This is a genomic window from Paenibacillus sp. DCT19 (genome assembly GCF_003268635.1).
Classification (GTDB): Bacteria; Bacillota; Bacilli; order Paenibacillales; family Paenibacillaceae; genus Paenibacillus.
In genome coordinates, this window is the sequence record NZ_CP029639.1 from 2,489,968 (window position 1) to 2,547,638 (window position 57,671).

The window sequence follows — 57,671 nt, forward strand, 5'->3', positions numbered from 1 at the left end:
AGATGTCGATTATTGGTTATCTCGTGTACAGCACAATTATCAGTTACCAATCAGACATTGCTTCACTCTCACATTTTTCGGTGGATGCTATTTTACATTTTGCAGCTTCCATTACATTAAGTTTAGGCGTCAAAATTGCAGTAGCTCTTATGATTCTTGCGATTTTCGACTACATGTATCAGAAATATGATTATGAGAAAAACATTCGGATGTCTAAACAAGACATCAAGGATGAGTACAAAAAATGGAAGGTGACCCACTGATCAAGGGTAAAATTCGAGAGCGCCAGCGTCGTATGGCTATGCAGCGCATGATGCAGGAAGTTCCGAATGCTGACGTAATCATCACAAACCCAACCCACTTTGCGGTAGCGCTGAAGTATGAAGGGTCAGAGATGGAGGCACCTCAGATCATTGCCAAAGGTCAAGACTATGTCGCCTTGCGTATAAGAGAAATAGCTAAAGAAAACGGCGTCATTACGATGGAAAACAAGCCGCTGGCACGGGCGTTGTTCCAGAGAGCTGAGATTGGAGACGCCATACCTGCTGATTTGTTTCAAGCGGTAGCCGAAGTGCTGGCTTATGTATATAAATTAAAGGGCAGAACGAAATAAAAGGGGATCGGAGGCCGTACATTCATTGAAGACTAAAGATATTGCTGTCCTTGCGGGTATTATCGGCATCGTATTGATGATGATTCTCCCGATCCCAACCTGGTTGTTGGACATGCTACTCGTTATCAACATTTCAATTGCGCTCATGATTTTGCTCGTTGCTATGAACAGCAAAGAAGCACTCCAATTTTCAATCTTCCCGGCGATGTTGTTGATTACAACTTTGTTCCGACTAGCGTTGAACATTTCAACAACCAAATTGATCCTTGGTGAAGGGGATGCCGGATCGGTCGTAGCGACTTTCGGTAGTTGGATTGCGGGTGGACAGATTGCGATAGGGTTTATCGTGTTCCTGATTCTCGTTGTTGTTCAGTTTATCGTTATCACGAAGGGGTCTGAGCGTGTAGCTGAGGTTGCAGCTCGTTTTACTCTCGATGCGATGCCTGGTAAACAAATGAGTATTGATGCGGATTTGAATGCAGGTCTGATCAACGAGCAGCAAGCCCGTGAACGTCGTACTAAGATTGAGCGAGAAGCAGACTTTTACGGAGCGATGGATGGAGCAAGTAAATTCGTTAAAGGGGATGCGATTGCGAGTATCATTATCCTCATTATCAATCTCATTGGCGGATTTATTATCGGAATGACAGTACACGGAATGGCTTTTGCAGATGCGCTTTCTACTTACTCGGTGTTGACCATCGGGGATGGTCTGGTAAGTCAGATTCCTGCGCTTCTGATCTCAACGGCTGCCGGTCTGATTGTTACACGAGCGTCATCAGAAGGAAATCTTGCAGATGATATTACGGGGCAATTATTTACATACCCGACGCTCATTTATATTGTAGCTTTTGTCATTGCTATGCTGGGGTTCTTCACACCAATTCATGTTATTACTACGCTACCTTTAGCCGCTTTACTTGCTTTTACCGCCTGGAGGATGCAGAATACGCTGAAATCCAAACAAGTGGCTGAAGAGCAGTTGGAGGAGGAGCAACAGATCGAAGAAGTTCGAAGCCCTGAAAGTGTGATTAACCTTCTTCAAGTGGATCCGATCGAGTTCGAATTTGGATATGGATTGATCCCTCTTGCTGATAACCAGCAAGGTGGTGACTTGTTGGATCGAATTATTATGATTCGTAGACAGTGTGCGCTTGAACTGGGTCTAGTAGTTCCTGTCATTCGTATTCGAGACAACATTCAATTAAGACCTAATGAATATGTAATCAAAATCAAAGGTAATGTTGTTGGTGGTGGAGAACTGCTTCTGAATCATTACTTGGCGATGAGTCCAGGGTATGAAGAAGAATCGGTAACCGGTATTGAGACGACAGAGCCTGCCTTTGGACTTCCAGCTTTGTGGATTGACGAGCTGACCAAAGATAGAGCAGAACTTGCTGGTTATACCGTTGTAGATCCGCCTTCGGTTGTAGCAACGCATCTAACTGAATTGATTAAGAAACACGCACATGAATTACTTGGAAGACAAGAAACAAAAGCGCTTGTGGATAACCTCAGAGAAAATTATGCCGCTCTTGTGGATGAATTGATTCCTTCTGTTCTAGCGATTGGTGATGTTCAAAAGGTACTAGCCAAACTATTGCGTGAGAAAATATCCATACGAGACATGGTTACCATCTTTGAGACACTAGCTGACTATGGTACGTATACCAAAGATCCAGACGTGCTAACCGAGTATGTAAGACAATCGCTCTCACGTCAGATTACGCAGCAGTTCTCACAGAAAGGTGAGACACTTAGAGTAATCACGGTTGGTCCTGGCTTAGAGAAAAAAATTGCTGAGTCTGTACAACAGTCAGAGCAAGGTAGCTATCTTGCATTAGATCCAGTGTCTACACAGAGTGTCTATCAAAAGTTGACAGAACAGGTGAATCGATTGATTCAATCTGGTCAGCAACCAGTTGTATTAACATCTCCAACCATTCGGATGTACTTGCGCCAAGTCATTGAGCGTACTATGCAGGACATACCAGTGCTTTCCTATAGCGAGTTGGAACCGAATGTTGAAATCCAAAGTGTCGGGGTGGTGAACTTATGAGAGTAAAACAATACGTTGTTGAGACCATGCCCGAAGCGATGCTTCAAATTCGTAAAGACTTGGGAAGTGATGCCGTTATCTTGTCTACCAAAGAGATCAAGGTAGGCGGGGTCCTCGGTATGTTCCGTAAAAAGAAGATTGAAGTTGTAGCTGCAGTTGATAAGGCAGAGAAAAAAGAAACGAAGAAGCAAGCTCAACCTCAGTTTGCACCTGTACCGCGTGCTTTTGTTCCTGAAGCCTACCGTCAAACAGCCCGTACATTTGATAAGGCTTCAGATTCGCCAGTTGCTAAATCAACCGATCATTCGTTAACTGAAGAACGTGCGGATGCTAATCCTGTGTTTGAATCGAGTCAGCTGGATTCAAACACAGATAAGAGCAAATCTGATTTGAACCTCGATTATAAACCGCGACCGGAAGGGGCGGATTTTTCGGGTTCAAGCTCTCCCTCTATACAGAAGAGCAATACCTTAGATCAGCAACAACTAATGTCTGAACTGCAAGATCTGAAACAGATGATGTCCAAGATATCCAGATTAGGAGTCGCGGAAGAGAATCTACCAGAACAACTGCGCCTCGTAAGAGATCGTCTGAACGAGCAAGAAGTTTGGCCAAATGTATCGGAATCTTGGTTTGAAGCTGTTCAGCGGAAAATCACTGAGGACGAGTTAAAGGAAGAAAACAGTTATGAGGCCATGGAACAAGTGATAACGCAGTTCTTGAAAGATCGTATCGCTGAAGGTATTCTTTCTACCACTCGAATCGTGTATGTAGCTGGACCAACGGGGGTTGGTAAAACAACCACCATTGCCAAGCTGGCTGCTGAGCAGATGTTCAAGAACCATCGTAAAGTTGGATTCATCACTTCCGACACTTACCGGATCTCGGCAGTAGAGCAGCTTAGAACGTATGCTTCTATCTTAAATGTTCCACTTGAAGTGGTGCAGTCTCCGGGTGATACTCAGCGAGCTATATCTCGGCTACAGGAATGTGATCTGATCTTTATGGACACTGCCGGAAGAAACTATAGAAATGAGTTACTAGTTTCCGAGTTACAAAGCCTATTGGCTCCCGTTGAGAACAGTGAAACCTTTTTGGTTATGAGTATGACATCCAAAAGTACAGATATGGTTCAGATCACAGAACACTTTAGTAAGTATGGTCTGGACAAAGTGATTTTCACGAAGATGGACGAAACAGGCAGTTGTGGATCCATGTTCAACCTGTTATATCAGTTTCCACTCAAACTCGCATATGTCACGAATGGACAAAATGTTCCTGATGATCTGCTGAAGCCTGAGGCGAGCACTCTCACAAAACAATTGTTGGGAGAGCGTGCACAATGAAAGACCAGGCAGCCTCACTCAGAAGCATGGTTCCTTCCCGAGATGGTATAAACGGAGTCGATTGGGCGAAACGTTCCTCCAAAATCATTACCATTGCCAGTGGAAAAGGTGGAGTTGGAAAATCAAATTTTACTTTGAATTTTGCTCTGGCCTTGCAATCCTTAGGAAGGAAAGTACTCGTTTTTGATGCAGATATAGGGATGGCTAATATTGATGTATTGATGGGAACTTCTTCTCCTTATAATTTGTATCATTTGCTGTATCGGCAGAAGTCCATTCAGGAAATTATCCAGCTTGGTGCAGGTGGCCTGCCTTATATCGCAGGTGGTTCGGGAATGAAAGAGTTGTTTTCATTGTCAGACCGAGATCTTGAATTTTTTGCACAACAAGTAGAAGAGATTGCCCAGGAAATGGATTACGTAATCTTTGATACCGGAGCAGGTCTCTCAAGAGAGAATATGAAATTTATTGGTGCTGCTGATGAATGCTTAATCGTAACCACACCTGAACCGACCTCAATAACCGATGCTTATGCTTTAGTCAAAGTTATGCATGGCCAGGAAAATGCTACACCATTTCGAATGATCGTTAACCGGGTGGAAGACGAACAAGAGGCGCAGCGAGTGGCAGAGAAAATAGCTGGAGTAGCAAAGCGTTTTTTGCAGACGGATATCCCACTTCTAGGGTACATCTCAGAAGATATCCAGGTGGTAAAGGCTGTAAAGAGGCAGGTGCCTTTTAGCCTAGCATTCCCAAATACCAAGGCAACAAGAGACATAACGCGACTTGCTCTTCGTTATTTGGCTGTACCTGCTACAACCGGATCCGAAACCTTGACAGGAATCAGGGGATTTATGAGAAAGTGGCTTAAGAAGACAACATGATTCTTGAAAAAAGGAAACAGGGGTGAACAACATGGCGGTGTATCAAGTATTGGTTGTCGATGATTCCGCTTTTATGCGTAAGATTGTTTCAGATTTAATTGAAGCGGATTCGGAATTCAAGGTGGCGGCAACAGCAGCAAATGGAAAAGAAGCTATTCAAAAAGCATTGGATGTAAAGCCCGATATTATAACTATGGATGTCGAGATGCCCGAGATGAATGGCCTTGACGCATTGCAAGGTATCATGAAGCAGTCGTATGTTCCAGTTATTATGTTATCGGGTATTAATGAACAAGGCATGAAAGAGACCATTATGGCTCTGGAGGCTGGGGCATTTGATTTCATTCGTAAGCCATCCATATCACATGATCAAGACATTGCCCAGGTAGGGAAAGCATTGGTTGAGCGTATGAGAGCGGCTATGAATGAAGTTGAACGAAAAGCGAACCGAGAGGCGTCCCTGCAGAAAAAAGAGGAGGCTCAGGGTAACCTGATGAATCAATCTCAGCGAATACAGCGGGATGTAGCTGCTGTGCCATCGCGTAGGGAGCTTGACCAGAAAAAGATAGAGCCTGCAAAACTTGAAAAACGAGCGAGCAGTGAACAAACTCCCTCTGTTCAGTCCAAAGTTGTACCTAAGAACACACCGCCGCTGTTGAATCAAAAGCCAGCACGTGTGGATCAAAAGACAGAGGTTTCAAAAAGTTCTGATCGCAAGCTTGAACCTAAAGAAATTAAAGAGTTGAGACCAAGCAAGCCCGCAGCTCCGCCCAAGGAAATCCGATCCGCACGTATTCAACGTGTGGCTGCCGACCAGGTAGCCGCTACGTCTGCCTCCGGGAATACTCCTGAGAGCAGAGTAGCCCCTACGCAACGAGGTGTGTCGTCCCTGGAGGTTGGATTCAATAAGCTTGTAGCGATTGGGTGCTCAACAGGTGGACCAAGGGCTCTTAAAACGTTGCTAGAGCAGTTGCCTGCTGATCTGCCGGCTCCTGTGGTCATTGTGCAGCACATGCCGCCCAATTTCACCAGATCACTTGCCCAGCGATTAAATACGTTCAGCCCACTTCATGTGGTAGAAGCCGAAGAAGGAATGATTCTGAAAAAAGGAACAGCCTATATTGCTCCTGGCGGATATCATATCAAAGTAAACAGAACGTCGGATGGCAAGTTCATTCTGAAGCTTACAGAGGAACATCCGGTTAATGGCCATAGACCATCAGTCGATACGATGTTTGAATCTCTTTTGCCACACACATCGCTGCAGCGTCATTTGGTCTTATTGACTGGGATGGGAAGTGACGGAGCTCGCATGATGAAGAAATTATACGAATCAGGTGTCACTTCAACGTTTGCCGAGAATGAAGAAACATGTGTTGTATATGGAATGCCGCGTTCTGCTGTAGAGCTGCAATGCGTGCGGCATCTCCTGCCATTGCAGGAGATTGCGCCAAAACTTGTTCAAGCTGTGAAATAAATGGAGTGAAACTCATGGAGGAGGTGCCTCACAATGGACATGAACCAATATTTATCCATGTTTATTGATGAGTCTAATGATCATCTGCAGTCGCTTAATGAAAACATGCTACAACTCGAAGGTAACCCGGAGGATTTAGGAATCGTTCAGGTTATATTCCGCTCAGCTCATACCCTTAAGGGTATGGCTGCAACAATGGGATTTGAAGATTTGGCATCACTGACACACAAGATGGAGAATGTGTTAGATATGGTGCGTAATGAGAAGCTGAAAATGCAAGATTTCATCTTTGACACCCTATTTAAAAGTTTGGATGCGCTCGAAACAATGGTTCAGGATATTACAAATGGCGGAGAAGGTAAAGCGGATGTTTCCTCAATCGTTACTTCACTTCAAGCGATTGAAAGTGGCGAATGGACTGGAGGCGACGCTCCGGCGGCAGCTGCGGATAAAACGACGGCTCCAGAAACCTTAACTGCAGTGCAACTGGACGAGTTCCAATATTCGGTACTAGATCAATCCATTGCAGAAGGACACCGCGTATTCTACATTGAAGTACTGGTAAGTGAGCACAGCCAGTTAAAAGGCGTACGTGCTTACATGGTATTTGATCTGCTAGAACGCTCCGGTGAGGTTGTAAAAGCATTCCCATCCGTTCAGGATATTGAACAAGAGAAGTTTGAGCGCAATTTCTCGTTATATTACATAACAACCAAAGAAGCGCAGGAACTTGAACAAGGAATTTTAAGTATTTCCGAAATTGAAAGTGCAAAAGTGATTCAGCTGGATCAAGAAACGCTGCAGCAGATGACGAACCAGGCAGCCGTTGCTGCCGAAGCTGAAGTCGTTGCTGTAAACGATGCAATTGCGGCATCTCAAGCCAAAGAAGCTCCTCCTAAAGCAGAAGTGAAGCCTGCCGAAACTAAAGCAGCGGCACCTAAGCAAGCGGCAGCTCCTTCACGTACGATTCGTGTAGATATTGAACGACTTGATGTACTCATGAATCTGTTCAGTGAGTTGTTGATCGATCGGTCACGACTAGAACAACTAGCTAGCGAGACGGGGAATAATGATCTGTCGGATACGGTAGCTCACTTGAGCAGAGTCAGCACAGATTTGCAAAATATTGTCCTGAAGCTGCGGATGGTTCCTGTAGACACCGTGTTCAACCGTTTCCCTCGTATGATTCGCGATTTAGCAAAAACACTAGACAAGAAAATTGATCTAGTGATTACTGGAGCCGAAACAGAATTGGATCGTACCGTTATTGATGAGATTGGCGATCCGTTGGTTCACTTGCTGCGTAATGCGGTTGACCATGGTGTTGAGTCGATTTCAGAGCGTGTAGCGGCAGGCAAACCAGAGATGGGAACCGTTAACCTGCGTGCATTCCATAGTGGTAACCATGTCTTCATTGAGATTGAAGATGATGGTAAGGGGATCTATCGTGAGAAGTTGTTGAAAACAGCAATTTCCAGAGGTGTTGTTACAGAGGAGCAAGGTGCGAAAATGAGTGACGATGAAGTTAATCAATTGTTATTTGCACCGGGTTTCAGTACAGCTGATGTGATCTCCGATATTTCCGGACGTGGAGTTGGTTTGGATGTTGTTAAATCAAAAATCACTTCACTTGGCGGTAATGTAACCATTCACTCTACACCGGGAAAAGGAACGAACTTCTCAGTTCAACTTCCATTGACCCTGTCCATTATTGCAGCCATGCTTGTACGAGTGGGTTCAGAGAAATATGCCATTCCACTGTCTTCAATTGTAGAGACAGCGATTGTGCAGCGTGAGCAAGTTCGCAATATCCATGGTAATAAAATGATTACGTTCCGCGAGTCATTGATTCCATATCTCTCATTAAATGAAGTGTTCTCTGTACCAGACTTCAATGATGCAGATGAGAAAGAAACGGAAATTGTTGTTATCCGCAAAGGAGATCGACTTGCAGCCGTATCTGTAGAGGAATTCATTGGACAAAGCGAGATTGTCCTCAAATCGATGGGAACTTATCTCCCTGCGATTGAAGGCATTTCAGGAGCAACGATTCTTGGAGATGGACAAGTAGCTCTGATTGTTGATCCTAACGCATTCATCAAATAAACCAATTACGTTTAAGCTCTACATTTAATAGGGAGGTTTTTTACATGGAAGAAGAGTTGAAAGTTATCGTCTTTAAATTAGGCTCTGAGGAGTACGGCATCGAAGTTGAGAGAGTTCAAACGATTGAACGCATGATGCCAATCACGCGTGTCCCTAAAACATTCTCTTTTGTAAAAGGGGTTATCAATCTACGCGGGGTTGTTATTCCTGTCATTGATTTGCGTGGTCGCTTCTCATTGCCGGAAACTGAATATACCGATCAAACACGTATTGTCATTGTAGGTGTAGGCGATATGCAAGTAGGCTTTATCGTTGACGCTGCCAACGATGTCATTGATATCAAAAGCAGTTCAATTGATAGCCCACCTGAAGTGGTTGGTGGCGTTAAAGCTAGATATCTCCGTGGTGTGGCGAAGCTTGAGAATGAACGTTTGCTAATCATGCTTAACCTGCACGAAGTCTTAAATAAAAGCGAAGTCGTTCAGCTGGAAAGTGTTGAGGGATAACTCCGTGGAAATGTTCAACCGATTTGAGGGATTCCAGATGGATGTGCTCAAAGAGGTCGGTAACATAGGAGCAGGCAACGCCGCAACGGCGTTGTCCCAGCTCCTTAATAGACCGATTGACATGGGCGTTCCAACGGTACAAATGCTTCCCTTTGAAGAAGTTTCCGAAAAAGTGGGCGGGATGAACGAATCGTCGTTACTGTTTTCTTACGTGTCGAAGGGGAAGCACCAGGTAATCTGTTTTTTATGATGACACCTGAAGCGGCTAAGATGTTGCTTAATCGTCTTGCTGGTTTTGACTTGAGGGAAGGGTTTGACTTCACGGATATGGAACAATCTGCTCTGTCTGAGATTGGAAACATACTGGCTGGGTCTTATCTATCTTCACTTGCAGATTTTACGAAACTGTCCATGTATCCAACGGTTCCAGGACTTGCCATTGATATGGCAGGTGCTATTCTGAGTTATGGTTTACTGCAATTTGGTGAAATGGGCGATGCTGCATTGCTAATTGACACTTCGTTCTTTGAAGGACAAGATGAAGTGGAAGGTCAGTTCTTCCTCATTCCCGATCCGACATCATTTGCTAAGATATTCGAATCATTAGGGGTGCCGCTAGATCATGATTGAAGATAAAAGCGTCGTTAAAGTCGGTATGGCGGATTTGAATATTGCTCATCTTCCTGGCATAATCCGTACGACTGGCCTTGGTTCATGTGTGGGCTTAACAATGTATGACCCACAATTGAAGCTGGCTGGAATGGCGCATGTCATGCTCCCTACTTCAGATATTGCCCGCGAGGGGAATTTGAATAGAGCCAAATATGCGGATACGGCATTGCCCGAGTTATTGGAGAAGATGGTTAAGCTCGGCGCTTCTCAGTCACGAATTGTGTCCAAAATGGCAGGAGGGTCACAGATGTTTGCTTTTTCGGGAGCTGGTGACACGATGCGGATTGGACCGCGAAATGCTGATTCTTGTCGGGAATGGTTACAGAAGCTCGGTATTCCTCTACTGGCTGAAGATACGGGCGGCAACTATGGACGAACTATTGAAATGGACTGTGAGACTGGACTTTTGACTATTAGAAGTGTACAAATGGGTGTAAAGGAACTATAACCAATATGATAGGAAACTACCGCATTAATCTTGGAGCAGGCATAGTCGGATTTATTCTGACTTTTTTTGTAGCTTACAGCAGCAATGTGTTGATGACCAGTTTAATTCGCGGGTTAATCGGATTTGTAGCCTGGTTTGCCCTTGCTTACGCTCTACGCTGGGGATTGGGATTGCTGCTGACTCCATCCTTAGATAGCAAGGGATTCGATTACGATCCCCTAAACGGTCAAGAATTAAGAGGTTCACAGGTGGACATTAAACTCGAAGATGATGGTCAAGAGCTCAACGATTTGCTCAAAAATGGACAGAACGCCTCCTCCGAGGAAGATCTTCCGCCATCTGAGACGAAAGCTCCAACGGGATTTGCCCCATTGGATCCGCCTAAACTCGTTCGGACCAAAGAGCCGGAAGAATTGGCGCAGGCCGTTCGTCACCTGACAGACAAATAAGGAGGGTGAAATCAATTGAACGAGCGTAAAGCTTCACATTTGAACCATGCAGATCTGTGGGAAAAGTGGAAGGAACATGGAGATCTTGAAGCTAAGAAAAACTTAATCGAGAAATATCTTCATATTGTCAATTATGTATCTGGACGACTGGCAGTCGGTTTGCCCAAAAACGTTCCGAAAGATGATTTGGAGAGCAATGGTGTTATGGGTTTAATTGATGCGTTGGAAAAGTTCGATTATGAACGAGGGCTCCAGTTTGAAACATATGCTTCGTGGCGTGTTCGGGGTGCGATACTCGACGGATTAAGACAAGGGGACTGGGTTCCACGTTCCGTGAGAGAGAAAGCTAAGCGCATTGAAGACGCATATCAGCAACTGGAACAATCGTATCTAAGATCTGTAAGTGATGAAGAAATGAGTGCTTACCTAGATGTGTCAACAAAGGATTTCCAGCACATGCTTCAGGAGGTGGCCGTGATGTCACTTTGCTCACTTGAAGACCCTATTCGAGAAGAAGAATCCGAGACACGTCTCTCTTTAATGATTGACGAAAAGGCGAAAAATCCTGATTATAAAGTCAATGAGTTTTATTTAAAAGAAGCCTTGGTACAGGGTCTTGAGAAGCTGACTGTAAAAGAGCGGACGGTCGTTTCTCTTTTGTATTATGAAGACCTGTCTCTTAGCGAGATTGCAGAGGTTATGTCCTTGTCTCCATCACGAATTTCTCAGCTTCACTCCAAGGCGATATTAAGACTTAGAGGAACGCTGGATAAACAGAAGGATCTATTACTACGTAAGATTAATAGAGAGAATTATGGCTGGATTATAGGGAGTGGAAAGTCTAAAAGGAGGAAGAACTGCATTGACACAGCGGATTGCTTTGGAACAATGCTTGAGCATTATTTTATCGGAAGATAAAAGCATGGCCTACCTTGAAATTTCCAAAATGGAAGAGGGCTTTACCTGCACTTTAGATGAACTCGAGCAATATATTGATAGTAAAGGGATCAAGTATGGTATTTTACGAGATGCCTTGCTTTCATTCGCAAGTCATCCGGAAACCTATCTCAATAGTCAGTGTAAGATTGCCGAGGGCATTGCTGCTGTAGCAGGAGAAGATGGATACATCAAGGTACTCGTAGGCATGGATGATTCCAATGAGCGTCGACCACAGGAATCGGAAGATGGTACGGTGGATTACAAAGAAGTGACACGCCTTAATAATGTTCGAGCAGGTCAGATTATTGCAGAACGAATTCCTCCTATGGATGGCATAGTAGGTAGGCAGTAACGGATGTTGAAATCCCTTTTCGCCCAGGTAAGGAAGCACGTTTTAAAGTCGGGAAAAATGTAGTTGTTAACCCAGATGGAACTGCAATGTATGCCGCACTGGATGGGTTGGTTACCAAAACAGAAGGCAATAAACTAAATGTATTTCCTGTATATGAGATCAATGGTGATGTGGATTATAACGTCGGAAACATTGATTTTGTCGGTACAGTAGTTATACGCGGGAATGTTCTGACAGGCTTTAAAGTAAAAGCCGCAGGTGATATCCGAGTTGTTGGTGGTGTCGAAGGCGCTGAGTTAGAAGCAGGCGGTTCGGTTGAAATCACGGGTGGAATTATCGGATATAACAAAGGGCTTGTACATGCTGAACATAACGTTAAATGTAGCTTTATTCAAGAAGGCAATGTTGATGCTGGTGAAGACGTCCTCGTTTCACAAAGTATTATGCATTCTAATATTCGTGCAGGCAGAGAAGTAATCTGTGCTGGGACAAAAGGACTTATTGTTGGTGGTTCTATTCAAGCTGGTGAAAAAGTATCAGCACGTATTGTGGGTAATGGTATGTCTACCGTAACTTCCATTGAAGTTGGTGTTCTGCCTAGACTGCGTAATGAATTGAACGATCTTCGTAAAGTCATTCGAGAACAGATGGATTCATTGGATAAAACCAAGAAAGCTCTGACTCTATTGGATCAGCTGGCAGCAGCAGGGCAATTAAGTCCTGATAAAATGTCCATGCGAATTAAACTGACAGCCACACAGAAATCAGCCATGCGTCTTAATGATGAAACAAAGACACGAATCTTTGAAATCGAAAAGGCACTTGAGGATACGAGTAGGGCTCGTGTAGATATTCTCAAGATGATTTATGGTGGCTCTAAAATAGTTATCGGCAGATACACCAAATTTATTAAAGATCCGGTGAGTAGAATTTCATTTTATTATCATGATGGTGATATTTCGATGGTTCCTTACGTGTAAGTACAGCATTCAAGCAGATCAAGAATCCATTCGAAACCGTGAGGTGAGCGTATGAGTTTCAAAGCGGTTGAGTTGCAGATTGCCGTACCAAGAACGAGTGAGGCCGGTCGTTATCAAAATGAAACTCAGCAGCGGCCGGTCATTGACCAGAGCTTACTCGCAGAGCAAACAGCCAAGGAAGCTGAGGCGGCCAGACATCGAAGTGAAGCGATGGATGAAACAGCTAATGCTGCATTACGTGATGATCATAGTAATGTTGCTGAGCAGAAAAATGGCTCACAGGCAGCAGAATCCTCTGAGGCTCAAGAGAACATTAAACCGGCTGAACACCCATACAAAGGAAAACATATTGATTTTTCTTTATAAACGTAGCTCAGATGAAAAAGCACCATAAGTTGCTTTTGATTATGAAGTGAAGAACTAATAGAAATTTGCATAGAGAAGAAGTCTTGCGCATCGACTGCTGCATCAAAAGGAGAGAACCGAATTTGTCACCATGGATTATTATTGTCATATTAGGTGCCTGTGCAATTGCATATGCATTGATTATGCCTAAGAAAGACAAGTCACAGGAGCACGGGAATCAACTGGTGCAGGAGATGGAATCCACGCTTGAACACTATATGACTGAGATGGAAAGCGATAATGACGCCCTCATTCAGCGTGTTGCTGAAATGAAGGGGGAGGCTACAGCTGCCGATCAGCGTATGCAGTTGCAACTGGAAGAGATGCAAAAACGTCTTGAGCAATTAGAGCAGAGCAAGGCGGTTGAACCCAATTCAGTTGCCCATCTGTCTACCATAAACAGTACTAATGGACTTCAGGCTCAAGGGCTGTTAGAGAGCGTAAAAGTGGAGGCAGCTGAGTCAGTTGCTGAAGTGGAAAACCAGCCGTCTGACGAAGCAACGCCAACTGTTGGCGAGTCGATCAAAGATCGATATGCAGAACTCTTTAGTTTATATGCAGAGGGTAAGTCAATTGACGCAATTACGAAGCAAACAGGTATACAGCGTGGGGAAGTTCAATTAATACTTCAACTCGCAGAACGGGAGGAGAGCTAAAGGATGGACAAGCGCTCCTTATGGATCGGACTTGGAAGTGGCATGATCGTTGGAGCTATTCTGCTGCAGCTGGCTACAGTAGGACAGAATGCCTTATCAGATAGCGCTTTGGTTACTGATCAAGTCGTTGCAGATTTAACGAAAGAACAATTGGAAGAGGCTGCGAAGAATTTGGACATGAGACTCGTGGATCCGGATGAAGAGTTACTTACCGAAACAGAATGGGTGCAGAAGAAAAAGCAGGAGAGCAGTGAGCTACAAGGAACTACAGCAGAACCTCCTAAGGATACGGAGACAGCAGTGACACCAAGCACACCTACGAACCCTGAAAAGCCTACATCTTCTGACAAAGAGACACAAGTTAATCAGCCCAAATCAACGGACCTCTCAACTCCAGTTACGCCTAAAGGTGCTACCGTATCGTTCAAAGTCCGTTCAGGAAATAGTCTGGCTATGGTAGCAGAGAATTTGGAGAAATTGGGCATTGTGGACGATGCGGAAGCGTTCATCCGAGCAGGCCGTGCCGAACGAATCAACACCAAAATACAAGTAGGCACATATGCGCTGGAAAAAGGCGAAAGCTTTAAATCCATTATCGCCAAAATTACCAAAGAACCGTCACGCTGAGAGCTTCAGGCAGGACGGTTCTTTATAATTTGACTGAGATTCATTGTTCCTATGTCTGTTTGCATCCAGGCTTGGTATAGTTCAGAATAATATGCTGAAAATATCGTATTTTGTTTGAAAAATAGTTGCAACGATTAGGCGTTTGTGCTATATTAGATAACGGTGTTAAAACACACGCATGTGCTAATTTCGTTAAGGGTGCTTTCCTTGCTGGAGAGTCTTGGCGAAAAATGATGCCGGCGGAGGACACAATAAAAACCATACTAGGAGGTGTGTGAAGATGGCAGTAATCTCCATGAAGCAGCTTCTCGAAGCTGGGGTACACTTCGGTCACCAAACACGTCGTTGGAACCCAAAAATGGATCGTTATATCTTCACTGAAAGAAACGGAATTTATATCATTGACTTGCAAAAGACAGTGAAAAAAGTCGAAGAGGCTTACAACTTCGTTAAAGGAATCGCAGGCGAGAATGGTACTATTCTTTTCGTTGGTACTAAGAAACAAGCTCAAGATTCCGTTAAAGAAGAAGCTGAACGCGCTGGTCAGTTCTACATTAACCAACGTTGGTTGGGTGGTACCCTGACTAACTTCTCAACTATTCAAAAACGTATTGATCGTTTGAAACAGTTGGAAGCTTGGGAAGAAGACGGTACTTTCGGTGTATTGCCTAAAAAAGAAGTTATCTTGCTTCGCAAAGAAAAAGATCGTCTTGAGAAATTCTTGGGCGGTATTAAAAATATGAAAGGCCTGCCAAGCGCCCTGTTCATCATCGATCCACGCAAAGAGCGTATCGCTGTTGCTGAAGCTCGCAAATTGGGTATCCCAATCGTTGGTATCGTTGATACTAACTGCGATCCAGACGAGATCGATTATGTTATCCCGGGTAATGACGACGCGATCCGCGCTGTTAAATTGCTGACAGGTAAAATGGCTGACGCTGTTATCGAAGCTAACCAAGGCGAAGAAACTTCCGCTTAATAGTTTCGAACATAATTCATGAATTAAATGAAAAGGGTGGTTGGTAGGTGGATAACCTCTCACTGCCCTTTTTTTAGAGTGTACGTACAATACTTAATTTGGAGGGAATTTATAATGGCAGTTAATGCGAGTGCAGTAAAAGAACTTCGCGAAAGAACGGGCGCTGGTATGCTCGATTGTAAAAAAGCACTGGAAGAAGCAAACGGTGATGTAACGAAAGCGGCTGAATTGTTGCGTGAAAAAGGTCTTTCTGCAGCAGCAAGCAAAGCAGGTCGTGCAGCTACTGAAGGCGCTGTAGAATCTTACATCCACGCTGGCGGACGTATCGGTGTCTTGGTTGAAGTTAACTGCGAAACTGACTTCGTTGGTAAAACAGATCAATTTAAGGATTTTGTTAGAGACGTAGCTATGCAAATCGCTGCAGCTAATCCTAAATATGTTACTCGCGAAGAAGTTCCTACAGATGAGCTGGAAAAAGAAAAAGAAATCTTGAAAGCTCAAGCTCTTAATGAAGGTAAACCAGAAAAAATCATTGAAAAAATGGTTGAAGGCCGTATCGGTAAATACTACGAAGAATACTGCCTGATGGAACAAACATTTGTTAAAGATCCAGACAAAACAATTTCCCAATTGCTGAATGAAAAAATCAGCCAAATTGGTGAAAATATCTCCATCCGTCGTTTCGTTCGTTACGAACTGGGTGAAGGTCTTGAGAAAAAAGTTGATAACTTCGTAGAAGAAGTAATGTCCCAAGTAAACAAATAAGACGGTTTTTCAAACCGGCAATTAGGATGGATTTTCGAAGATATAAGAATGATGAAACTTCGAAGCGCAAACTCCCTTATATCTCAGGAAAACAGTGCCTTACCGGTTGAACGTTTTTCCTAAAAGAGCGGAACACTACTGTGTTCCTTTCTTTTTAAGCAGGAGGCCGTGCGCGAGAAGTTTTGTTGGTTGGATGCCGCAGGGTGTTCAATTTAAAGTGGAGGGTGAACAATTGGAACAGCCAGTATTTAAACGTGTTGTCTTAAAAGTCAGCGGAGAGTCTCTTTCCGGTCAAAATGGCTATGGTATTGATGCAGAGACGATCTCGTCCATTGCGCAACAAGTAAAAGAAGTTGTTGAACTAGGTGTGCAGGTTGCTATTGTGTGTGGCGGCGGAAACATCTGGCGCGGCATTGCGGGTAGCGAAAATGGCATCGATCGAGCAACTGCAGATTACATGGGCATGCTGGCGACAGTAATGAACTCGCTGGCACTGCAAGACGCATTGGAACAGATTGAAGTCCCTACACGGGTACAAACATCTATTGCTATGCAACAAATTGCAGAGCCTTACATTCGTCGTAGAGCTATTCGTCATCTTGAGAAAGGTCGGGTCGTTATTTTTGCATCAGGTACAGGCAACCCGTTCTTCTCCACAGATACAACAGCAGCACTGCGCGCAGCGGAGATCGAAGCAGAAGTCATCTTGATGGCTAAGAATAAAGTGGATGGTGTTTATTCAGCCGATCCATTTAAGGACAGCACAGCTGTGAAATTTGATCAGTTGACTTATATGGATATCCTCAACAAAGACCTTGGTGTAATGGATTCGACGGCATCCTCACTGTGTAAGGATAACAACATTCCGTTGATCGTCTTTGCTATTACTGAACAAGGTAACATCAAGCGTGTTGTTCTAGGTGAACGCATCGGAACAATCGTTAAAGGGAGTGTAGATTAATGCCACAAGCGGTTAAAAAACATGCCGAAGAACGTATGGAAAAAGCAATTCAAGCGTTACGACGTGATCTTGCCACTTTGCGTGCAGGGCGTGCTACTCCAGCTCTTCTGGATCGGGTTCAGGTAGAGTATTATGGTGCAATGACACCACTTAATCAGCTTGCTAATATCAGTACGCCGGATACACGCACACTGATGATCCAACCATGGGATAAGTCATCCATGAGTGATATCGAGCGTGCGATCATGAAATCGGATCTTGGTCTTACACCAGCAAACGACGGCACCATGATTCGTCTGTCTATTCCACCACTTACGGAAGAGCGCAGAGCGGAGCTTGTAAAGCTGACTAAAAAGTTTGGTGAAGAGGGCAAAGTGGCGATTCGTAACATTCGCCGTGATGCTAACGATGATATCAAAAAAATGGAGAAGTCAGATATTTCTGAGGACGAGTCCCGGAGACATCAAGACGATATCCAAAAATCGACAGATAAATTCATCGCTGAAGTCGATAAGGTACTCGCTGCCAAAGAAAAAGAAATCATGGAAGTGTAAGACAAGCGCAGCCCCTCCGATCCGGTGGGGTTTTGTCTCTTTTTTAAGCTTCAGGTGAAGAAACTTCAGGGATTTTGGAGGAACAGGAATGATCAAACGGGTTCGGTCGTGGTGGAATGGGGCTGAAAAGCAGGAAACGCTGACTATATCCGAGGATAATATCCCGCAGCATGTAGCTATTATTATGGACGGAAATGGACGATGGGCCAAACGTCTCGGCCTTCCGCGCATAGCTGGACATCAGAATGGGATGAAGGCAGTCAAACGTGCGACCATCGCGGCGGATGAACTGGGCATCAAATATCTGACGATGTATGCTTTTTCGACAGAAAACTGGACGCGTCCAAAAGAAGAAGTGGATTTTCTGATGCGACTTCCGCAAGAGTTTTTGGCGATTGAGCTGGATGAGCTTATCGAAAAGAACGTGCAGATTCGGATGATGGGTCAGGAGGAACATTTACCTTCTCATACCATTAACGCTTTGCGTGAAGCCATACGTCTTACAGAACACAACACGGGTCTGGTACTAAACTTTGCAATGAATTATGGAAGCCGCAGAGAAATGACAGACTGTGTTAAAAAAATAGCTCTACAGGTTCAGTCGGGGGAACTGTCTGCAGAGGATATTACACCAGAGCTCATCGACAGACACATGTTAACGAGTGATATGCCTGACCCGGATCTGTTGATTCGAACAAGCGGTGAGCTGAGACTCAGCAATTTCATGCTCTGGCAACTTGCTTATAGTGAACTATGGTTTACGGATATATACTGGCCCGAATTTGGCAAGCAGCATTTGATTGAAGCAGTAGCCGAATATCAGCGCAGAACAAGGCGTTACGGCGGTTTGAAATAGATGGAGGATGAAGCCGTTGAAACAGCGATTAACGACAGGAATAATAGCAGGTGTTTTGTTTTTGGGTTTTTGCTTGCTAGGCGGACCTTGGTATCATGGCTTGGTATTAGTGATGGCTCTCATCGGTTATTATGAGTTTGTGAAAATGACAGGAGTACAGCCTTTTTCGGGTGTAGCTCTAATTGGATACGTAGGCGTTTTTTCGCTTGTATTTCCTTGGGAAATGGTATGGGAAGCCAGACCGCTGACTCTGTTTCAGATCGGCTGGCTTGTGATGTTGCTATTAATGACAGCATCGGTGATAACCAAAAATAAAATTCCGGTTAATACCGTTGCTATGCTCTTTCTTGGGGTGTTGTACATCGGTATTGGCTTTTATTACATTGCTGAATCAAGACATCTTCAACATGGATTATTCTGGACTTTCCTATTGCTAGGCTCAATTTGGGCAAGTGATGCAGGCGCCTATTTCGTCGGCAAAATGATGGGCAAAAACAAATTATGGCCTTCAATTAGTCCTAACAAAACAGTGGAAGGTGCATTAGGTGGTATCATCATTGCAGTTATAACCGCGGTCGTTTTTGCAGGGGTATCCGACGGTTTGCTCTCTTGGCCGAGAGCTATATTGATTGGGGTCGCCTGTGCTGTTGTAGGTCAAATGGGAGATCTCATTCAATCTGCATACAAGCGGGTTTATAATATCAAGGATTCCGGTACTTTACTTCCGGGACATGGTGGCATTTTGGATCGGTGCGACAGCTGGATCGTCGTTTTTCCGTTCATACATATACTGATGCTACTTCCCTATTAATTGTGCAAACAAGACAGTTGTAATGAGTGATCATTCATTACAACTGCATTGGATAAATGAAGATGAGGTGCAGCATGAAAAAAATTGCGATCCTTGGGTCAACGGGCTCAATTGGAACACAGACCCTTGATGTAGTAGATATGCATCCTGAGTTATTTCAAGTGGAAGGACTTGCTGCAGGTGGGAATGTGGAGTTGCTTATTGAGCAAACGAAGCGTTACAAGCCGAAGAAAGTTTCTGTTGGCTCCAAAGAACTGGCAGACTATATTGCACCCTTAATTCCTACAGGAACGCAGGTTTTTCACGGTAAAGAAGGATTAGTCGAAATTGCTGCAGGAACAGAGGCGGATACGGTTGTGACAGCTGTAGTGGGAAGTCTGGGGCTAGAATCGACACTAGCTGCCATTGAAGCTGGGAAACAGATCGGATTAGCGAACAAAGAGACCTTAGTTACAGCAGGGCATATCGTTACCTCCAAAGCAGCAGCAAAGGGAGTTTCGCTCCTGCCTGTAGATAGTGAACACTCTGCAATTTTCCAATGTTTAAATGGAGAAAAACGTGAGCAATTGCTGGGAATTACACTTACAGCTTCCGGAGGATCTTTCCGCGATTTAACGCGCGAACAACTGAAAGAGGTCTCTGTAGAGGATGCGCTAAAACATCCAAACTGGTCTATGGGTTCCAAAATTACGATCGATTCAGCAACAATGGTGAATAAAGGACTTGAAGTTATTGAGGCACATTGGTTATTTGGACTTCCATACGATCAGATTAATGTAGTGCTCCACCCCGAGAGCATTATTCACTCATTTGTTGAGTTTGAGGATACGAGTATTATTGCTCAGTTAGGTAATCCAGATATGCGTGTACCTATTCAGTACGCTTTAACTTATCCAGATCGCCTACCGTCACAGGCTACACGCCTATCCTTAGCTCAAGTGGGCAAGCTGAATTTCCGTGAGATGGATATGGAGCGCTTCCCTTGTTTAAGAATGGCATATGAGTCTGGCAAAATGGGAGGAACTGCACCAACTGCGTTCAATGCGGCAAATGAAATTGCTGTAGCGAGATTTTTAAAAGGCGACATCTCTTTTTTACAAATAGAGTATACGATTGAGAAGATCCTGGAAAAACATATCAACATTCAAAATCCGAGTTTAGAAGAGATAATGAATGCTGATGAAATCTCTCGTAAGGTAGCCAACGAGCTGCGATTCTAAACGCTGATTTGGATGCACACTTCTTTTTTGCGAGTCTGTCCTTTCATGTAAAACGGTAGGATGTATTGCATAATAGACTGCGATAGTTTAGCTAAAATGAAATAGTAAGCGAAAAGGTCACTTTTAAGATCGATGGCTGATCTAAGGGGTGACCTTTTTATGTCAACCATCCTACTAACTCTAAAGGCCATACCTCTGAAAATCGCTATCATGATCATTATGTTGTATTATTAAAAACAGAGCATTTGTGGAGTACAATTTATTCATGTCTCCTGTGCTAGCGGTAATTATCAAATGCTGCTGGCGAATCTCATTCTAAAGGTCGTACTCTAAACGTATGTTTACTACAAGAACTTGGCGTTGAAATATGCTTGAAGTATAATAGTATTTCGACGAAAGACTTCCAATTAGGACTGATGACGGGGCTAGCAGGCATACGATATGGGGTACTGCGACTACATAATCCTGATATTCCTTCTGTTCTTTCATTGGAGATTCCAGTACTTGGTGCGTTTACTGGGACTTAAAAAACTTCTTGGTATTTAATTAAGAATAATGTTATTCTAGAGCATGCATAATAAGTTAAGGAGGTGTAGTGTTTGTTGGAGACTCTTAAAATCGCGTTCTATATATTCATGATGTTCTTTGTTATTGTAGCTATTCATGAATGGGGCCACTATTATTTTGCGAAGCGTGCTGGCATTTTGGTTCGTGAATTTGCAATTGGATTTGGTCCTAAAATGTTTTCATATAAGAAGGGTGAGACTCAATTCACGTTCCGTCTGCTTCCTTTTGGTGGATATGCAAGAATGGCTGGTGAAGATCCGGATACTACGGGGATTGATGTAGGACAAACGATATGTGTTAGAATTAAGGACGATAAGGTTGAGAAAATCTTCACGAGCAATCTTGAAAAATACAAGAATGTAATCAAAGGTGAAGTTTTGCAAATAGACCTGGAAACAGCCCTTAAAATTGAACTTGATGTTGACGGAGAGCGCATGACCTATGATGTGCATCCTCAGGCTATTATTGTGAACAAAAATGCTAGCATGCAAATCGCGCCTAAAGATCGTTGGTTTAGCAGTAAAACCGTTGGACAGCGAGCCTTGGCTATTTTTGCCGGCCCGATGATGAACTTTATTCTAGCATTTGTGTTGTTTGCAATATTTGTTCAAGTAAGTGGTGTTCCTGTCGAGAATCCCTCCTACATAAAAATAGCTGATGTTTCAGCAAATACGCCTGCGGAGAAGGCTGGATTTAAAGAGGGAGATATCATTAAGAGTATTAATGGTACGCCAGTTGGAGTTGACCAACAACAGGTCATTGCTTCCATCTCTGAGTCGAAGGATCAGGCTATGAACTGGACAGTGATTCGTGATGGGAAGGAACTTGACGTTTCGGTTACTCCGACATCATTGCCTGGCCAGGAAGGTGGTAAAGTAGGGATCTCCTTAGGATTTCCTACAAGACAAGCTGGTTTTGTGGAAACCTTCACGCTATCTGGCAAATATACCATTGAAACATCCAAATTAATTTTCAAAGGCCTTCAACAGCTCGTACAAAACTTCGCGCTTGATGATATTGGTGGCCCAGTCAGAACTATTGAGTTAACGGGTGAAATCGCTAAATCGGGGATTGATCGTTTATTATACTGGAGTGCAATGATCAGTATTAACCTAGGGATCTTTAACCTGTTACCGATTCCGGCGTTGGATGGCAGCCGTCTTGTGTTTTTAGGAATTGAGGCACTGCGGGGCAGACCGGTTGACCCGAATCGTGAAGGCATGGTTCACTTTATTGGGTTTGCGATGTTGTTTGTACTGATGCTTGCTGTAACATATAATGATATACTACGTTTAATTAACGGATAATATGGTTTGACTATCTTCTGGTAAATCGGAGGTAGTCGTAATGGGAGGACGCTGGAGTCTTATGTCAAAGGAAAATGAAAAACAGTTTGTAACTGAAATTACACCACAAAGTGAAGATTTCTCTCGTTGGTACATTGATGTAATCAAAAAAGCAGATTTGATGGATTATTCTCCAGTTCGTGGGTGTATTGTTTTTAAACCTGACGGATTCGAGATTTGGGAACATATCAAAGACGAAATGGATCGCCGTTTCCGTGAAACGGGTCACCGGAATGCATACTTCCCAATGTTTATCCCAGAGAGCTTTTTCCAAAAAGAAAAAGAGCACGTAGAAGGCTTTAACCCTGAACTGCCTTGGGTTACCGAAGCTGGAGGAGAGAAGCTGGAAGAGCGTCTTGCAATCCGCCCTACATCTGAAACGATTATCGGTCACATGTACTCCAAGTGGATTCAGTCTTATCGTGACTTACCAGTCCTGATCAATCAGTGGGCTAACGTTGTGCGTTGGGAGAAAAGAACGTTGCCATTCCTTCGGACAAGTGAGTTCTTGTGGCAAGAAGGACATACTGCACATGAGACGGAAGAAGAAGCACGCGAGGAAACGATGAAAATGCTTGAAATTTATCGTGAAGTAGTTGAAGAATACCTTGCGATTCCGGTCATTACAGGACAGAAAACAAAATCGGAGAAGTTTGCCGGTGCGGTAGATACCTTCTCGATTGAAGCGATGATGAAAGATGGCCGTGCGGTGCAAGCTGGTACATCTCACTATATGGGAACAAACTTTGCAAAAGCTTTTGAAATTCAATATCTTAGCCGTAACAATGAGTTGGAGCTTGCTCATACGACTTCATGGGGAACAAGTACTCGTCTCATTGGTGCGTTGATTATGGTACATGGTGATGATCGTGGTTTAGTGCTGCCGCCTAAAGTAGCGCCTACGCAAGTGGTTATGATTCCGATTGGACCGCCAAAAACACGTGATGCTGTTGTAGGCCGTGCGGATGAGTTATTTGCTGAATTAAAACAAGCTGGGGTTCGTGTCAAAATGGATGACCGTAGCGATGTACGCCCTGGATGGAAGTTCAACGAGTATGAGATGCGTGGTGTTCCAATTCGTCTTGAGATCGGGCCACGCGATATGGAAAACGGCGTTTGTGTTCTTGTATCTCGGATTACAGGTGAGAAGAAAGTTGTTGAGCAGGCTAACCTGGTTGAAGAAATTCAAACGATGCTGGCACAAGTTCAAGCCGATATGTTGGCGCGTGCACGTACATTTATGTCGGACAACTTCTATTCGGTAGATACATTGGATGAGATGAAAGAGCTAATGGAGAATAAACGTGGTTTCACGCTAGCAGGATGGTGCGGCTCAGAAGCGTGCGAAGATAAAGTAAGAGAAGTAACGGGCGCTACAAGCCGGAACATCCCGTTCCAGCCTGCAGAAGAAAAACATACGTGCCTGGCTTGTGGAGAAAAAGCACAACATACCGTCGTATTTGCAAGAGCCTACTAAGTAACACGGGCTTCGTCATATTGGCATTGAAATTATGAAAACATAATTTCAATCTAGCAAAAGGTTGTTTGCTGGTTAAGGTAGGAATGAAAAGCTTCTGTCGGATAAAATGAGTCGGTGCCGTTCGGATCGGGGACATTTTTGATTACAGAGGCTTTTCATGCTTTGAGGGGCAACGAGGAGGAACATTATGAGTGGATTCGAGGAGAAGAGAAAAAGATTTGAATTATTGATGAAACAGACGGATCTTCCGGCAGGGCTGGTGGAGCCTTATTTTATGGATGGTTGGATTGAACAGGTGGAAACAAGCCGTAGTAATCGAGACTGGACTATTTTGATTGCCAAGGATACCTTGGTGCCTGCTCCGATCTATCGTACATTCTGCCTGCATATTCAGGAGAAAATGAACCATATTGCCAAAATTTCGTTTGGCTTTAAGTATAGTGATTCCGTTTTGTCTACAGATATAGTGAGTGAGTACTGGAATTTGTTCCTTGAATGGGTTGCTCGTGAAATTCCATCGGTTAATGGCTGGATGAGCCGTACCAAATTTGAATGTGAAGCGGACTTATTGCAATTGACCATGAGTGATGCAACATCGATGGAGCTTGCGAAGAAGAAGCAAATTGATCAAGCAATTACCCGTTTTTATGAGAAGTATTTCCATACACCGCTGAAAGTCAAAATGAAAGTAGGTCAGATGGAGAGCAACAAAGAAGCATTAGAACAGTTCCAGCTTAAAAAACAGGAAGAAGAGCGTCAGGTCATTGAGAAGATGATGAGTGAGGTAGAACCTGAAATGCCTGAAGAAGAAGAGCAAGGGGATGTCCGTCTGCAGATGGGATATGACATCAAAGAACCCGCTGTTCCGATGCAGGAAATTCAGGATGAAGAGAAGAAGGTCACCTTGCAAGGGACGATTTTTGGTCTGGATCGCAAGGAATTGCGTAATGGTAATACGTTGTTCACCTTCTATCTGACAGACTTTACGGATTCCATGCAAATGAAAATGTTTGCGAAAACAAAAGAAGATGTGCGAATTCTAAGTTTGTTGGCGAATGGGAAATGGGTGAAAGTACGTGGTCGTGTTGAATATGACCGTTTCATGCAGATCCCTGAACTTGCAATGATTCCTTCAGACTTGGTTGAAGTAAAGGCACCGCCATCCCGCAAGGATAAAGCTGCCGAGAAACGGGTGGAATTCCATTTGCACTCTACCATGAGTACGATGGATGCTGTGACCTCCATTGATAAGTATGTGAAAACCGCAGCAGAGTGGGGACATAAAGCCATTGCTGTGAGTGATCATGGTGGTGTTCAGGTATACCCGGAGGCAGCAAAAGCAGCTAAGAAAAACGGGATTAAAATGATCTATGGACTAGAAGCCAATGTAGTGAATGATTCTGTGGCCGTCGTTTTGAATCCTCAGCCATTGGATCTCAGGGCCTCAACGTATATCGTTTTTGATATTGAGACCACCGGTCTCTCTGTAACTCAGAACAAAATCATTGAGATTGCAGCAGTGAAGGTGGAAGATGGCAAGGAGATTGATCGTTTTGCTACGTTTGTGAATCCGCATGAACGAATTCCATATAACATCCAGCAGTTGACCAACATCAATGATGAGATGGTGAAAGACGCTCCGGAACTCGAACCTGTCATCCAAGACTTTGTGAAATTTGCAGGAGATGGCATTCTGGTCGCTCATAACGCACGTTTTGATATGGGCTTTATCCAGGCTTCGTTAAAACAATTGGGTATGCCTGAGTTAACGAATCCAGTGCTTGATACGCTGGAACTCGCAAGATTGTTGTATCCAAAAATGAAAAACCACCGTCTTAATACACTCGCAGATAAATATAAAGTGGCCCTTGAAAGCCATCACCGAGCAATTGATGATACAATTGCGCTCGCAGGTATTCTTAATGGGTTGGTGAATGATGCCGCTCAGTTAAAAGGGCTAACGATGCTTGATCGACTGAATGATTATGTTGGTGTGGATCTATCGAATACACGTCCATTCCATTGTGGAATATATGCACTGAATGATATTGGTAAGAAAAATCTCTATAAATTGGTTTCTCTCTCTCATACAGAGCATTTTAAACGGGTGCCCTGCATTCCTAAATCCAAACTAGTCAATTTACGCGAAGGTCTGATTATCTTGTCTGGCTGTGAAAAAGGTGAGTTCTTCGAAGCAGTGCTTAACAAATCGCTTGAAGAAGCTGAGGAGATTGCAGAGTTTTATGACATTCTGGAGATTCAACCTCTGACGATGTACATGCACCTCGTTGATAAAGGGCTAGTTGCGACCCCAGAAGAGATCAAAACAGCGATACAGAAAGTCATTAATATCGGTGCGAAGCAGGAGAAACCTGTTATTGCCACAGGCAATGTTCACTACTTGGAGCCACGTGACAAGCTATATCGTGATATTACGATTCACGGCATTACGGGATTTAGCCCGTTGAAAGATCAGCGCAAGCCAGATGCCCACTTGAGAACAACGGATGAAATGCTGGAAGAGTTCAAGTTCCTAGGTCAAGATAAAGCCTACGAGGTTGTTGTGACCAATACGGTTGAACTTGCTGACCGTTTTGAAGAAATCAAGCTGTTCCCGGACAAGCTGTTCACACCAATTCTGGAAGGTGCGGACGAAGAAATTCGTAACACCTGCTATAATACGGCGAAGTCAATCTATGGAGAAGATTTACCAGAGGTCATTATCGCACGATTGGAAAAAGAACTGATCCCGATTATTAAATACGGTTTCTCTGCCAACTATCTCATATCGGAACGGTTGGTTAAAAAGTCGAACCAGGATGGTTATCTTGTAGGTTCTCGGGCTCGGTTGGTTCATCGGTTGTTGCTACGTTCCTCGGCATCTCTGAGGTTAATCCATTGCCTGCGCATTACATCTGTATAAATTCGGAATGTAAACACAGTGAGTGGTTCCTTGACGGGAGTGTTCGAAGCGGGTTTGACCTTCCTGAGAAGGAGTGTCCGGATTGCGGAAACACGCTGAAAGGTGAAGGGCAAGATATTCCGTTTGAGACCTTCCTTGGATTTAAAGGGGATAAGGTTCCCGATATCGACTTGAACTTCTCAGGGGATTACCAGCCACATGCACATAACTATACCAAGGTACTATTTAGTGAGAAAAGTGTATTCCGTGCTGGAACCATCGGTACCGTAGCTGAGAAGACTGCATTTGGATTTGCCAAGAAATACGAGGAAGAGCATCATAAGAAATGGCGCGGAGCAGAGCTGAATCGCTTAGCTTCAGGATGTACGGGCGTAAAACGGAGCACTGGACAGCACCCCGGTGGGATTGTCGTAGTACCAGATTACATTGAAGTTGAAGATGTAACTCCAGTACAGTACCCAGCAGATGATGTTACCGCAGAGTGGAAAACGACACACTTTGACTATCATGCTTTCGAAGAAAATTTGTTGAAGCTTGATATCTTAGGTCACGATGATCCGACAATGATGCGGATGTTGCAGGATTTGACAGGAATCGATCCAACAACAATTCCGATGAATGATCCGAAAGTCATGAGTATGTTCAACTCTACAGAAGCTCTTGGCGTATCACCTGAACAGATTCGTTCCCCTGTTGCCACATTTGGAGTACCGGAGATGGGAACGAAATTTGTGCGTCAGATGTTAATTGAATCTCAGCCGACTTCATTTGCCGATTTGCTGCAGATTTCTGGTCTGTCTCACGGAACGGGAGTATGGTTAGGTAACGCACAGGATCTCATCAAAAACGGAACATGTAATATCAAAACCGTAATTGGATGTCGAGATGATATCATGTTGTTCCTCATTTATAAGGCTGGCATGGATGCAAGCTTGGCCTTTAAAATTACGGAAAGTGTGCGTAAGGGTAGAGGTTTGCCGCAGGAATGGATTGATGAGATGAAAAATTGTAAAGTGCCGCAATGGTACATTGATTCTTGTCTCAAGATCCAGTACATGTTCCCTAAAGCTCACGCGGCTGCTTATGTTATTTCCGCAGTTCGTACCGCGTTCTTCAAGCTTTATCACCCCATTGAGTATTATGCGACATACTTTACAGTACGCGCAGATGAGTTTGACATTGGACTGGTATGTCAGGGGTATGAAGCGATCTATAAGAAGATCGTAGAAATTGAACAATTAGGATTCCAAGCACCACCAAAAGAAAAAAACATGCTGCCAATTCTTGAGATGGCGCTCGAGATGACAGCTCGTGGATTCTCGCTGAAGCCGATCGACCTCTATCGCTCAGAAGCAACGAAGTTCATTGTTGATGGAACCTCATTGATTCCTCCGTTCTCCGCTTTGGCAGGAATTGGTGACAATGCTGCGCGTAATATCGCAGGTGCCAGAGATCATGGTGAGTTCCTGTCGATTGAGGACTTCCAGCAGAAGTCTAAGGCATCTAAAACGATTGTCGAACTGTTGTCCAGTATGGGTTGTTTCCGGGGTCTTCCTGAGAGCAATCAACTCTCTCTTTTCTAATGTAGTCTTTACTGGGGCAAACATGGTTAAGGTCAACTCGTAATTTTTTCTTCATTAGTGTGTAATTTGCCTTAAAGATCGCTTACTTGTCACTATTACCAGACTATGTTATAATTTTTGAAGTGAACGAGATAGTACGAATTTCTGAAGAGTGGGGAAACCCACTCTTTAGTCTTTGGTATACAAGAATCTTGGGTATTTAATCATCTGCCAGCGATGATGCTGGTGTAACCTAAGTTGGAGGTTATCGGTTTTGAGCACAACGAACATTAAAGATACCGTGGAAGAAATGATCCAACCCTACTTGAATGAACAAGGCTTCGAGCTGGTTGACATCGAATACGTCAAAGAAGGCAGCAACTGGTTTTTACGGGTGTATGTCGACAAAGAAGGTGGCATCGACATCGACGATTGCGTCTTGATCAGCGAAAAGCTGAGCGCCAAGCTGGATGAGAACGATCCGATTCCAACCGTCTATTTCCTTGAAGTGTCTTCTCCCGGTGCGGAACGTCCACTGAAAAAAGCGGCGGATGTTGCCAAAGCCGTAGGCAAAAATGTCTTTGTGACAACCTACGAGCCGGTGAATGGAATGAAGGAATTCGAAGGCAAATTGCTTTCCTTTGATAACGGGGAGCTTGTCATCGAAGCAGGCAAGAAACAGCATGCCGTTTCTTACGAAAAGGTTGCCAGTGCGCGCCTAGCTATTTTGTTTTAAGTGCCTTGTTCACTTTATTAATGAAAAAGACACATCTCACGATAACGGCAAGGTGCTCAGGAGTTCAGAGCCTTTCGCCGTTTTACGTATGAGATGCCATGTTTGAAAGGGGGATCAACATTCATGAGTATGGATTTTATTGAAGCAATGAATGAGTTGGAGCGTGAAAAAGGGATCAGTAAGGATGTGCTGTTTGAAGCGATCGAGGCAGCCCTGATCTCCAGCTACAAGCGGAATTTCAACACCGCTCAGAACGTGCGTGTTGATATGAACCGCAATACTGGGGTTATCCGGGTATATGCTCGCAAACTGATCGTGGAGGAAGTTCTTGATTCACGTACCGAAATTTCATTGCCTGCTGCACGAGAAATCAACCCACACTTCCAGCTGGAAGATATTGCGGAGATCGAAGTAACGCCACGCGATTTTGGCCGTATCGCCGCACAAACTGCCAAACAGGTAGTGACCCAGCGGATTCGTGAAGCCGAACGTGGCCTGATCTACAACGCTTTCGTTGATAAGGAAGAGGATATCGTGACGGGAGTAGTGCAGCGTCAGGATTTGCGCAATATCTACATCGATCTGGGCAAAATCGAAGCGGCTTTACCGCTGACCGAATTGATGCCAAACGAGAAATTTGTTCATGGTGATCGTATTAAAGCTTACATCACCAAGGTCGAGAATACGACCAAAGGGCCGCAAATCATTTTGTCCCGTACACACCCGGGCTTGTTGAAACGCCTCTTTGAACTGGAAGTTCCTGAAATTTTCGACGGTGTGGTTGAGATTAGATCCGTTGCGCGTGAAGCGGGCTTCCGCTCCAAAATCGCTGTGCATTCCCGTAATGAGGAAGTAGATCCAGTTGGATCATGCGTAGGCCCTAAAGGGATGCGCGTGCAGACCATTGTGGGTGAGCTGCGCGGTGAAAAAATTGACATTGTTCGTTACTCCGATCAGGTGGACGAATATGTGGCTAATGCACTGAGTCCTTCCAAGGTGTTGGAAGTTCAAGTGTTTGAGGAAGAAAAGATGGCTCGGGTTATCGTTCCGGACTATCAACTGTCCCTCGCAATCGGGATCAAAGGTCAAAATGCCCGATTGGCAGCCAAGCTGACCGGCTGGAAAATCGACATTAAGAGCGAGAGCCAGGCGGAACAGGAATTCGGCAGAGAAAAAGATTCTTCTTCGGAAATGCATCAAGATTCCGTCTCCGTCGACTAAAGTAAAGCACGGGGGGGCGTTAACGTATGAAAACCAAAAAAGTACCGCTGCGCAAATGTGTGGCGTGTCAGGAAATGATGCCTAAAAAGCAACTAATCCGAATCGTTAAGACGCCAGAGGATGAAGTGCTGATCGATTTAACTGGCAAAAAATCCGGACGTGGTGCTTATTTATGCGGTAAGGAATCCTGTTTTAAGCTTGCACTTAAAAACCGGTCTTTGGATCGGGCGCTAAAAGGCAAGGTTTCACCGGAAATTTATGAGCAATTGGCTGCAGACTTTATTAAGGTAGAGGATGCATTCAAGGCTGCACAGGAGCGTGAAGAAGATGAGTAATAAGACGTTGTCTTATCTAGGACTTTCCATGCGTGCAGGCAAACTTGTTACAGGTGAAGAAATTGTGCTCAAAGCAATCCGTTCTTCCGAAGCTAAGATGGTTATTGTTGCGGGCGACGCCTCGGCCAATACACAAAAGAAATTTCGCGACAAATGCGGAACATATAAAGTTCCTCTAGTAATCGGATTTGACCGTGATAGTTTAGGTTCAAGTATCGGTAAAGAAACGCGGGTTGTCCTTGCAGTAACGGACCGTGGGTTTGCAAAAATGATCTCCAAGCAAGTCGGTATAATGTCGGAGGTGGAGTATATTGAGTAAACAGGAAAACAAGGATAAATTGCGGGTTTATGAATATGCGAAGTCCCTAAATATGAGTAGTAAAGAAATTATAACCATTCTTAAAAAGCTGGATATTCCCGTAAACAATCATATGAGTGTCATGGAGAATGGATCAGTGGGTAAGGTGGAACAATTTTTTAAAGATATAAAATCCACTGCAGCCTCTAAACAAAGTAATGAAGCAAAACAGGTTGCTACTTCCGCAGTGGGTAGTGACAAAACAGTGGACAACAACAAGCCGGCCGGCGGAGCGAACACGCCGAGTAACAGTAATTCATCCGGTAGTCCCGTACTAACAAAAATACAACAGGAAAAGCAGGTAGGTATGAACAACAGACCAAATTCCAACAATAACAATGGCTCCCAAAGACCTAGCGGCCAAGATAGCCGCAACAGAACCAATTCTTCCCAAGGCTCCAGCCAGGGAGGACAATCGAATAACCGTCCAAGACCAGCTCAAGGCGGACAAAGCAGTACTTCATCCCGTCCGCAAGGTTCAGGACAACAACGTCCAAACAATAGCGGTGGCGGTCAAGCAAGAAGTGGTGGACCAAACAGTGGTGGCACTGGTGGCAACCGTACTGGCGGCCAAGGTCAAAGCCAAGGGCAAGGCCAAGGCCAACGCAGAGGCGGACAAGGCAATTCGGGTAGTAACAATAACAGCGGTAACCGTTCAAATAGCGGTGGCGGCGGTCGTCGTTATGATGACAACCGTGGCGGTAACTTCCGTGGTAACCGTGGCGGAAAAAACAATCGCAACAGAAATCAACAACAGTACCAACAACGTGAGAAAATTGATAACACGCCTAAGAAAATCATCGTTCGCGGTGACATGACTGTAGGTGAAACTGCGAAGCTGCTTCACAAAGATGCTTCCGAAGTTATCAAAAAACTCATCGGCATGGGCGTTATGGCTACAATCAACCAAGAACTCGATATTGACACGATTCTTCTGCTTGCAGGCGAATTCGGCGTTGAGGTTGAAGTGAAGATTGTGCTTGAAGATGATCGTTTCGAAACGGTAGAAGAGAATGATGATCCAGCAGATCTTCAATCCCGTCCTCCAGTTGTAACGATCATGGGTCACGTTGACCATGGTAAAACAACATTGCTTGATGCGATTCGTTCTACGAACGTAACGGGCGGCGAAGCTGGCGGTATTACGCAGCATATCGGTGCTTATCAAGTTGAAATTAACAACAAAAAAATTACGTTCCTCGATACTCCGGGTCACGAAGCGTTCACAGCGATGCGTGCACGTGGAGCTCAAGTGACGGATATTACGATTATCGTCGTAGCAGCTGATGATGGTGTAATGCCACAAACAGTTGAGGCAATCAACCATGCCAAAGCGGCAGGTCTACCTATTATCGTTGCTGTTAACAAAATCGATAAGCCAGGTGCAGATGCGGATAAAGTGAAGCAAGAGTTGACTAACTACGAACTCGTTCCAGAAGAATGGGGCGGAGACACGATCTTTGTTAACGTTTCTGCGAAACAAAGAATCGGTTTGGAAGGTCTGCTTGAGATGATCTTGCTCGTTGCAGAGGTGAATGAATACAAAGCGAACCCGGACAAACGTGCCCGTGGTACAGTGATCGAAGCCGAGCTGGATAAAGGACGTGGCCCAGTTGCACGTATCCTCGTACAGCACGGTACATTGAAAGTCGGAGATGCGTTCGTAGCAGGTAACTGCTTCGGTCGTGTACGTGCGATGGTCAATGACAAAGGCCGCAGATTAAAAGAAGCAGGCCCATCAACGCCTGTTGAAATCACAGGTTTGACTGAGGTTCCAGGTGCGGGTGATCCGTTTATGGTGTTTGAAGATGAGCGTAAAGCTCGTTCCATCGCCGACAAACGTGCGATTACGCAACGTGAATCCGATCTGGGTACAAACACTCGTGTAACGCTGGATGATCTGTTCCAACACATCAAAGACGGTGAAATCAAAGACTTGAACGTAATCATTAAAGGTGACGTGCAAGGTTCGGTTGAAGCATTGAAAGGTTCCCTTGCTAAAATCGAGGTTGAAGGTGTGCGCGTGAAGATCATTCACAGCGGTGCTGGTGCAATCACAGAATCCGATATCATCTTGGCAGCTGCATCTAATGCCATCGTGATTGGTTTCAACGTTCGTCCAGATAACCAAGCGAAAATCACAGCAGATCAAGAACAAGTAGACATTCGTCTGCATCGTGTCATCTATAGCGTAATCGAAGAGATTGAACAAGCGATGAAAGGTATGCTTGATCCAATCTACAAAGAAAATGTTATCGGTCACGCAGAAGTTCGTAGCACATTCAAAATTAGTAAAGTCGGAACCATTGCAGGTTGTATGGTTACTTCGGGTAAAATTACACGTTCTGCGGAAGCACGCTTGATTCGTGATGGCATTGTCCTTTATGAAGGTAAGCTGGATTCCCTGAAACGTTACAAAGATGATGCTAAAGAAGTAGCTCAAGGCTACGAGTGCGGTATCACCCTGGATAACTACAACGATCTCAAAGAAGGCGACGTTATCGAAGCTTTCGTAATGGAGACTGTACAACGATAAGCAAGGAAGCATGAGGTGAACAACAATGGCTAAGATTCGTACAGGTAGAGTGGGCGAGCAGATCAAGAAAGAATTGAGTGTGCTCATCCAGTCAGAACTGAAAGATCCACGGATCGGTTTTATTACCGTAACGGGAGTTGAAGTAACTGGCGACTTGTCGCAAGCCAAAGTTTATCTGAGTGTCTTCGGTGAACAGGAACAGAAGGATAACTCGCTCAAAGCTCTGGAAAAAGCAAATGGATTTTTGCGTTCAGAGCTGGGCAAGCGTATCCGGTTCCGCCACGTTCCCGAGTTGATATTCAAGATCGACGAATCCATCGCTTATGGTAGCCGGATTGAGAAGCTACTTGGCGATATTGGTTCAGACAAGAACGAATCCCAGTAACAGAATAGAGGAGACGGCAATGCACACTTATGAACAGGCGCTTCAAAGCGGAAAGCAATTTCTGCTGGAGCATGATGATTACCTGGTCGTGTCGCATGTACAGCCGGACGGTGACGCAGTCAGCTCGACGGTAACGGTGGGCTGGCTGCTGTCATGTCTGGGCAAAACATTCACGATGATTAATGAAGGTGAAATTCCCGGGCGTATGCGCTTTTTATGGGGAGCAGAAGACATCGTGAACATGACCGAACAACCACCAACGCGAAAATTTAAAGCAGTCATTTGTGTAGACTGTGCTGATTTTGCAAGAGTAGGCTTGACTCGTCATTATTTTGAAGAAGATGCAGTCATTTTGAATATTGATCATCATCCCACCAATAACGCATACGGAACTGTGAACATAATAAAACCAGATGCTGCAGCAACAGCAGAGATTTTGTTTGATTTTGTGAACCTGTTTCCAGTGACGTTGGATAAAGATGCAGCGACAGCCATCTACACTGGTTTGTTAACCGATACAGGTGGGTTTCGTTATGCCAACACGAGTCCAAACGTAATGACAACTGCTTCCAAGTTGCTTGAACACGGTGTAGACGGCCCTTACCTCGCTCAGACTTTACTTGAGCAAGTTACTTTGCCTCAAGTTCGTATTTTGAATCAGGCGCTGAACAGCCTACAAATGACGGATGATGGCAAGATTGCTTGGGTTGTTATCACGCCCGAAGATATGATTACTTGTGGTGCGGCTAATGAAGATCTTGAAGGCATTGTGAACTACCCACGTAATATTCAAGGTGTGGAAGTAGGGATCTTTTTCAAGGTCATTAATGATTCAGCCGTAAAAGTATCGCTTCGCTCTGCAGGTAAGGTTGATGTAGCTGCGCTTGCGCAGACATTTGGCGGAGGTGGCCATGTACTGGCTGCGGGTTGCCGATTAGAAGGTAAGCTAGAAGACATCGTAGCTAAAGTGCTGAAGCAGGTGAATGCACAATGGTAAAACCGTTGGAAGGTATATTAGCGGTATATAAACCAGCAGGTTACACGTCGCATGATGTCGTTGCCAAACTACGGCGTATTCTGAAAATGAAGCGTATCGGACATACAGGAACATTAGATCCACAGGTTACGGGTGTTCTTCCGCTTTGTCTTGGACGTGCTACACGGGTGGTTGAGTATATGCAGGAACTGCCTAAGGAATATGTGGCTACACTACGTCTTGGTCTCTCGACAGATACAGAGGACATGACAGGTGAAGTCATTGAGCGTTCGGAAGAAGCTGTCAACGTGACGGAAGCGCAGGTACGTCTTGTGCTGGAGAAGTTTCAGGGTACGATCTCTCAGGTTCCACCGATGTATTCAGCCCTTAAAGTGGATGGCAAACGTCTGTATGAACTTGCTCGTGAAGGGAAAACGGTTGAGCGCAAAAGCCGTGAAGTGACGATCTATGAGCTTGAATTCACCGGGATGGAGACTCATGGAGACACAACGGATATCTCATTCCGTGCATTGTGTTCTAAAGGTACGTATATTCGAACGTTATGTGTGGATATTGGGCGTGAGCTAGGTTATCCTTCCACGATGGTGCAGCTCGAACGCACCATGTCGGCAGGGATTCCCGCAGATCGTTGTTTGACAATTGAAGAGGTTGAGCAGCGTATGGCAGAGAATACAATAACCGAAGCATTCATACCAGTAGACGAAGCAATTGACTTTATACCGTCACACACGGTTAATGATGAACTAGCCAAGGGAGCTCTTCAGGGTCAGAAGTTGTCTGCGCGTCTGTTAGAGCCACCTGTAGATCAACCTGGCCTTCTGCGGTTATACACCCAGGATCGGACGTTTCTGGGCATTTTTGAACGAGACGAACTTAAAGCGACAGTCAGAGCAGTCAAGGTGTTTTTGCCCGAATAACGGATCTTGAGTTTAGACTGTGTAGATGATAAGCTCTGTCTATCAAGTGAAATGCAGGTGAATGATTGTGAAAACCGTAATGCTAACATATCCGCAGACATTGACTTCTGATGAGCTGCATACACAGCCCCAAGTGCTAGCTATTGGTCAATTTGACGGACTGCATCTCGGACATGCAAGCGTCATTTTGTCAGCTGTCCGCATTGCCCGTGAAACTGGTGTGCAAGCGGCGGTAATGACCTTTCATCCTCATCCGAAGGAAGTCATGCGAAAAGGCGATTATGAAGGATATTTGACTCCATTGCGAGACAAGGAAGAAATCCTGGCGGGGCTCGGCATAGACATATTATATGTTGTTGAATTCAACGACGAATTCTCGAAATTGACTCCAGAGCAATTCGCTCATGATCTGTTGTTGCCACTTCAGACGCGTACGGCTGTTGTCGGTTTTGATTTCCGGTTTGGACATCAAGGAGCAGGCGACGAACAACTGCTTCGGTCGTTGGGTGGTAACGACATGACGGTTGAGACAGTGCCTCCTTTCTTGTTAAACGGGGATAAGGTAAGCAGTTCGCTCATTCGAGGGCTGCTCAAACGTGGGCAGATGGATGAAGCTAGTCAGTGGCTGGGTCGACCTTACAGTATCCGAGGAACCGTGATTCATGGGGAGAAGCGTGGTCGTACCATTGGTTTCCCAACGGCTAACCTTGAACTATTGGATCGTTATGTGATTCCAGCCAAAGGCGTATATGCAGTTCGAGTGCAATATGGAGAACAGATGCTGCGTGGGGTTATGAATTTAGGTGTGAAGCCGACTTTCCACGAAAGTGGGATGAAGCCTACATTTGAAGTGCATCTGCTTGATTTTGAAGGGCAGTTGTATGATCAAGAATTGAAGGTAGAGCTTGTTCACTATATTCGTGAAGAGCGTAAATTTGCCTCAATTGATGCATTGATCAGCCAGATCCGTGAGGATGCATTGACGGCTGCTCGTTTGTTATCCTAAAAAAATGAAACAAAATGTAGGTTGAGATTTACTTTAGCCTACGAACTATGATACAATGTACTACGTTGTCGATTGAGACAACAGACAACCTTAGCTTGGTTGCATGCTCTCACCGGCGGTTACGAGGCTAATGGCGATTATATGAAGGAGGTGAATAGGATGGCATTGACTCAAGAACGTAAACAACAACTGATCAGCGAGCACAAAACTCACGAGTCCGATACAGGATCTCCAGAGGTGCAAGTTGCTATCCTTACGGAAAACATCAGAAGTTTGACAGACCACTTGCGTACGCATAAGAAAGACCACCACTCACGTCGTGGACTTTTGAAAATGGTAGGTCAACGTCGTAAGCTTTTGGCTTACGTGAAAAACAAAGATGTTAAACGTTACAGCGCATTGATCGAGAAACTCGGATTGCGTCGCTAATTATCGTACATGTTTTCAAAACCAACCTGGCTGTTATCCGCCTTCCTTTTGTCTAAAAGGACAAGCGGAACTTACAGCCGGGTTGTTTTGTAGATGAACATGTTGCCATATATTTGTAGATGGGAGCTCCGCAAGGAGCTTTTGTTTTGCTAGTGGGTTTATTGCCCTGAAAATGAAATGTTGAAACCTGCCGATGCTAATGAATGTTGGACAAGCAGGAAATACTGTGAAGATGCAGAATCCATTGTGTTAGGAACGATTAAAAGGAGGGATTTCATGGAAAAGCGTGTAGAAATGCAACTTGGCGGAAGAACGCTTGTGCTTGAAACAGGTCGTTTGGCTAAACAAGCTAACGCTGCGGTTAAGGTAACGTACGGAGATACCGTTGTATTGTGTACCGTTACAGCATCCAGCGAACCAAAAGATTTAGACTTTTTCCCATTGACGGTTAACTATGAAGAGAGATTGTACGCTGTAGGTAAGATTCCGGGGGGATTCATCAAACGTGAAGGCAGACCGAGTGAAAAGGCGATTCTTTCCAGCCGTCTGACTGACCGTCCGATTCGTCCATTGTTCCCAGAAGGCTTCCGTAATGATGTTCAAGTTCTCAACATCGTTATGAGTGTTGATCAGGACTGTGAACCACAAATTGCTGCGATGATCGGTACGTCGGCTGCATTGAGCATTTCAGATGTTCCATTCAGCGGGCCAATCGGTGGTGTAAAAGTGGGACGTATTGATGGCGAGTTCATCATTAACCCAACAATTGCACAGCTTGAAGTAAGTGAGATCGAGCTTGTGGTAGCTGGAACCAAAGATGCCATTATGATGGTCGAAGCTGAAGCTAACGAAGTGCCAGAAGAAATCATGCTGGAAGCAATCATGTTTGGTCATGATGAGATCAAAAACATTGTAGCTGTGATAGAACAGCTGGTAGCAGTAGCTGGCAAAGAAAAAATGGCTGTGAAACTGCATGCAGTTAACGCTGATGTAAATAGCAGTGTTCGTGAATTTGCGAGTGCACGTCTCGTTGAAGCCGTTAAAATTGCGGAGAAGCATGCTCGTCAGGATGCAATTGATGTAGTGAATGACGAAACGGTTGCTCACTTTGAAGAGAAATACATCGAAACACCTGAACTGCTCAAAGATGTAAAAGAAGTGCTTCACGATATCGTAAAAGAAGAAGTACGTCGCCTCATTACGCATGATAAGGTTCGTCCGGATGGCCGTGGCCTGGCTGAGATTCGTCCAATTGAGTGTGACACATCCCTGTTGCCACGTACACATGGTTCTGGTCTGTTTACGCGTGGTCAAACACAAGCACTTAGCATTTGTACGCTTGGTGCGCTCGGTGATGTTCAAATTTTGGATGGTATCAGTCTGGAAGAAACTAAACGTTTCATGCACCACTACAACTTCCCACCGTTCAGCGTAGGCGAAGCTCGTCCATTGCGTGCCCCTGGTCGTCGTGAAATCGGACATGGTGCATTGGGTGAACGTGCATTGGCTAAAGTAATTCCTTCCGAAACAGACTTCCCGTACACGATTCGTCTTGTATCTGAAGTGCTTGAATCCAACGGTTCCACTTCACAAGCAAGTATCTGTGCGAGCACACTCGCGATGATGGATGCTGGTGTACCAATCAAAGCTCCAGTTGCAGGTGTCGCTATGGGTCTAATCAAAGACGGCGATCACGTTTCGATCCTGAGCGATATTCAAGGTATGGAAGATCACCTGGGCGATATGGACTTTAAAGTAGCTGGAACACCTGAAGGTGTAACTGCAATTCAAATGGACATCAAAATTGATGGTATTGATCGTCAAATTTTGTCTGAAGCATTGGCTCAAGCCAAAGAAGGTCGTATGCACATCTTGGGCAAAATGACTGAAGTAATGAAAACTCCACGTGAGCAGTTGTCACAGTATGCTCCTAAAATTACGACAATGCACATTAATCCGGACAAAATCCGTGATGTTATCGGTGCAGGTGGTAAAATTATCAATAAAATCATCGAAGAAACCGGTGTTAAAATTGATATTGAACAAGATGGACGTGTCTTTATTGCTTCCTCTAATCAGGAGATGAACGATAAAGCGAAGGCAATCATCGAAGGCATCGTGCGTGAAGTACTGGTTGGCGAAATTTATGTCGGCAAAGTAAAACGTGTAGAAAAATTCGGTGCATTTGTTGAAGTTCTTCCGAATAAAGAAGGTTTGGTACACATCTCACAACTGTCAACAGAACGTGTTGCCAAAGTGGAAGATGTTGTAGCTATTGGTGATTCCATTACGGTTAAAGTAACGGAAATTGACCCACAAGGTCGCATCAACCTGTCACGTAAAGCTGTATTGACGACAGAAGCTCCGGCTCAATCTTAAGTTTACAGTTTAAGTTATAAAGGTTCATTGAATGAAGAGACAGAAGGTTGTATTTCTGGCTCTTTTTTTAACGCCCGAAATAGGTTTCATCTACGGAAAACTGCAAGAAAAGTGACAGCAAGCCGTGTGTTTTATTCATATTCTTGCCCTTGTCCTCATATGATGGGGACAAAGACGGCGGGAGGATGGAGCTGTGAGAAAAAAGTCTAAAAAGCTGGCTGCAGTTCTGGCGGGTATAATCACGGTTATATTAGTCGGACAAGTAGACAGTGTTCGTACATACATCACGGAGATTCGTGATGGACCGGGAACTCAAAATGCATTTGACATGTTCAAAGAGGCTACGGGTGAAGATGCTTTGTTAACAGCTATACGGGAAAAAGCAGCTGAGACTAAAATTGCTCCAATTAATGCCAAAGTAGATCGGGTATGGAAAGCAATTCCCGGATATAATGGAACAGAGATTGATGTGGAGGCTACGTATCGAAAGGCGCTCGGAGGAAATCTGAATACCAAAATTTCGTATATTTATCGGCAAACGGAACCGGAGATTGGTCTCAAGGATCTAGGGGCACATCCGATATACCGCGGTAATCCAGAGAAGCCTATGGTTTCTTTTATGATCAATGTAGCTTGGGGGAATGAATTTATTGTCCCGATGCTCGATACACTCGATGCAGAGCAGGTAAAAGCGACTTTTTTCTTGGATGGTAGTTGGTTAAGCAAAAATGCGGAACTTGCAAAAGAGATTCAAAAACGTGGACATGAGTTATCAAACCATGCCTATTCCCACCCTAATATGAGTCGATTGAGTGCAGAACGGGCAAGGCTGGAGATCAGTAAGACGCAGGATTTATTGCAGAAGACGTTGGGGTAGAAAATCGTTGGTTTGCACCCCCATCTGGAGACTTTAATCAAAAAACGGTAGATATTGCTTCCAGCATGGGTTTGCAAACCGTGTTATGGACACTGGATACCGTGGACTGGCGTAAGCCAAGCTCGGCGTCGGTTGTAGCCAAAATTGCCAAAAACGTGGATGCTGGAACCTTAATCCTAATGCATCCAACGGCTGCTTCCTCAGGCGCGTTAAAAGGCATGATCGAATCTATTCGAGCCAAAGGACTTACCTTAGGTACGGTCACGGAAACCTTATCTTCGGAGCGAGTGAAGGCTAAGGCGGTTGAGTGAACGATGTTTTTTTGTTAATATCAAACAGTTGGAACCAAATGTCGATTTCAATTTAATTTTATTGAGATCAGGGCAATTATAGAGATGTAGGAGGGCCAACCGTGAAAAAAATTCAGCTGGGCAATGGCCTCAGGGTTGTCATGGAACAGATTCCGACCTGTCGTTCCGTGTCTTTCGGTATATGGGTCAAAACAGGTTCGCGTAATGAACAGCTTGCAAGCAACGGGGTTTCTCATTTTATTGAGCATATGTTGTTCAAGGGAACGGATCGTTACGATGCAAAAGCGATTGCGGAGCAATTTGATGCTATTGGTGGTAATGTTAATGCCTTTACTTCAAAAGAATACACTTGTTATTATGCAAAAGTATTGGACGAACATCTGCCGATTGCAGTAGACGTATTGTCTGATATGTTTTTCCGTTCCAAAATGGATGAGGGTGAACTGAGCAAGGAAAAGAATGTCATCCTTGAAGAAATATCGATGTACGAAGATACACCAGATGATATGGTGCATGATCTTATGGCACTCGCTGCTTATGGCGAGCATCCGCTGGCTTATCCAATTCTAGGTACGGAAGAACGTCTCAAGTCGATGGATTCGAGCCATCTGCGTGCATATATGAAGGAGCACTATACCATCGAAAATACCGTCATTAGTATTGCAGGCAATATTGATGACAGTGTCATTGAATTAATGGAAAAGCATTTTGGTGAGTTCGATGTAAACGGGGTTGCCGAGCAAGTGACGGAGCCTAAATTCCAGAGTGGACAGCTCTTCCACAAGAAAAAAACCGAACAGAATCATATCTGTATCTCTTTCCCAGGCTGCAAAATTGGTGATCCGCTTCAGTTCGCTATGGTTGTGCTGAACAATGCCATCGGCGGGGAATGAGTTCTAGACTGTTCCAGGAAATTCGGGAGAAACGTGGTTTGGCTTACTCAGTCTATTCCTATCATAGCTCTCATGCGGACAGCGGGCTCTTCACAATCTATGCAGGTACTGCGCCGAAGCAGACGAAGGAAGTATTGGATCTAACAAAAGAGGTGCTTAATGACCTGGCAGTTCATGGTTTGTCCGAAGATGAACTACGCAAAGGAAAAGAACAGCTCAAAGGAAGTCTGATCCTCAGTTTGGAGAGCACGGGCAGTCGTATGAACCGTCTCGGTAAAAACGAGCTTATGCTGGGCAGACATCATACGTTAGATGAAATGATTGCCAAAATTGAACAAGTAACCATGGACGATATCGATGCTGTACTAAACCTGATGTTTGCCGAGCCTTTTGCTCTTGCGATGGTTGGGGCTTCGGATCGATCTATTGCTGGACTCAGAAGGGATGATTTTGTTGCATTACGTTCAAATTCAAAAGCTACCGGGCAATGAAGATATTAAGCTGCCACAAAAAATGTCGGAGCTTGCTTCCGGTTTTGATGTAGTAGCCGCATTACAGGAAGAAGTTACATTGCAACCGGGTCAACGTACACTTATTCCAACAGGTCTCGCAATGGCTATGCCTGCAGGACTTGAAGCACAGATCCGTCCACGTAGTGGACTTGCATTCAAACACGGGATTACGTGTCTGAACACACCCGGCACCATTGATGCCGACTATCGTGGAGAAGTAAAGGTGCTGCTCATTAATCTTGGGCAAGAGCCATTTACAATTGTACGTGGGGAGCGCATTGCTCAAATCGTTTTTCAAACGGTACCTGCAGTCGAGTTATCTGAAGTAAGTGAGCTTTCGGAAACGATTCGTGGAGAAGGCGGATTTGGTCATACAGGTAAATAAATGAAGTACATATGCATTCTTGGTCGAGTCGATCGCGATGACTAGGTATGCGCATGTGAACGGATAAGGAAGAGTCATCCCGATACAGTGGGATGGCTCTTTTTTTAATGTGTCTTCACCCCTATGTAGGCAACTGCATACGATAAGGCATACGTGTGGTGAAAGGAGTGACGTCCCGATGCTGACCGGTGTCCGGATAGTAGTCCTGGGCGGAGATGCGCGGCAGCTTGAAGTCATTCAAAAGTGCGCAGAGTTGGATGCGACGATAACCGTGGTTGGATTCGACAAGCTGGAGTGCTCAATTCCGGGAATTGAACTTCAGGAATTGGATGATGAAGTATTTGCTTCCGCAGATGTATTGGTTCTCCCCGTAATAGGTTGTGATGACCAGGGTAAAGTGAATACGTCATTCAGTGAGTTGCCAATCTTTCTTAAAAAGGAGCATGTTGCGGCATTGCCGGAGCATTGCATTGTCTTTACAGGCATGGCTAAACCATTCTTACGTAATGTTTGCCAAGAGAATGGCCTGCGCTTGGTCGAAGTGCTGGATCGTGATGATATTGCGCTCTATAACTCTATTCCGACAGCAGAGGGTGCCATCGCTATGGCGATTCGCGAAACGGACTTTACGATCCACGGGTCGGAATGTATTGTGCTTGGTTTGGGTCGTACGGGGTTTACCATGGCCAAAACATTACAGGGACTTGGAGCAAATGTACGGGTAGGAGTTAGGCGTGAAGAGGATGTTGCTCGCGCGACAATTATGGGCTGGAAGCCTTTTATGACAACGGATTTGGCTGCTCAAACCGGGGAAGTTGACTTGCTTTTTAATACGATACCGACTATGATAATCACAGCACAAATCCTGTCCAGAATGCCGCAAAAAGCAGTCATTATCGATCTTGCATCTGCCCCTGGGGGCTGTGATTTTCGGTATGCTGAGAAACGCGGTATGAAGGCGCTTCTTGCGCCTGGCCTCCCCGGTATAGTTGCTCCCAAAACGGCTGGCGGCATTATTGCCGACGCGTTGATCCGTTTGCTTTTGGAAGAACAAAACGCACGGGAGGTTGAACAATGAACTGGCAGGGAAAAACGGTAGGTTACGCAATTACAGGGTCTCATTGTACGTTTGAAGAGGTTATGCCGGTCATTAGTCGGTTCGTAGCTGAAGGCGCAAATGTGATCCCTATTATTTCCAATTCAGTTTTAACGACGGATACACGTTTTGGAACGGCTCAGAATTGGCAGAAACAGTTGAAAGATATAACGGGTAATGATATTATTTCTACAATTGTTGAGGCGGAACCGTTAGGGCCTTCCAAATTGCTGGATGTACTCGTTATCGCTCCTTGCACAGGGAATACGACGAGTAAGCTCGCTAATGCAATGACCGATAGTCCAGTGCTAATGGCAGCCAAAGCGCAGATGCGTAATCAGCGTCCTGTCGTACTCGCTATTTCTACGAATGATGGTCTTGGTCTGAATGCGGCGAACATTGCCAAACTACTTGTCGCTAAATACATGTATTTTGTGCCGTTTGGGCAGGATGATCCGGTGAAGAAACCTAATTCGTTAGTAGCTAAGATGGGACTGATTCCGGAAGCTTGCTGGAGTGCACTGGATGGTAAACAGCTGCAGCCGATGATTGTTGAGCGTTCTCCACAAGCTTAATGTAGTTTATTATATAATCACGGTTTGCTGTTAGATACGGTTTCGCAGAGGAACAAGTTCAAGGATAACGGTTATACGCTTGAAGAGATGCATAAGGTTCGATAGACAAAGAAAATCATGGGGGACGATCAACCAGGTGTGAACACCAGCCTGTGTCCGCGTTCCTGTCGTGTAAGGGCATTCCTGTTTGCGATGCTTAAAGGTTACCGCAAGCGGGATGCGTTCAGAGGTCTTGCATATCATGGCGGTAACAATCGTGACCCGTATGTAGATTGTCTGGTGCAAACATTCTACCAACGGGGATGCCATGTATGTCATACAGTGGGTGAAGTTATCGCATCGGGACGCTCCCTAGGTTGATCCATTTGTTGATTTGGCCCGTGTCTAGTCTTCTTGCGTACACAAATGGAGGAATAAAGATGCGCATCATGGTACAGAAATTCGGAGGCACGTCGCTATCTACCGTTCAGGCTAGAGAGCACGTGCTCCGTCATATTAAACGTGAGCTTGAAGCAGGCCTAAGTTTGGTGGTTGTTGTTTCCGCCATGGGTCGCCGAGGTGAGCCTTACGCAACAGATACATTACTGGACTGGACTGCCCAGAACGGAAATGCCATATCTGCACGTGAGAAGGATTTACTGCTGTGCTGTGGTGAAATCATATCGGCAACCACACTGAGCAGTTTGCTGGAACATGAAGGGATATCTACGACAGTGCTGACCGGAGCGCAGGCAGGGTTTGTGACGGACGACAATTTCGGGAATGCCCGGATTTTGGATGTCCGTCCTGTTCGTGTACTGGAGCAGCTTGGTCAGGGACGTGTCGTTATTGTTACAGGGTTTCAAGGGCAGACGGAGAATGGAGACTTTACTACGCTAGGTCGTGGTGGAAGTGATACTTCGGCTACAGCATTGGGTGCTGCGCTACGTGCGGAGATGGTAGATATTTATACCGATGTCAATGGCATATTGACTGCCGATCCTCGAATCGTAGAGGATGCGCGTCCTTTGACTGTTGTGAGTTATGCTGAAATCTGTAATATGGCGCACCATGGTGCCAAGGTCATCCATCCTCGTGCAGTAGAGATTGCCATGCAAGCGCAAATTCCGGTGCGGGTTCGCTCTACTTTTGCCGACAGTGAAGGTACACTGGTAACACATCCCGAAGGATTTCAGGATGTACAGACAGGCATTATTGACCGTTATGTAACAGGTATAGCCTATGTAAGCAATGTAACTCAGATTGCGGTTGAAGTTCCAGGCGGTGCGGATCGGTTACAGCTTAAGGTGTTTAAAACCATGGCTGAGAATTCGATTAGTGTCGATTTTATTAATGTGACCCCATCGGGAGTCGTATATACGGTGTTTGACAGTGATTCTGAGAAAGCGATTCAAGTTTTGCAGGAGATTGGTCTCAAACCCCAAAGTTTGTCCGGTTGTGCCAAAGTATCAGTGATCGGTGGAGGCATTAATGGTGTACCAGGGATCATGGCTAGAATTGTGGAGTCATTAACGCTAGCAGATATTCAGATTCTGCAATCCGCAGATTCCAACACCACCATCTGGGTACTTGTAAAAAAAGAAGATATGGTTCAGGCATTGAGGGCGCTTCACGCCTCATTCGAACTTCATTTATAAGCTGAATTGAACCGAGCAGACCTGTTTTGAGGAGGAATCGAAGTGGACTTTGGAAGATTGATTACAGCAATGGTCACTCCGTTTAACGATCAAGGAGAGATTCATTGGGAGGAAACAGCACGACTAATTGACTATCTGATTGTAGAACAAAAGTCTGAAACACTTGTTGTTTCTGGAACGACAGGGGAGTCTCCCACGCTTAGCGATTCGGAAAAGGTACAACTTTTCGAGTTTACAGTCAAACATGCTGCTGGCCGTTGCAAAATTATCGCCGGCACGGGAAGTAACAATACGGCACATTCGATCCACCTGACGCAAGAAGCCGAACGCGTAGGTGCTGATGGTGTATTGTTGGTGGTTCCTTATTACAACAAGCCAAGTCAGGAAGGGATGTTTAAACATTTTGAGGCCATCGCAGCCTCGACTAAACTTCCGGTTATGCTCTATAACGTTCCTGGACGTACAGTAGCAAGCCTTACTGCGGCTACAACACTTCGCCTTGCTCAGATTCCAAACATTATTGCAACGAAAGAGTGTGCCTCCTTAGAGCACGTTACGTTAATCGCTGCAGGTGCTCCTGAGAATTTCAGAGTGTACACAGGAGATGATGCTTCTGGATTGCCTGCGCTTGCTGTAGGTGCCCACGGCATCGTAAGTGTAGCAAGTCATGTGATTGGTGCAGAAATGAAAACGATGATTGATTCGTTTATTGGAGGAGATCCTCTGCAAGCCGCTAAGATTCATCAGAAGCTCTTTCCAATTTTCAAAGGCCTATTTGATTGTCCGCAGCCCCTTCCTAACCCTGTAGCGGTGAAATACGCACTGACAATGCGTGGGTTAAACGTAGGTTCAGTGCGCCTTCCGCTCATTGCTCCAACGGAAGAAGAGCAAGTGTATATTCGCGGGCTGTTTAACTAGAGCGAGTGAGTAATACTTAGGACTATTATTTTATTAATATTTTCCAAAATGTTAAATGGATCAAGAACCGTTCTTCTGCTCAATGAGAAGGCGGTTCTTTTTTTATTCCCCTATTTTAGGCTGATTCACATTCAATGTCAGAGGGAAACCTATGTATAACGACACAGTGACTTGTTTTTTTTGTTTTTAATCATGTATAATGATGTCAAGTGACTGGGTGCGGTATTTTTTTGAAATTGAAAGCGACATCGTTAGGTGATGTGGCTTTGCGGTGAAAAGGGAAGGAACGGCTAAGAAGGAATCATTTCAAAAATCCAACTTGTTGGTGAAGGGGAATAACTTCGAAGAACTTCTTCCAAATATCGTGAATAGAGGCGTTCATTAACATTGATACCTAATATTTAGGTTGAAGATGTGAGGACTGCTTTTCTTAACTTACAATAAATAATAAGGTACGACGTCCAACTACCATAGGAGGTTTAGATTCATTTGTCTAAGAAAAATAATAACGATAAACTGATGATTTTTGCACTGGGCGGCGTAGGTGAAATTGGTAAAAATATGTACGTCATCCAATATGCCAACGACATTGTTGTCGTAGATGCTGGTCTTAAATTCCCTGAAGAAGATATGCTTGGAATCGATATCGTCATTCCTGACATTTCTTATCTGACTGAAAATCGTGACAAAGTAAGAGGCATTATTTTGACTCACGGACATGAGGATCATATCGGCGGCTTGCCATATGTTCTGAAACATCTGAACGTTCCGGTATACGGAACAAAACTTACCCTCGGTCTTGTAGAGAACAAGCTGAAAGAAGCTAATCTGCTGGGTGAAACCAAACGAATTTTGATCGATGCTGATTCCGAGATTCAACTGGGTTCTGTGCTGAAAGCAACATTCTTCGCCACTAACCATAGTATTCCGGATTCTGTAGGTGTATGCGTGGAAACACCAGAAGGTGCTGTTGTTCATACAGGTGACTTCAAATTTGACCACACACCAGTCAACGGTCAATATGCGGATCTCCAACGTATGGCACAGATTGGAACGAATGGCGTACTTGCTCTCTTGTCCGACAGTACAAATGCAGAGAAGCCAGGATTCACCCCTTCGGAGAAAAATGTGGGTATCGTTCTGGAAGATATTTTCCGTAAAGCGAGTCAACGTGTAGTTGTAGCAACCTTCGCTTCGAACGTACACCGGATTCAACAGGTCATCAATGCAGCGGAAGTGACTGGACGTAAAGTTGCAGTTATCGGACGCAGTATGGTGAACGTAGTGGGGATCGCTTCTGAGCTGGGTTATCTTGAAATTCCAGATGGCATGATTATCGAACCGGAAGAAGTAGGCAAAATGGCTGCTGACCGAGTTGTGATTCTCTGCACAGGAAGCCAAGGCGAGCCAATGTCCGCTCTGACTCGGATGGCACGTTCAACGCATCGTAAAGTAGATATTCTGCCAGGTGATACTGTAATCATTGCTGCAACACCGGTTCCTGGTAATGAAAAATATGTAGGACGTACCATTGATGAATTGTTCCGTCTGGGTGCTAACGTGCATTACAGCGGTGCAAACAGTGGCGTTCACGTATCCGGTCATGGTAGTCAGGAAGAATTGAAATTGATGCTCAACCTGATGAAACCAAAATTCTTCTTGCCAATTCACGGTGAATTCCGTATGCAACGCCGACATGCAGTGCTTGCTGAATCGGTAGGCATTGATCCGGATAACATTTTTATCACTGACATCGGTGAAGTGATAGAAATTCAAGGTGGCTCTGCTCGTAGAGCAGGTAAAGTTACTGCAGGTAACGTATTGATCGATGGTCTGGGTGTAGGCGACGTCGGTAATATCGTACTTCGTGACCGCAAATTGTTATCACAGGATGGTATTCTGGTTGTTGTGGTAACGCTCAGCAAACAGGATGGCAAAATTGTATCTGGTCCTGACATTATCTCCCGTGGTTTTGTATACGTTCGGGAATCTGAAGGACTGCTTGATGAAGCGAATCGCATTGTAAGTAGCACATTGCAGAAGCTAATGAGTGAGAACGTAAACGAATGGGCTTCGCTCAAAACAAATGTCAAAGATGCACTGGGACGCTTCTTGTATGAGCAAACTCGTCGTAGACCGATGATTTTGCCAATCATCATGGAAGTTTAAACGTACAAACAAACATATATTCAGGCACACAGTCGCCTCTTCTCTACGAGTAATATTGGACGGTTCCTCGTAGAGAAGGGGCTTTTTTTGTGTTGGGTACATTCTTTTTGCAACGTGATATACCTATTTGAATGTAAAGCGGGTATAAGGAGGCTGGAAAATTCCCCATACTAAGGAATACATCAAATGTACTGGAGAAGGGGAATAGCCTAATGAATAATGAAGTGAATGACAGACAGATGCCTAAAGCGAATCAACCTGAGACAGAGCTACCCGAAACACCTGAAAAAGAGGAAAAGGGCATGGCTCCTGTCACGGAGGCCATCCAGCAATTTGGACAAACACAGTCACCTGCAGGTGAATCCAATATATTTTGCATGACCATTATTGGTCAGGTGGAAGGTCATCTGATTTTGCCTCCACAGAACAAAACGACAAAATATGAACATATTATTCCCCAGTTGGTTGCGGCTGAGCAAAACCCACGTATTGAGGGGATATTGATTATTTTGAATACAGTAGGTGGCGACGTTGAAGCGGGTCTGGCCATCGCCGAAATGATTGCTTCTCTGAGCAAGCCGACGGTTACGGTCGTGATTGGAGGAGGTCACAGTATCGGCGTTCCTATTGCGGTAGCCTCAACTTATTCGTTAATTGCAGGAAGTGCAACGATGACCATTCATCCGATCCGTATGAACGGACTAGTCATTGGAGTGCCTCAGACGTTTGAGTACATGGAGAAGATGCAAGAACGGGTCGTACGTTTCGTCACCACACACTCCAATATTTCAGAAGAAATGTTCAAGGAACTGATGTTTAAGACAGGTGAGCTTAATCGAGATATTGGAACTGCGGTAGGCAGTGCGGATGCTGTTAAATATGGGTTAATGGATGCTGTTGGTGGAATTGGACAAGCCATTGCTCGATTGAATCAATTAATTGGGGACAAAAAACAAACGATGCAGGTAGGAGGTTATACGCAATGACGATGTACACCGTAATGCCTCCTGAACAGCTCTGGTCTGGAATGTGGCAAGAGGCTGAGGATACAAGAGAGGTTAAGGTAAACGGCCTGTTGATGCAGGTTAGGCCTGTCAGTGAGACGGAGGCTGTCATTATTCGGTTGCTTGATTGCCCACTCGAAGCGTATCTGGATGCTTCCAATACACCTGGATCCAGGGTGCCGCTTTCCGGTAACTAGGAATTAACATGACGCGACGAAATAAGACAAATAGAGCAAGAAAAGAACATATGTACGGATTATATTTGTATGGTATAATATTCTTCTGGGGGTGACCTGATTTTGGCCAGAAGAAAAAAGAAGAAGAAAAAGGCTGCTGCGTTTGGTGGCGTTTTAAAATATGAAATTTACGGGATTGTCCTGATTACCCTTGCGGTCATTGCACTGTCGGGTGAGGCAACGGTAGGACGTTCCCTGTCCAAGATGTTTGGACTAATGCTAGGCAAATTTTATTTTATAATTCCACTGATCGGGATTTATTACGGATTAATGGTAATGATTCACCGGAAGTGGCCGAGTGGTTGGACTACGCGCAAGACGGGACTAGTACTTCTAGTGTTCGCGTTAACCTTAATGAGTACAGTCTCCGCGATGCACCAGAAGCTAATTCCCGTTGGGGCACTTGAACCGGGTGCGGTAATTACGCAGGTACATAATGATATGCAGACTGAGTTGCTTCAGCCTGCACCAGGCGAACGAGAATCGATGCTGGGCAAGGATATTAGTGGCGGATACCTTGGCGCAGGTCAGTTTGCTCTTTTCCTATGGTTGTTTGGCAGTTTAGGTGCACGTCTAATTATGATTGTCATGTTTATTATCAGCTTTATGCTGATTACGAATCTTTCCTACGTTGATCTGATTCGCATCTTTAGGACGAAGGTGTGGGACGCAGGCACTACGATGTACAAAAAGTTTGAATCCAGACCTGCAAGAGTTGCTACGGCAGGTAAAAAATCGGGAAACAAACGTAAAGTAGTACCTGTCCCGGCAGATACTTATGAAGATGATGAAGATGACGATCTAGAAGATGCACAGCTTCCTAAACGCAAGACGCCAATATTCCTCCAATTGTTCGGGAAATGGGGGCAGATCGTGAACAGACGGATGCTGAACCGAGCAAGCATCATGAGGGTGTATCTGCTTCAGAACAGGTTTTGTATCGAGCGCCTCAAGAGGATGTAGAAGAAACATGGCGTGAAGCATCCGGCTCTACGACGGAGTCAACACCTACAGCAGCGGGAGCGGTACCATCTAGAGCTAGTTCTGCTCCCATCATCCGTGATTTCTTCGAACATGTTCGTTCAGAGGATACAAGCAAGGATGATGATCTGGATGATGCATATCCATTCCCAGCGGATATCAGTGATCCTGGTATTGAAGGTGATCATGCCATTAAGATCAGGGATGAATCACTTGGTTCTGATGAAGAATGGTCTGTACCTGAGGGAGGTGCTGGGCAGGCTCATGCTGGTGATAACGATCTAGCTGCTGGAGCTGCGGAGAACGACTCTACACCGCTTGATCCCACATCAGGTATTGGAAACGAAGAAGTACAGCCTACTCAGCCACCACCACCGCCACCGAAGCCTTATAAATTACCTTCGTTCCGTCTTCTCTCTAAGCCAAGCAATAACGGCAAGGGTGGGGATCAGAAGGATTATATGCAGACAGCACGTAAGCTGGAGGCAACTTTGGAAAGCTTCGGAGTTCGGGCTAAGGTTCTTGAAGTCGTCCGGGGACCTGCGGTGACGAGGTATGAGATTCAACCTGATATCGGTGTGAAGGTCAGTAGAATTGTGAGTTTGACAGACGATATTGCACTAGCTCTGGCAGCTAAGGACATTCGTATGGAAGCACCGATTCCGGGTAAATCTGCTATTGGTATTGAAGTGCCTAATGGAGAAGTTTCTATGGTGACCATGAGAGAAGTTATGGAGACGGCAACCTTCCAGGATGCTGAATCGAAAGTGACAATTGCTTTTGGACGCGATATCTCTGGTCAGACCATTATAGGTAATTTGGCTCGGATGCCCCATTTGCTTGTTGCTGGTGCTACAGGTTCGGGTAAATCGGTATGTATTAACGGCATTATCACGAGCATTCTGTACAAAGCCAAGCCAGATGAAGTGAAGTTTCTGATGGTCGATCCCAAAATGGTCGAGCTGAACGTATACAACGGTATTCCGCATCTCATGGCTCCTGTTGTAACAGATCCCAAACGGGCGTCGCTTGCTTTGAAAAAAATTGTAGTTGAGATGGAGAAGCGATATGAACTGTTCTCTAAATCGGGTACTCGTAATGTAGAAGGTTATAACAACTTGATGAAGGATAATCCAGCAGCATTTTTACCTTACATCGTCGTTATCGTAGATGAGCTTGCAGACCTTATGATGGTCGCAGCGGGTGATGTAGAAGATGCGATTGCTCGATTGGCTCAGATGGCACGTGCTGCGGGTATTCACTTGATCATCGCAACCCAGCGTCCTTCCGTTGACGTAATTACAGGGGTAATCAAAGCAAACATTCCGTCACGTATTGCCTTCGGCGTGTCTTCTCAAGTCGATTCACGAACAATCCTGGATATGGGTGGTGCGGAGAAGCTGTTAGGACGTGGAGATATGTTGTTCATGCCTATGGGAGCTTCCAAGCCAGTACGGGTACAAGGTGCGTTTATGAGTGACGAGGAAGTTGAGAACATTGTAAATTATGTACGTGGCCAAGGCGAAGCTCAATATGATGAATCGCTCGTGCCTGAGGTGGATGACTCGGTTCAGGCAGCGGACGAAGTACAGGACGAGCTGTATGAACAGGCTGTACAGATTATATTGGAGGCTAAACAGGCCTCGGTATCTCTATTGCAACGCCGAATGCGGGTTGGATATACCCGAGCTGCACGTTTGATTGATTCCATGGAAGCCCGAGGTGTAATCGGCCCTTATGAAGGCAGTAAGCCAAGGGAAGTATTAATTTCACTGGAGCAGTACCAGCAAAATAAAATAAGCTCGTAGCGTTATAGGCTATAACAGGCGATAGACGAAACCCTCAATCGGTATGATTGAGGGTTTTTATATGTTCATTTGTTTGATGCGTTGGCATCTTGTCCAATCCTCGGGAGAATTGGTGCATAGGAAACAGGCAGGCTTGTCATAATAAGCTTAGCGATTCTGTTAATCCCACAAGAGAAAGGTAGAGCACAATCGATGCGAAAAATGAACATATGGCTTTTCACTGCTATTTTGCTGATGTCCGCATTGGGAATTCGTTATTTGCTCCCTCACAATGCTGGAACTGAAAGTACTAGCCCAAGTAAGCCCCAGACTGAAGAGGCGGCTATGCCCACCTTTAGTACCAATGCTGTCAAGTATGGGAGCTATGGTCAGGATGTATATGAGTTACAAGGCAGGTTGAAGTATCTAGGATTCTACAACGGTAAAATTGACAGTAACTTTGGAAGTAGCACGCTAAAATCCGTGAAGTGGTTTCAGTCCGAGTTCGGCATGAAGGCAGATGGAGTCGTTGGCGCTAAGACCAAATTGAAACTGTACAATGCAACGAAGAAATGGTCACCAACCGAGCCTCCTTTGCATAAGCAATCCGCTGGAAATAATCAAGGCAATACGGATTCAGCTAATCAAGAACAGAATGATATGGGTTCAGCCAACACGATGGGACTTTCCGAGAATGAGCTTAAAATTATGGCGAATGCCGTATATGGAGAAGCGCGGGGTGAACCATTTGAAGGACAAGTGGCTGTAGCAGCAGTTATTTTGAATCGCGTGAACTCCCCGAGCTTTCCTAGTACACCGTCAGGGGTTATCTTCCAACCTGGTGCGTTTACCGCGGTAGCGGATGGTCAGATTTATTTGGAGCCTAATGCGCAAGCGCGTAAGGCTGTTGAACAAGCGATGAATGGTTGGGATCCATCGGGTGGATGTCTGTACTATTTTAATCCGAAGACAGCTACATCGAAGTGGATCTGGACTCGCCCTCAGGTGAAAACAATCGGTCAGCACATCTTCTGTATGTGATGATCTTAGAAAGAACGTCCATAATTATGGACGTTTTGAACGATCTCAAGAAGCAACCAGAAGGCGTGTCTTTGGTTGCTTCTTGGCTTTTGAATGGGTTAAAATGGTTGATACGCTTAAGGTTTGCTACACTCAGCATCACAACTCAATCGTGCATGACAAATGACGCCGTAAAGGGGTTTTGACAGTTGAATACATCAGGCTTTGAACGAGGAAGTCGGAAACAATTCCGTATACATGTACTGCCTACGAAACGTTTCAAGACATTCGCGATATCGCTTTACGCCGGGGTTCCTTTACAAGAAGAGACGGTCACAAAGGTCGCTTTAACCCCCTTTGTCCTTCGTAGGGGAACGGAATCATATCCTGAAACAACGCAGTTTCGTGAACAACTGGAGCATTTGTATGGTGCTGGATTTGGGTTTGACGTATATAAACGCGGAGACTATCAGATTGTACAATTTCGAATGGATACCATTAATGACTCATTTGTAGGTGGAGATGAGCAGCTTCTGGATCGTTCTTTTGCTTTTCTAGGGGAAGTGCTCACTCGCCCGGCTCAGGAGAATGGACATTTCAGGTCGTCATATGTACAAGCTGAGCGTGAAACAGTGCGCAAAAAGCTGGAATCCGTCGTGAATGATAAAATGCGTTACGCCGCAGAGCGGAGCATTGAGGAGATGTGTAAACATGAGCCTTACCGCCTGCATCCACTAGGTGAACGTAAAGACCTTTCTACTATTGAACCTCAGGGTCTGACAAATTCATATCAAGCGTGGTTGCAGGATGCAAGTATGGATCTATATGTGGTCGGAGATACAACGCTGGAAGAAGTGGAGAACCTGGTTGAGCGACACTTTAATGTGGAACGAGCAACGTCTGCTGACTATCATGCACAAGAGGCTACTCTAGGAGATAATGAAGTCAACACAGTAGTTGAACGCATGAGCGTCAGTCAAGGTAAACTGAATATGGGACTACGGACATCGATTACGTACAGAGACCCTGAATATGCATCTGCATTGCTGTACAACGGCATTTTGGGCGGATATCCCCATTCAAAATTGTTCGTTAATGTTCGTGAAAAAGAAAGTTTAGCTTATTATGCTTCTTCTCGTTATGACGGTCATAAGGGGATCGCAACTATTCAATCAGGGATTGAAATTCCCAATTACGAGAAGGCTGTGACCATTATTAAACAGCAGTTAGAAGAGATGAGAAGTGGAACGATCACGGATCTGGAAATGTCGCAGACCAAAGCGATGATTCGCAATCTTTTGAAAGAAATGCAGGATTCTGCATACGAGATGATCGCCTATGATTTTAATCGCCAATTGTCTGGAAAGGATCGTACAGTTGAAGAGCTACTGAGCCAGGTGGAGTCCATTAGCAAAGTTGATGTTCAACAAGCAGCAGAGAAGTTCCGTCTGGATACGATTTATTTCTTGCGTGATGAGAAGGAGGAATAACCGGTGGAAAGCATAAGATATGAACATTTGCAGGAAACGCTGTATTACGAAGTCATGGAAAATGGACTGCATGTCTATATACTGCCTAAGCCGGGATTCCAGAAAACGTATGCTACGTTTGCTACGAAATATGGATCGGTCGATAACCATTTCCGGGTTGAGGGACAAGAAGAGGTGAAGGTGCCTGATGGCATTGCACACTTTTTGGAACACAAAATGTTTGAAGAACCGACGGGGGATATCTTCGCCACATTTGCGTCTAATGGTGCTTCGGCGAACGCATTTACGAGCTTCGATCAGACGGTTTATTTGTTTTCTGCCACAGAGCATATTAACGAAAATATACAAACATTAATCAATTTTGTGCAAAATCCTTATTTTACAGATCAAAATGTAGATAAGGAAAAAGGAATTATCGGCCAAGAAATTAATATGTATTCCGATAATCCCGATTGGCGTGTTTACTTTGGCTTGATTGAAGCTATGTATCAAAAACATCCTGTGCATATCGACATTGCAGGTACCGTTGAATCAATAAGCGGAATCACGAAGGAAACGTTATACAACTGTTACCATTCTTTCTACCATCCGAGTAATATGCTTTTGTTCGTCGTCGGTGGAGTAGACCCCGAAGAAGTGATGGAACTAGTTCGTACGAACCAAGCGGAGAAAAACTTTGAGTCCCAGGGACAGATTGAGCGCTTGTTCGACGATGAACCAGAGCAAGTAGGGGAGGCCAGACGAGAAGCTAAGCTTGCTGTATCCTTGCCTAAATGTCTCTTCGGTTTCAAGGAAACAGAGGTTGGATTCACTGGTGAAGAGCTGCTGCGTCGAGACATGACTACCAAATTAATGATGGATCTACTCTTTGGCTCCAGTACGCCACTGTTCCAGAAGCTATATGATGAGGATTTGATCTCGGATAGTTTTGGATTTGAATACAACAGCTCGCCACAGTATGCTTTCTCGGCCATTGGTGGTGACACCAGAGATCCAGATCTGCTGCTCGCTCGAATCCGTCAAGAGGTCGATGCCATCGTGGCAAAGGGGTTTGAGCAATCTGATTTTGAACGGGCTCGCAAAAAGAAAATAGGTGGATATCTGCGGATGCTGAATTCCCCAGAGAACATTGCACATGAGTTTACGCGTCAACAATTCCGTGGAGGGGACTTCTTCAACATGTTACCGATGTATGAATCCCTTACCTTGGAAGAGGTAAATGGCAGATTAAAAGAACATATTCGTTGGGATCAACTAGCGGTATCGCTTGTCGTGAGTCCTTAACATGGAGAGGGGAACAGGACAAATGTTGAAGCCGATTGGAGAAATGACAGTGCTGGTTACTGGTGCGAGTGGAGGTATTGGAGCAGCCATTGCCGAGCGCTTTGCACGTGTAGGTATGAACGTGGTGATTCACTATATGAAATCACATGAAGCAGCCAATGAAGCGGCCAGAAGATGTATGGAGCAAGGCAGTGGTAAGGTAATGACGGTATCTGCAGATCTTCGTAGCCGGGAACAGATTGGACGTATGCGGGAGAAGCTTGAAAGTCATGGGCTAATGCCTGATATTTTGGTTAACAATGCGGGGATATCCCACTATGGAATGCTTGCAGATGTTACGGAAGAAATATGGGATGAAGTGATGGCAATCAATCTGAAAGGTACGTTTATGTGTACGCAGGAATTGATGCCACATATGATCTCGCAACGGTATGGACGAATCATTAACGTGTCATCTATATGGGGATTGTCAGGCGCATCCTGTGAGGTGTTGTATTCCACGACTAAAGGAGGCTTAAACGCCTTTACCAAGGCGTTAGCTAAAGAGCTTGCACCGTCAGGAGTGACTGTAAATGCAGTAGCTCCAGGGGCAGTTCAGACATCGATGTTGGACCATCTAGATCAAAGTGAGTTGAAAATGCTGGAAGAGGAAAT

44 protein-coding genes and 8 pseudogenes (2 of these 52 only partly in view) are annotated in these 57,671 nt (G+C 44.8%); all 52 read left to right on the forward strand.

Features of this window, described 5'->3' with window-relative positions:
- A pseudogene (flhB, locus tag DMB88_RS11195) lies at positions 1-613 on the forward strand (flagellar biosynthesis protein FlhB); it begins 469 nt to the left of the window's first position.
- Positions 614-638: 25 nt separating this feature from the next.
- On the forward strand, positions 639-2,672 hold the full coding sequence (gene flhA / locus DMB88_RS11200; RefSeq protein WP_128101410.1) for a flagellar biosynthesis protein FlhA: 2,034 nt from the start codon (positions 639-641) through the stop codon (positions 2,670-2,672).
- Positions 2,669-4,018 (forward strand): flagellar biosynthesis GTPase FlhF, encoded by a 1,350-nt coding sequence (gene flhF, locus DMB88_RS11205; protein WP_128101411.1) that lies wholly within the window; start codon positions 2,669-2,671, stop codon positions 4,016-4,018. The genes flhA and flhF overlap by 4 nt, the downstream gene beginning before the upstream one ends.
- Positions 4,015-4,902 (forward strand): MinD/ParA family protein, encoded by an 888-nt coding sequence (locus DMB88_RS11210; protein WP_128101412.1) that lies wholly within the window; start codon positions 4,015-4,017, stop codon positions 4,900-4,902. Before flhF ends, DMB88_RS11210 begins: the two co-directional genes overlap by 4 nt.
- Positions 4,903-4,933: 31 nt before the next feature.
- Entirely contained in the window at positions 4,934-6,379 is a 1,446-nt protein-coding gene (locus DMB88_RS11215; protein ID WP_128101413.1) for a protein-glutamate methylesterase/protein-glutamine glutaminase, read from the forward strand.
- A gap of 33 nt (positions 6,380-6,412) precedes the next feature.
- On the forward strand, positions 6,413-8,485 hold the full coding sequence (locus DMB88_RS11220; RefSeq protein WP_128101414.1) for a chemotaxis protein CheA: 2,073 nt from the start codon (positions 6,413-6,415) through the stop codon (positions 8,483-8,485).
- A 44-nt stretch (positions 8,486-8,529) separates the two neighbouring features.
- Positions 8,530-8,991 carry a chemotaxis protein CheW gene (locus DMB88_RS11225; protein ID WP_056700626.1) on the forward strand — a complete coding sequence of 154 codons (462 nt, stop codon included), beginning with the start codon at positions 8,530-8,532 and terminating at the stop codon, positions 8,989-8,991.
- 10 nt (positions 8,992-9,001) lie between these two features.
- Positions 9,002-9,621 (forward strand): annotated as a pseudogene (locus DMB88_RS11230) (chemotaxis protein CheC).
- Positions 9,614-10,111, forward strand: coding sequence for a chemotaxis protein CheD (locus DMB88_RS11235; protein WP_128101415.1), 498 nt, complete (start codon positions 9,614-9,616; stop codon positions 10,109-10,111). Before DMB88_RS11230 ends, DMB88_RS11235 begins: the two are co-directional and overlap by 8 nt.
- Before the next feature lie 5 nt (positions 10,112-10,116).
- On the forward strand, positions 10,117-10,560 hold the full coding sequence (locus DMB88_RS11240) for a hypothetical protein (protein WP_128101416.1): 444 nt from the start codon (positions 10,117-10,119) through the stop codon (positions 10,558-10,560).
- Between the two features lie 15 nt (positions 10,561-10,575).
- Positions 10,576-11,358 (forward strand): annotated as a pseudogene (locus DMB88_RS11245) (FliA/WhiG family RNA polymerase sigma factor); the annotation flags it as partial.
- A gap of 64 nt (positions 11,359-11,422) precedes the next feature.
- Positions 11,423-12,831 (forward strand): annotated as a pseudogene (locus tag DMB88_RS11250) (DUF342 domain-containing protein).
- A 51-nt stretch (positions 12,832-12,882) separates the two neighbouring features.
- A complete protein-coding gene (locus DMB88_RS11255; protein ID WP_128101417.1) occupies positions 12,883-13,197 on the forward strand; it encodes a hypothetical protein in 315 nt (104 codons plus the stop codon).
- Positions 13,198-13,319: 122 nt separating this feature from the next.
- Positions 13,320-13,892, forward strand: coding sequence for a hypothetical protein (locus DMB88_RS11260; protein WP_128101418.1), 573 nt, complete (start codon positions 13,320-13,322; stop codon positions 13,890-13,892).
- A 3-nt stretch (positions 13,893-13,895) separates the two neighbouring features.
- On the forward strand, positions 13,896-14,519 hold the full coding sequence (locus DMB88_RS11265; RefSeq protein WP_128101419.1) for an endolytic transglycosylase MltG: 624 nt from the start codon (positions 13,896-13,898) through the stop codon (positions 14,517-14,519).
- A 280-nt stretch (positions 14,520-14,799) separates the two neighbouring features.
- Entirely contained in the window at positions 14,800-15,498 is a 699-nt protein-coding gene (rpsB, locus tag DMB88_RS11270; RefSeq protein WP_128101420.1) for a 30S ribosomal protein S2, read from the forward strand.
- Positions 15,499-15,612: 114 nt separating this feature from the next.
- On the forward strand, positions 15,613-16,263 hold the full coding sequence (gene tsf, locus DMB88_RS11275; protein WP_056700641.1) for a translation elongation factor Ts: 651 nt from the start codon (positions 15,613-15,615) through the stop codon (positions 16,261-16,263).
- 232 nt (positions 16,264-16,495) lie between these two features.
- Complete coding sequence (gene pyrH, locus DMB88_RS11280; protein WP_056701161.1) at positions 16,496-17,224, forward strand: UMP kinase; 729 nt, start codon at positions 16,496-16,498, stop codon at positions 17,222-17,224.
- Positions 17,224-17,778 carry a ribosome recycling factor gene (gene frr, locus DMB88_RS11285; RefSeq protein ID WP_128101421.1) on the forward strand — a complete coding sequence of 185 codons (555 nt, stop codon included), beginning with the start codon at positions 17,224-17,226 and terminating at the stop codon, positions 17,776-17,778. Before pyrH ends, frr begins: the two co-directional genes overlap by 1 nt.
- Positions 17,779-17,866: 88 nt before the next feature.
- The gene (locus DMB88_RS11290; RefSeq protein ID WP_128101422.1) at positions 17,867-18,634 is read left to right on the forward strand and encodes an undecaprenyl pyrophosphate synthase; all 768 of its coding nucleotides are present in this window, start codon (positions 17,867-17,869) and stop codon (positions 18,632-18,634) included.
- Between the two features lie 16 nt (positions 18,635-18,650).
- Positions 18,651-19,445 (forward strand): phosphatidate cytidylyltransferase, encoded by a 795-nt coding sequence (locus DMB88_RS11295; protein ID WP_128101423.1) that lies wholly within the window; start codon positions 18,651-18,653, stop codon positions 19,443-19,445.
- Between the two features lie 74 nt (positions 19,446-19,519).
- Positions 19,520-20,665, forward strand: coding sequence for a 1-deoxy-D-xylulose-5-phosphate reductoisomerase (locus tag DMB88_RS11300; RefSeq protein ID WP_128101424.1), 1,146 nt, complete (start codon positions 19,520-19,522; stop codon positions 20,663-20,665).
- Positions 20,666-21,267: 602 nt separating this feature from the next.
- Positions 21,268-22,539, forward strand: coding sequence for an RIP metalloprotease RseP (gene rseP / locus DMB88_RS11305; RefSeq protein WP_128104409.1), 1,272 nt, complete (start codon positions 21,268-21,270; stop codon positions 22,537-22,539).
- Between the two features lie 61 nt (positions 22,540-22,600).
- On the forward strand, positions 22,601-24,055 hold the full coding sequence (proS, locus tag DMB88_RS11310; protein WP_128101425.1) for a proline--tRNA ligase: 1,455 nt from the start codon (positions 22,601-22,603) through the stop codon (positions 24,053-24,055).
- Positions 24,056-24,245: 190 nt separating this feature from the next.
- Positions 24,246-28,564: pseudogene (locus tag DMB88_RS11315) on the forward strand (PolC-type DNA polymerase III).
- Between the two features lie 253 nt (positions 28,565-28,817).
- Positions 28,818-29,279, forward strand: coding sequence for a ribosome maturation factor RimP (rimP, locus tag DMB88_RS11320; RefSeq protein WP_128101426.1), 462 nt, complete (start codon positions 28,818-28,820; stop codon positions 29,277-29,279).
- Between the two features lie 123 nt (positions 29,280-29,402).
- Positions 29,403-30,500 (forward strand): transcription termination factor NusA, encoded by a 1,098-nt coding sequence (nusA, locus tag DMB88_RS11325; protein ID WP_128101427.1) that lies wholly within the window; start codon positions 29,403-29,405, stop codon positions 30,498-30,500.
- A 26-nt stretch (positions 30,501-30,526) separates the two neighbouring features.
- The gene (locus tag DMB88_RS11330) at positions 30,527-30,835 is read left to right on the forward strand and encodes an RNase P modulator RnpM (RefSeq protein WP_128101428.1); all 309 of its coding nucleotides are present in this window, start codon (positions 30,527-30,529) and stop codon (positions 30,833-30,835) included.
- Positions 30,828-31,154 (forward strand): L7Ae/L30e/S12e/Gadd45 family ribosomal protein, encoded by a 327-nt coding sequence (locus tag DMB88_RS11335; protein WP_174715283.1) that lies wholly within the window; start codon positions 30,828-30,830, stop codon positions 31,152-31,154. Before DMB88_RS11330 ends, DMB88_RS11335 begins: the two co-directional genes overlap by 8 nt.
- Positions 31,147-33,729, forward strand: a complete 2,583-nt coding sequence (gene infB / locus DMB88_RS11340; RefSeq protein WP_128101430.1) for a translation initiation factor IF-2 — start codon at positions 31,147-31,149, stop codon at positions 33,727-33,729. Before DMB88_RS11335 ends, infB begins: the two co-directional genes overlap by 8 nt.
- 25 nt (positions 33,730-33,754) lie before the next feature.
- A complete protein-coding gene (rbfA, locus tag DMB88_RS11345; RefSeq protein WP_056700664.1) occupies positions 33,755-34,114 on the forward strand; it encodes a 30S ribosome-binding factor RbfA in 360 nt (119 codons plus the stop codon).
- Between the two features lie 19 nt (positions 34,115-34,133).
- A complete protein-coding gene (locus DMB88_RS11350) occupies positions 34,134-35,111 on the forward strand; it encodes a DHH family phosphoesterase (RefSeq protein ID WP_128101431.1) in 978 nt (325 codons plus the stop codon).
- Positions 35,105-36,028, forward strand: a complete 924-nt coding sequence (gene truB, locus DMB88_RS11355) for a tRNA pseudouridine(55) synthase TruB (protein WP_128101432.1) — start codon at positions 35,105-35,107, stop codon at positions 36,026-36,028. Before DMB88_RS11350 ends, truB begins: the two co-directional genes overlap by 7 nt.
- A 67-nt stretch (positions 36,029-36,095) precedes the next feature.
- The gene (locus DMB88_RS11360; protein ID WP_128101433.1) at positions 36,096-37,034 is read left to right on the forward strand and encodes a bifunctional riboflavin kinase/FAD synthetase; all 939 of its coding nucleotides are present in this window, start codon (positions 36,096-36,098) and stop codon (positions 37,032-37,034) included.
- Positions 37,035-37,193: 159 nt separating this feature from the next.
- The gene (rpsO, locus tag DMB88_RS11365; protein WP_128101434.1) at positions 37,194-37,463 is read left to right on the forward strand and encodes a 30S ribosomal protein S15; all 270 of its coding nucleotides are present in this window, start codon (positions 37,194-37,196) and stop codon (positions 37,461-37,463) included.
- Positions 37,464-37,739: 276 nt separating this feature from the next.
- Positions 37,740-39,842, forward strand: a complete 2,103-nt coding sequence (gene pnp, locus DMB88_RS11370) for a polyribonucleotide nucleotidyltransferase (protein ID WP_128101435.1) — start codon at positions 37,740-37,742, stop codon at positions 39,840-39,842.
- A gap of 193 nt (positions 39,843-40,035) precedes the next feature.
- A pseudogene (locus DMB88_RS11375) lies at positions 40,036-41,030 on the forward strand (polysaccharide deacetylase family protein).
- A 101-nt stretch (positions 41,031-41,131) separates the two neighbouring features.
- Positions 41,132-42,414, forward strand: a pseudogene (locus DMB88_RS11380) (M16 family metallopeptidase).
- Complete coding sequence (dut, locus tag DMB88_RS11385; RefSeq protein WP_174715284.1) at positions 42,374-42,820, forward strand: dUTP diphosphatase; 447 nt, start codon at positions 42,374-42,376, stop codon at positions 42,818-42,820. Before DMB88_RS11380 ends, dut begins: the two are co-directional and overlap by 41 nt.
- A 178-nt stretch (positions 42,821-42,998) precedes the next feature.
- Positions 42,999-43,898 (forward strand): dipicolinate synthase subunit DpsA, encoded by a 900-nt coding sequence (gene dpsA / locus DMB88_RS11390; protein ID WP_128101436.1) that lies wholly within the window; start codon positions 42,999-43,001, stop codon positions 43,896-43,898.
- A complete protein-coding gene (locus DMB88_RS11395) occupies positions 43,895-44,491 on the forward strand; it encodes a dipicolinate synthase subunit B (protein WP_128101437.1) in 597 nt (198 codons plus the stop codon). The genes dpsA and DMB88_RS11395 overlap by 4 nt, the downstream gene beginning before the upstream one ends.
- 117 nt (positions 44,492-44,608) lie before the next feature.
- Positions 44,609-44,851 (forward strand): hypothetical protein, encoded by a 243-nt coding sequence (locus DMB88_RS11400; RefSeq protein ID WP_128101438.1) that lies wholly within the window; start codon positions 44,609-44,611, stop codon positions 44,849-44,851.
- 59 nt (positions 44,852-44,910) lie between these two features.
- Positions 44,911-46,128, forward strand: a complete 1,218-nt coding sequence (dapG, locus tag DMB88_RS11405) for an aspartate kinase (protein ID WP_128101439.1) — start codon at positions 44,911-44,913, stop codon at positions 46,126-46,128.
- Positions 46,129-46,170: 42 nt separating this feature from the next.
- Positions 46,171-47,046 (forward strand): 4-hydroxy-tetrahydrodipicolinate synthase, encoded by an 876-nt coding sequence (gene dapA, locus DMB88_RS11410; RefSeq protein ID WP_128101440.1) that lies wholly within the window; start codon positions 46,171-46,173, stop codon positions 47,044-47,046.
- A gap of 489 nt (positions 47,047-47,535) precedes the next feature.
- The gene (locus tag DMB88_RS11415; protein ID WP_056700691.1) at positions 47,536-49,215 is read left to right on the forward strand and encodes a ribonuclease J; all 1,680 of its coding nucleotides are present in this window, start codon (positions 47,536-47,538) and stop codon (positions 49,213-49,215) included.
- Between the two features lie 212 nt (positions 49,216-49,427).
- Entirely contained in the window at positions 49,428-50,201 is a 774-nt protein-coding gene (locus tag DMB88_RS11420; RefSeq protein WP_302476288.1) for a ClpP family protease, read from the forward strand.
- Positions 50,198-50,416 carry a YlzJ-like family protein gene (locus tag DMB88_RS11425; RefSeq protein ID WP_128101441.1) on the forward strand — a complete coding sequence of 73 codons (219 nt, stop codon included), beginning with the start codon at positions 50,198-50,200 and terminating at the stop codon, positions 50,414-50,416. Before DMB88_RS11420 ends, DMB88_RS11425 begins: the two co-directional genes overlap by 4 nt.
- Before the next feature lie 102 nt (positions 50,417-50,518).
- A pseudogene (locus tag DMB88_RS31730) lies at positions 50,519-53,244 on the forward strand (DNA translocase FtsK).
- Between the two features lie 192 nt (positions 53,245-53,436).
- Positions 53,437-54,264, forward strand: coding sequence for a spore cortex-lytic enzyme (gene sleB, locus DMB88_RS11435; RefSeq protein WP_128101442.1), 828 nt, complete (start codon positions 53,437-53,439; stop codon positions 54,262-54,264).
- Between the two features lie 188 nt (positions 54,265-54,452).
- Entirely contained in the window at positions 54,453-55,733 is a 1,281-nt protein-coding gene (locus DMB88_RS11440; protein ID WP_128101443.1) for an EF-P 5-aminopentanol modification-associated protein YfmF, read from the forward strand.
- 3 nt (positions 55,734-55,736) lie between these two features.
- Positions 55,737-57,017: an EF-P 5-aminopentanol modification-associated protein YfmH gene (locus DMB88_RS11445; protein ID WP_128101444.1), complete on the forward strand. Its 1,281-nt coding sequence runs from the start codon at positions 55,737-55,739 to the stop codon at positions 57,015-57,017.
- A gap of 1 nt (position 57,018) precedes the next feature.
- On the forward strand, positions 57,019-57,671 hold the 5' portion of the coding sequence (fabG, locus tag DMB88_RS11450; protein ID WP_128101445.1) for an elongation factor P 5-aminopentanone reductase. 121 nt of this gene lie beyond the right edge of the window; 653 of the gene's 774 nt are visible here — the first part of the coding sequence; its start codon is at positions 57,019-57,021; its stop codon lies off the right edge, out of view.

Bases quoted from the DNA above. Each gene is read 5' to 3' on its own strand.
- DMB88_RS11210 (WP_128101412.1), top strand. From the start codon at position 4,015: ATGAAAGACCAGGCAGCCTCACTCAGAAGCATGGTTCCTTCCCGAGAT.
- rpsB (WP_128101420.1), top strand. From the start codon at position 14,800: ATGGCAGTAATCTCCATGAAGCAGCTTCTCGAAGCTGGGGTACACTTC.
- proS (WP_128101425.1), top strand. From the start codon at position 22,601: ATGTCAAAGGAAAATGAAAAACAGTTTGTAACTGAAATTACACCACAA.
- DMB88_RS11225 (WP_056700626.1), top strand. From the start codon at position 8,530: ATGGAAGAAGAGTTGAAAGTTATCGTCTTTAAATTAGGCTCTGAGGAG.
- flhF (WP_128101411.1), top strand. From the start codon at position 2,669: ATGAGAGTAAAACAATACGTTGTTGAGACCATGCCCGAAGCGATGCTT.
- DMB88_RS11300 (WP_128101424.1), top strand. From the start codon at position 19,520: ATGAAAAAAATTGCGATCCTTGGGTCAACGGGCTCAATTGGAACACAG.
- DMB88_RS11420 (WP_302476288.1), top strand. From the start codon at position 49,428: ATGAATAATGAAGTGAATGACAGACAGATGCCTAAAGCGAATCAACCT.
- rpsO (WP_128101434.1), top strand. From the start codon at position 37,194: ATGGCATTGACTCAAGAACGTAAACAACAACTGATCAGCGAGCACAAA.
- sleB (WP_128101442.1), top strand. From the start codon at position 53,437: ATGCGAAAAATGAACATATGGCTTTTCACTGCTATTTTGCTGATGTCC.
- DMB88_RS11240 (WP_128101416.1), top strand. From the start codon at position 10,117: ATGATAGGAAACTACCGCATTAATCTTGGAGCAGGCATAGTCGGATTT.
- DMB88_RS11350 (WP_128101431.1), top strand. From the start codon at position 34,134: ATGCACACTTATGAACAGGCGCTTCAAAGCGGAAAGCAATTTCTGCTG.
- DMB88_RS11235 (WP_128101415.1), top strand. From the start codon at position 9,614: ATGATTGAAGATAAAAGCGTCGTTAAAGTCGGTATGGCGGATTTGAAT.
- DMB88_RS11425 (WP_128101441.1), top strand. From the start codon at position 50,198: ATGACGATGTACACCGTAATGCCTCCTGAACAGCTCTGGTCTGGAATG.
- frr (WP_128101421.1), top strand. From the start codon at position 17,224: ATGCCACAAGCGGTTAAAAAACATGCCGAAGAACGTATGGAAAAAGCA.
- nusA (WP_128101427.1), top strand. From the start codon at position 29,403: ATGAGTATGGATTTTATTGAAGCAATGAATGAGTTGGAGCGTGAAAAA.
- DMB88_RS11335 (WP_174715283.1), top strand. From the start codon at position 30,828: ATGAGTAATAAGACGTTGTCTTATCTAGGACTTTCCATGCGTGCAGGC.
- DMB88_RS11255 (WP_128101417.1), top strand. From the start codon at position 12,883: ATGAGTTTCAAAGCGGTTGAGTTGCAGATTGCCGTACCAAGAACGAGT.
- DMB88_RS11330 (WP_128101428.1), top strand. From the start codon at position 30,527: ATGAAAACCAAAAAAGTACCGCTGCGCAAATGTGTGGCGTGTCAGGAA.
- dpsA (WP_128101436.1), top strand. From the start codon at position 42,999: ATGCTGACCGGTGTCCGGATAGTAGTCCTGGGCGGAGATGCGCGGCAG.
- dapG (WP_128101439.1), top strand. From the start codon at position 44,911: ATGCGCATCATGGTACAGAAATTCGGAGGCACGTCGCTATCTACCGTT.
- DMB88_RS11215 (WP_128101413.1), top strand. From the start codon at position 4,934: ATGGCGGTGTATCAAGTATTGGTTGTCGATGATTCCGCTTTTATGCGT.
- DMB88_RS11265 (WP_128101419.1), top strand. From the start codon at position 13,896: ATGGACAAGCGCTCCTTATGGATCGGACTTGGAAGTGGCATGATCGTT.
- DMB88_RS11395 (WP_128101437.1), top strand. From the start codon at position 43,895: ATGAACTGGCAGGGAAAAACGGTAGGTTACGCAATTACAGGGTCTCAT.
- DMB88_RS11290 (WP_128101422.1), top strand. From the start codon at position 17,867: ATGATCAAACGGGTTCGGTCGTGGTGGAATGGGGCTGAAAAGCAGGAA.
- rbfA (WP_056700664.1), top strand. From the start codon at position 33,755: ATGGCTAAGATTCGTACAGGTAGAGTGGGCGAGCAGATCAAGAAAGAA.
- DMB88_RS11400 (WP_128101438.1), top strand. From the start codon at position 44,609: ATGGGGGACGATCAACCAGGTGTGAACACCAGCCTGTGTCCGCGTTCC.
- tsf (WP_056700641.1), top strand. From the start codon at position 15,613: ATGGCAGTTAATGCGAGTGCAGTAAAAGAACTTCGCGAAAGAACGGGC.
- truB (WP_128101432.1), top strand. From the start codon at position 35,105: ATGGTAAAACCGTTGGAAGGTATATTAGCGGTATATAAACCAGCAGGT.
- pnp (WP_128101435.1), top strand. From the start codon at position 37,740: ATGGAAAAGCGTGTAGAAATGCAACTTGGCGGAAGAACGCTTGTGCTT.
- DMB88_RS11220 (WP_128101414.1), top strand. From the start codon at position 6,413: ATGGACATGAACCAATATTTATCCATGTTTATTGATGAGTCTAATGAT.